This is a genomic window from Ferrovibrio sp., assembly GCF_025869515.1.
GTDB lineage: Bacteria > Pseudomonadota > Alphaproteobacteria > Ferrovibrionales > Ferrovibrionaceae > Ferrovibrio.
Window position 1 is genome coordinate 1 of record NZ_JAOZVR010000095.1, and the last position, 48563, is coordinate 48563.

Below are 48563 nucleotides of genomic sequence, written 5' to 3' on the forward strand. Positions count from 1 at the left end.
AAGAATTCTTCCTGTCGGTCAATTTACAGGATCATGGCCGTTCCAGACAAGGCCGAAACCTGCTTAAAGGGCGCAAATCTATGGTTAATACGGGTTGTTCCCGGACCGGGTTTGCCGCTAAATTAGTTTCAAATGTAACAAAATCCGACCGAAGAACTCGAACCCTGGGGAGGGATTATGGCGGATTTCGCTTATCCGTCTTTCGGCTACCGGCCGCCGCCGGGCGGCCCGGGCAGCACCGAAGCCTGCCGCGTCGCCATCGTCGGCGGCGGGCCGGTCGGCCTGTCGGCGGCGCTCGACCTCGCCCGTCAGGGCATCGCCTGCGTCCTGCTGGATGAGGAAGACAGTGTCAGCGTGGGCAGCCGGGCGATCTGCTACGCCAAGCGCACGCTGGAAATCTGGGACCGGCTCGGCGTCGGGGTGCGCATGCTGGCCAAGGGCGTGACCTGGCAGCTCGGCAAGGTGTTTCACGGCGGCGAGCAGCGCTACAGCTTCGATCTGCTGCCTGAGAGCGGGCACCAGTTTCCGGCCTTCATCAACCTGCAGCAATATTACGCCGAGCTCTATCTGGTGGAGGCGGCGCGCGCGCAGCCGCTGATCGAGCTGCGCTGGAAACATCGCGTCGCCGATATCACGCCCGAGCATGCTTCCGGCAACGACCCTGTGCGGCTGACGGTCGAGACGCCCGAGGGCGAATATACGCTGCTGGCCGATTACGTGCTGGCCGCCGATGGTGCGCGCTCGACACTGCGGCGCAGGCTCGGTCTCGATTTCAAGGGTCAGGTCTTCGAGGACCGTTTCCTCATCGCCGATGTGAAGATGAAAGCCAATTTTCCGGTTGAGCGCTGGTTCTGGTTCGATCCGCCGTTTCATGGCGGCGGCTCGGCCCTGCTGCACAGCCAGCCCGACGATGTCTGGCGCATCGACCTGCAGCTTGGCTGGCAGGCCGATCCGGAAGCCGAGCGCCAGCCGGAACGCGTGATTCCGCGCCTGAAAGCCATGCTGGGCGAGAGCACGCAATTCGAACTGGAATGGGTGAGCATCTACACCTTCCAGTGCCGGCGGCTCGAACGCTTCCGTCATGGCCGCGTGATCTTCATCGGCGATTCCGCGCATCAGGTATCGCCCTTCGGCGCGCGCGGCGCCAATTCGGGCGTGCAGGATGCCGACAATCTGGCCTGGAAACTGGCCCATGTGCTGCGCGACGAAGCGCCCGATGCCCTGCTGGATACCTATGACAGCGAGCGCAGTGCGGCGGCGGATGAAAACATCCTGAACTCGACGCGCAGCACCGATTTCATTTCGCCCAAGGGCGCGACGGCGAAAGCCATGCGCGATGCCGTGCTGGAGCTTGCCGCCGATTATCCCTTCGCGCGCCGGCTGGTGAATTCCGGCCGCCTGTCGCTGCCCAGCACCTATCGCGATACGCCGCTGTCGACACCCGATCGCGATGCCTTCAGTGCCGGTCCGCCGCCCGGCGCGCCGGCGGTGGATGCGCCCGTCGGAGCGGGCGATGCCGACTGGCTGCTGCGCCGCTGCGGCAGCGGCTTCACCCTGCTGGCCTTCGGCCCGGAGTCTGGCCCTGGGCCGGAGTTGCCGGCCGCCCTGCGGCAGCGGATCACCGTGGTGACCCTGCCCGCGACCGGTCTGGCGGCCCGGCGCTATGGCGCCGCGCCGGGCAGCGCCTATCTGCTGCGTCCGGACCAGCATGTCGCCGCGCGCTGGCATCGCCCGTCAAGTCAAGATATTTCAATGGCTTATAAGAGAGCTCTGGCTTGGACGGCCTGAGGCCGACGCTTGACAGGGCCGGGCCGGGGCTTATGACTGGCGCGGCTTTTTTTGCCCCATCAGGTCCATCAGCAGGAGTCTCCGATCATGAGCCGTGCCTTCTTGTTCCCCGGCCAGGGCAGCCAGGCCGTCGGCATGGGCAAGGACCTGGCCGAGGCCTTTGCCACGGCACGCCAGGTCTTCGAGGAAGTTGACGAGGCCCTGTCGCAGAAGCTTTCGAAACTGATGTTCGAAGGTCCGGAAGCCGACCTCATGCTGACCGAGAATGCGCAGCCGGCGCTGATGGCGGCCAGCATGGCCGTGGTGCGTGTGGCCGAAAAGGATTTCGGCGTCGACCTGGCCGCCAGGGGCGCCTATGCCGCCGGGCATTCGCTCGGCGAATATTCCGCGCTGTGTGCCATGGGCGCGCTCACGGTCGGCGATGCCGCCCGCCTGCTCAAGCTGCGCGGCCAGTCGATGCAGAAGGCCGTGCCGGTGGGCGAGGGCGCCATGGCCGCGCTGCTGGGCGCCGAGCTTGAACTGGCCCAGCAGGTGGTGGCCGAGGCCGCCCAGGGCGAAGTGCTCGGCTGCGCCAACGACAATGGCGGCGGCCAGGTGGTGATCTCGGGCAAGAAGAGCGCCGTCGAGCGTGCCATCGAAGTCTCCAAGACCAAGGGCGTGAAGCGCGGCATGCTGCTGCCGGTCAGCGCGCCGTTCCATTGCGCCATGATGCAGCCGGCTGCCGATGCGATGGCGGAAGCGCTGGCCACGGTGCGCATGACGGCGCCGAAACTGCCCGTGGTTTCGAACGTTACGGCCAAGGGCGAGTCCAATCCGGATGACATCAAAAAACTGCTGGTGCAGCAGGTGACCGGCCTGGTGCGCTGGCGCGAAGGCGTGCAGTGGCTGAAGGCGCAGGGCGTGGCGCAAGTGGTCGAGCTCGGCGCAGGCAAGGTGCTGGCCGGTCTGGTCAAGCGCATCGACAAGGAGATCGAACCGCTCAGCGTCGGCGCGCCGGCTGAGCTGGAAGCCTGGGCCAAGAGCCTGTGATAGTCGGGCCCCCTGATAGTCTGGGCCTCTGAGTTCCGAGAGATAAGGAAACCATCATGTTTGACCTGACCGGCAAATTCGCTCTCGTCACCGGCGCCACCGGCGGTATCGGCGGCGCCATTGCCCAGGCACTGCATGCCCAGGGCGCCACCATCGGCCTGTCGGGCACGCGCGAAGCCGTGCTGCAGGAGATGGCCGCCAGGCTGGGCAGCCGCGCTCATGTGCTGCCGTGCAACCTGGCCGATGCGGCTGCGGTGAACGCCCTGGTCGGTCAGGCCGAGGCGGCAATGGGGCAGGTCGATATCCTGGTCAACAATGCCGGCATCACTCGCGACGGCCTGGCCATGCGCATGAAGGATGAAGACTGGCAGACCGTGCTGGATGTCAATCTCAGCGCCGCCTTCCGTCTCGCCCGCGCCTCGCTGAAGGGCATGATGAAGCGCCGCTGGGGCCGCATCATTTCGATTACCTCCGTGGTCGGCGCAACGGGCAATCCGGGCCAGCTCAATTACGCAGCTGCGAAGGCCGGCCTGACCGGGATGACCAAGTCGCTGGCCCAGGAAGTGGCCTCGCGCAACATCACGGCGAACTGCGTGGCGCCGGGTTTCATCCAGACCGCGATGACCGATGTGCTGACCGATCAGCAGAAGGAAATGATTTCGCAGAAGATTCCGGCCGGTCGACTCGGCCAGAGCCCGGAAATTGCCGCCGCAGTGGTTTATCTGGCCTCGGAGGAAGCTGCCTACGTGACCGGACAGACCTTGCATGTTAACGGCGGTATGGCCATGATTTCCTAAGGAAATCCGGTCACGAATCACCCCGTTCCAGAGCACTGGAACGGCTTGGAAGCGTGGGGTTTCTATGGTAAGGGAGCCCCCATCTGCCCGCTGCCGCCGCATGAAAAGCAGGCGCTGGCAGCCACAACCACAGGGATTTATGAAATGAGCGACATTGCTGAGCGCGTTAAGAAGATCGTCGTCGAGCATCTCGGCGTCGAAGAAGAGAAGGTCACCGAGGCGGCAAGCTTCATCGATGACCTGGGCGCGGACAGCCTGGATACGGTCGAACTGGTGATGGCGTTCGAAGAAGAATTCGGCGTCGAAATCCCTGACGATGCGGCTGAGAAGATCCTGACCGTCAAGGACGCGATCGATTTCATCAAGGAGCGTTCGGCGTCGTAATCGCTGACGCCGCCGTATCCCCTTTATCCGTTCGTCACGAAAGGTACCGCTATGCGTCGTGTTGTCGTCACCGGCCTCGGCCTGGTCACGCCACTCGCCTGCGGCGTCGAGGCGACTTGGCAGCGTCTGATCAACGGTGAATCCGGCCTCGGCCGGATCACTCGTTTCGACCCTTCCGAGATGCCCGCGAAAATCGCCGGCCAGGTTCCGCTCAAGGCGGATCATCCCGACCGTACCGATGCTTTCGATCCTGACGAATGGATGGAGGCCAAGGACCGCAAGCGCGTGGATGATTTCATCATCTTCGGGCTGGCGGCGGCCAAGCAGGCGGTGAGGGATTCCGGCTGGGTGCCGGCCGATGAGGAGCAGCGCTGCCGCACCGGCGTGCTGATCGGCTCGGGTATCGGCGGCCTCAACGGCATCGAGGAAGCGGCGATCCTGCTCAAGGAAAAAGGCCCGCGCCGGATCAGCCCGTTCTTCGTGCCTGGCCGCCTGATCAACCTGGTCTCCGGCCATGTCTCGATCGAGTATGGCTTCAAGGGCCCGAACCACGCGGTGGTGACGGCCTGTTCGACCGGCGCGCATGCCATTGGCGATGCCGCCCGGCTGATCATGTGGGACGATGCAGATGTGATGGTGGCTGGCGGTGCCGAAGCCACCATCGGTCCGCTCGGCGTGGCAGGTTTCTGTGCCTCGCGCGCCCTGTCGACCGGCTTCAATGACGAGCCGACCAAGGGCTCGCGTCCCTGGGACAAGGGCCGCGACGGTTTCGTGATGGGCGAGGGTGCCGGCGTGGTGGTGCTTGAGGAACTCGAGCATGCCAAGGCGCGCGGCGCCAAGATCTATGCCGAAGTGGTGGGCTATGGCCTGTCGGGCGATGCCTATCACATCACCGCGCCGCATGAGAGCGGCGACGGTGCCTTCCGCTGCATGCAGATGGCGCTGAAACGGGCCGGCATGCAGCCGACCGATATCGATTACATCAACGCCCATGGCACCTCGACGCCGCTGGGCGACGAGATCGAACTGGGGGCCGTGAAGCGCCTGTTCGGCAATGCGATGGGCAGCCTGTCGATGTCGTCGACCAAGTCGTCGATCGGCCATCTGCTCGGCGCGGCCGGTGCGGTGGAGGCGATCTTCTCCACACTGGCGATCAAGACCGGTATCGTGCCGCCGACGCTGAACCTCGACGATCCCAGCGATGTCGCGGTCGGCCTCGACCTGGTGCCGCACAAGGCCAAGCAGCGCGACGTGCGCGCGGCGCTGTCGAATTCCTTCGGGTTCGGCGGCACCAATGCTTCGCTGATCCTGAAGCGGTACGACGCCTGAATTTCCGATGAACCGGCTGCTGCGCGCCCTGCTGGCAGTCCTGCTGGCGGGCGCCATCGGCCTGTGCGCTGCCTGGCTGTGGTATGCCGACTGGCTCGACAGTCCGGGTCCGCTGGCGCAGGAGCGCGTCGTGCTGATCCCGCGCGGCACGCGCGTGGCCGGCATTGCCGAAAAGCTGGCCGAAGCTGCGGTGGTGCGCTATCCGCGCCTGATCGAACTCGCGGCCTGGCAGACCGGCACGGCAGCCAGCCTGAAGGCCGGCGAATACCAGTTTGTCCCCGGTGACACGCCGCGGCAGGTGCTGGAGCGCATTGCCGCCGGCAAGGTCTTCGCGCGGCGGCTCACCGTCCCTGAAGGGCAGATGACAGTGGAGATCCGCCGCATCGTCGAGGCCGGCGAAGCGCTGGCCGGCACCTGGCCGGCGGCGCCGGTGCCCGAGGGCAGCCTGCTGCCGGAAACCTATCAGTATATCCACGGCGACAGCCGCAGCGATCTGGTTGCGCGCATGCGCAAGGCGCATGAAGACCTGCTGGCCGAGCTATGGCCAAAACGTGCCGCCGGCCTGCCGCTCGCCAGCCCGGACCAGGCCGTCATCCTGGCCTCCATCGTGGAAGCCGAGACACCGATCCCGGCCGAGCGTGCCCGCGTCGCCGGCGTCTATCTCAACCGCCTGAAGCGCAGGATGAAGCTGCAGGCCGATCCCACGGTGGCCTATGGCATCACCCGTGGCGAGCGCGAGCTGGAGCGGCCGCTGACGCTGAACGATCTGGCGCAGCCAAGCGCGTGGAACACCTACACCATCGACGGCCTGCCGCCGACGCCGATCAACCATCCCGGCCGCGCCAGCATCGGCGCCGTGCTGCGGCCGGAAAGCCACGACTTCCTGTATTTCGTCGCCGATGGCAAGGGCGGCCATGTCTTTGCCCGGACCTACGATGAGCATCTGCGCAACGTGGCGGCCTATCGCGCTTCGCAGCGGCGCTGACTATTTCTTCGGGCTGCGGCGCAGAATCCAGTCGAGCAGCGGATAGGGCAGCATCGCCAGGGCGCGGATCATCGCCAGCATCGGCCAGGGGAAGGCGATGCGGCCCCGATCGCGTGCCAGCCCATCCCGGATGATGCCGGCGGCGCGCTGCTCATCCATCAGGAAGGGCATCGGGAATTTGTTGCGCGCGGTCATCCGCGAGGTGACGAAGCCGGGGCAGATGGCGGACACGCGGATGCCCTGCGGTGCCAGCATGCCGCGCAGTTCCTCGGCATAGGAACGCGCGAAGTGCTTCGATGACGAATACGGGGCGGCGCCCGGCATGCTCAGGAATCCGGCCAGCGAGGCGACGATGGCGATCTGGCCGCCGCACTGCTTCACCATGATCGGCACCGCCGGGTTCACTGTGTTCAGCACGCCGCCGATATTCACATCGGTGATCGCACGCACATGGGCATCGAAACCATCCCAGTCCCTGAAGCTGCCCGAGACGCCGGCATTGGCGATCACCAGATCGAGACGGGATTTCGCTGCGATCCTTTCGATGAAGGCCTGCATCGCCGCACGGTCGGTCACCGGCACCGGCTCGGCCTCCACCGTTGCGCCGCGCTGGCGGCAGGACTCGGCCACAGTCTGCAGTCGCGCGGCATCGCGGCCGGTCAGCGCCAGCAGCACGCCCGGGCGGGCATAGGTTTCCGCCAGCGCCTGACCGATTCCGCTTGAGGCCCCGGTGATGACGATGCCGGAAAGCAGTGTTTGATCCATGGCTTAGCCTCGACCCCCCGGCGGTTTTTCACTATAGTGCCGCGCACCGTAACACTTTCGGGGGAATCGTGTCGCTTGTCAGCATGACCGGCTTTGCCCGCGTCGACGGACGCGCCGGCAACAAGGCCTGGATCTGGGAACTCAAGTCGGTCAACGGCCGCGGACTGGAACTGCGCTTCCGTCTGCCGCCGGGTTTCGACTCCATCGAGGCCGAACTGCGCAGTCAGGCGCAGGCCAGACTGGTGCGCGGCAACATCAATCTCAATCTGCAATTCATCGAGAATGCCGAAGCCTCGCCGGCCTACAGGCTGAACGAGGCGCTGCTGGAACAGCTGCTCGCCATGGCGAGCAGACTGGAATCGCGCGGCATCGGGGCGCCGCGGCTGGACGGATTGCTGGCCGTGCGCGGCGTGGTCGAGCCGGTGGGCGTGGTGGATGATGAAGCGGCCCGCGCCGCTCTCGAAGTCGCGGTGAAGCAGAGCTTCGGCACCGCATTGAAGACGCTGGCTGAGAGCCGCGCGGCCGAAGGCGCCAAGCTGGCCGAGGTGCTGACCGGCCAGTTCAACGAGATTGCCGCGCTCACCGCCCGGGCCGCCGAAGTGGAAGCGGTGCGCCCCGAGGCCCTGCGCCGCCGCCTGCAGCAGCAGCTTGCCGATCTGCTGGCGCAGAATCCGCCGGTGACGGAAGAGCGCCTGGCGCAGGAGCTGGCCCTGCAGATCACCCGGCTGGATATCCGCGAGGAGCTTGATCGCCTGCGCGCCCATGTCGAGGCCGCGCGCAGCCTGATCGGCAGCGGCGATGCCAAGGGCGTCGGCCGCAAGCTGGATTTCCTGATGCAGGAATTCAACCGCGAAGCCAACACGCTGTGTTCCAAATCCTTCGATGCCGGGCTGACCGCCATCGGACTCGATCTGAAACTGGTCATCGACCGTTTGCGCGAGCAGGCCCAGAATGTCGAGTAAAGCGCATGTCGACTAAAGCCAAAGCCGCGCCGATCCCCGTCGCCCGCCGCGGCCTGATGCTGGTGCTATCCTCGCCATCGGGCGCCGGCAAGACGACCATCTCGCGCCGGCTGCTGGAGATGGATGACGAGCTGCATCTCTCGGTCTCGGTGACCACGCGGCCGCGCCGGCCCGGCGAGGTGGATGGCACGCATTATCACTTCATCGATTCCGAAAGCTTCGGCCTGATGGTGAATCGCCAGGAGCTGCTCGAACATGCCAAGGTGTTCGACTATTACTACGGCACGCCGAAGGAGCAGGTGGAAAAGCGGCTTTCGGCCGGCCAGGACATCCTGTTCGACATCGACTGGCAGGGCACGCAGCAGTTGCGCCAGCGCGCGCGCGACGATCTGGTCAGTGTGTTCATCCTGCCGCCCTCGACCCGCGACCTGGAAAAACGCCTGCACACCCGGGCGCAGGATTCGGCCGAGACGGTGGCCAAGCGCATGTCGAAGGCGGCCGATGAAATCAGCCACTGGGCGGAATACGACTATGTCGTGATCAACGACGATGTCGACCGCTGCCTCGCCGATGTGCATTCGATCCTGCGCGCCGAACGGCAGAAGCGCCATCGCGGCGTCGGCCTGGTCGATTTCGTCAAGCAGCTCCGCGAAGGCCGCTGACTACAGCAAGCGCGCCAGGGCGCAGAACTCCTCGATCGACAGCGTTTCCGCGCGCCGGGTCGGATCGATGCCGGCCTGTGCCAGCTTGGCATCCGCATCCGGCCACAGTGGCCGTAGGGCTGCGCGCAGCATCTTGCGGCGCTGGTTGAAGGCCGCTGCCGTCACCCGTTCCAGCTTAGCCGGTTCGGCCTCGGCCACAGCAGGACGTGGCGTCAGTTCCACCAGTGTGGACGTCACCTTCGGCGCCGGCACGAAAGCCTGCGGGCCGATATCGAACAGCAGGCGCACGCTGGCGCGCCATTGCGATGCCACGGCCAGGCGGCCATAGGTCTTGCCCCCCGGCTTGGCCGCCATCCGTTCGGCCACCTCCTTCTGCACCAGCACGGTGATGCGGGTGAAATTCTGCGGCTGGGCCAGCCAGCCGAGCAGCAGCGGCGTGGCGATGTTGTAGGGCAGGTTGGCGACCACCTGCCAGGGCGGTGGCGCCAGCGTGGCGAAATCGGTGTCCAGCGCATCGCCGGCCTGCAGCGTCAGGCGCCCGGCGGCCGCCTGCACGACGTCCTGCAGGGCGGCGAGGCAGCGCTCGTCGCGCTCGATCGCGATCACCTTCGGCGCGCCTTCCAGCAGCAGGGCACGGGTCAGGCCGCCGGGCCCGGGGCCGATCTCGATCACCGGCGCGCCGGTCCACGGCATGGCGGCGCGGGCGATCTTGCGGGTCAGGTTGAGGTCGAGCAGGAAATTCTGGCCCAGCGCCTTGCGCGCGGCCAGCTCGTGCCGCGCGATCACCTCGCGCAATGGCGGCAGCGCCTCAAGCACGTTACTGGGCGTTGCCGACATCGGTCCCCGGAACGGTCCTGTGTGCGGCCATGGTGGCGGCCATGCGCAAAGCGGCAATCAGGCTGTCGGGCCTGGCGATGCCCTTGCCGGCAATGTCGAAAGCGGTGCCGTGGTCGGGCGAGGTGCGGATCACCGGCAGGCCGAGCGTGACATTGACGCCGGAATCGAAATCCAGCGTCTTGATCGGGATCAGCGCCTGGTCGTGATACATGCAGATCGCGGCATCGTAACCGGCGCGGGCCTCGGCATGGAACATGGTATCCGGCGGCAGCGGGCCGCGCGCATCAATGCCCTCGGCACGCAGGCGTTCGACCGCCGGCGCCACGATGGTGGCGTCTTCCTTGCCCATGCTGCCGGATTCGCCGGCATGCGGATTGAGTCCGGCAATTGCCAGACGCGGCCGGGCAATGCCGAATTTCTCGCGCAGGTCATGCGCGGTGATCCGCGCGGTCTCGACGATCAGGTCGGCGTCGAGCAACTCGATGGCGCGCTTCAGCGCCACATGAATGGTGACGGGAACGACGCGCAGCCGTTCGGAGGCCAGCATCATCACCGGGCGCGGCGTATCGCACAGGGCGGCGAGGAATTCGGTATGGCCGGGATGGCCGAAGCCCGCATCGTAAAGCGCCGCCTTGTGGATCGGATTGGTGACCATGGCCGCGGCCTTGCCGTTGCGGCACAGCGTCACCGCCAGTTCGATGGCATGCAGCACGGCGGGGGCATTCAGCCGGTCCGGAATACCCGGTTGCGGGATTGCCGGCAGCGGCACCGGCAACACCGGCAGGGCGCGGTCGAACAGCGCGATGGCAGCCTCCGGCTCGGCCACGGCCTGCACCGGCACGGCCCAGCCATGCAACCGGGCGATGCTCTGCAGGCGCTGCGGATCGTCGAGCATCAGGAAGGGGTTCAGGCCGGCTTCATGCCGACGCAGCCAGGCCTGCAGGGCGATTTCACCGCCGATGCCGGCGGGTTCGCCCATGGTCAGCACCAGGGGGGCCTGCAGAGGCGGAGGTCCGGCCCGTTCGGCGGACGTCGTCTTACCTGAATTCAATTGTGGCATCGCGCCGCAATTCGCGGATATAGCGCTGGGCCATCAGCTCGGCGCGGCGTGCCAGGATGCCCTGCCGGATTTCATTGCGGTTCAGACCGGCGGCTTCCTGCTTGGCGCACAGGGTGAAGATATGGACCGCGCGCGAGGCCCGCACCGGCTGCGAGGTCTCGTTGATAGTCAGCGGAGCGACCGCCTGCCGGAAGCTTTCCGGCAGATCGCCCATGCGCAGCGTACCCAGGCTGCCGGAGCCGGGGGCTTCGTATTTCGCGGCAACGGTTTCGACGTCGTCACAGCTGCGGATGTCGTTGCGGGCCTCGCGGGCCTTGGCCATGGCGGCATCGATCTCGGCCTGCGGCGCCTCGGTCGGCAGCGGCAGCAGGAGCTGCTTCAGGGTGACGCGGTTTTCCTCGATGCCGGGCAGGGAGATGCGGCGGCGATCGCGCAGCGCCACGATCTGCCAGCCGCCGACCGTGCGGATCGGCGCCGATATTTCGCCCTTGTTCAGCTTGGCGATCGCGGCTTCGGTTTCCTCACTGAGCGTGCCGCGCTGTATCCAGCCGACATCGCCGCCATTGGCGGCGGTGGTGCCTCGGCTGAACTGGCGGGCCAGGGCCGGGAAATTGGCGCCGCCGCGGATCTGCTCGATGATGCGTTCGGCCAGCTGGCGCTGCGGGGCCTCCTGATCGGGATTGTCCATCGGCACCAGAATTTCCGAAATCAGTTCTTCGGTCTGCCCGGCATTGGCCCGCAGCTTGGCGATGGCTTCGTCGATTTCCTGCTCCGTGATGGTGATCTGGGCGCCGACGCGGGCGCGTACCATGCGGCTCCAGGTGAGTTCGCTGCGGATCTGGTTGATGGCGGCAGCCGGATCGACGCCGGAGCGCCGCACATATTCCTCGAAGCGGCCGGCCGGAATATTCATCTGGCGTTCGACGGCGGCGACTGCGGAATCGACATCCTGCTGGTTGGTCGTGATGTTACGCCGCTTCGCTTCCTGCATCTGCAGGCGATCGTCGATCAGCGAGCGCAAGGCCTGTTCGCGGACGGCCCGCAGGATTTCCGGATTGTTGTCCGGCAGGCGGGTGGTGGCCATGATGATGCGCATGCGCTCATTGAGGTCCCGCAGCGAAATGACCTCGTCATTCACCAGCGAAACGATGCGCTGCTGATCCTGCGCGTGCAGGGGGGCTGCGATCACGCAGCAGATGAGAAAAGCGAAGGCGATCAGGCGATGCATGGGCAAACTCAGTTGAACGATGCGATCCTGAAGCGGATGCCGACCGTGGTTTCTGGTTGAATGTCACGATTGACCGTGAAGGTGCGTTCGGCGAACAGAATGATATCGAAACACTCGTCAGTATAGCGCAGACCGACAAAGTTCAGCAAAGACCCGTCATCCTGCAGATCGCGGGTATGGCGGATTTCCGTGGCCCAGTATTTGGTGACCTGCAACCGGACGGTTGCGGCGATGGCTTCCTGGCGGTCGGTTTCGCGCAGAAAATCGGTATTGATCAAATCGGCATAGGAGACCGACACATAGTTGGTGCTTGAACCGAGGGTTGCGCCCATTTCATGGCGGCGAACCTCAAAGTCGCTGTTCTGGGCGAGACGCACCCGGTCAACCAGCTGGATATAGCGGCCGGGAGAAATGGTCAGGCGGCCGACATAGTCCGAGAACTGATCACGCAGGCCGGAGGTTTCGGTGAAGGTATCGTCGGTCTTGGCCCGCAGGGACTGACCGGCCAGGAATTCGACATAGCCGCTGGACTCGCCATAGGCTGCCATGCGCATGCCGTAATTCAGCTTCGGCCCGCCATCCCAGCGGTCGTAACCCGGGAAACGGCTGAGCGAGAACAGGTTGGTTTCGTCGAATTCGAAACTGACCGAATCCTCGTTGGGAATGTCGCTGCGATTGCCGCCATAGGGGCTGATCACGCCCATGACGATCGGTTCGACCAGCTGCCGCATGCGGCCCTGGTCGCGCACCATCGGATAGCGCCAGTCCAGCGCGACGGCGGGCAGAACGCGGCCGGTCGTGGCTGAATCTCCTGCCGAGCCTGGAACCAGATTTTGGTTCGCATCGTCGGTCCAGTATCCGTCGGCGCGGACCATTGCCGTCGCCGTGATGACTTCACCGCTCGGTGCATAATAGGGCTGGACCCAGGAAACGGTGGAGGTCAGCCGGCGCGTGTCAGTGCCCTCGCTGCGCATCAGCGAAACCATATTGGCATCCAGCGCCCAGCGTCCGCCGTAATCGCCGGGCTCGAAAATCGCCGAATAATCCATGACCGGAACGGCCACCGGCACAGTGCCGTTGCGCACCCTTTCCAGCTGGTTCTGGAAGGAGAAGGCATTCACGCTGGCGAAGTGCCGGTTATTGATCGCCTCGCCATAGACGCGGCTGACCAGGGTGTTGCCCGATGGCCGGTCCTGGATGTTGTAGCGGCTCATGTAGGTATCGTCGGTCGAGCGCAGGATATTCGCGCCATAGGTGATGTCGTCCGTGGCACGGAAGGCCGCGTTGGCGCGGATATGGCCGCGCGTCTCACCGGAGACATCTTCATCCGCGATGCTGCCGTCGACCTGGAATTCGCCGGCGGCGATGCGCTGGCGATAGTCGAGTCCCAGGTAAGGGCCCTGCTTGGTCGAGTATTGCGGCGAGATCGTCAGGTCGCTGTAGTCGTCGATTGCGTAAAAATACGGAGCCTGCACAGCCTGCTGGAAGAACGGGTTGTTGGTATACCGTGGCGGCAGGAAGCCGCTGCGACGATTCACCGTCGGATCCGGGTGACTGAAATACGGCGAATACAGGATCGGAACGCCGAACAGTTCGAATATCGCGTCGCGATATTTGATTTCCTGTTCAGCCTCGTTGTGCTCCACCTCGCGGCCCTTGACCTGCCACAGCGGCGCGCGCGTCGGGTCGCTCTCGCACAGCGAGCAGGTGGTGTAGACCGCTTTTTTCATGATCGTGCGGTTGCCGTCCTTGCGCTCGGCTTCCGCTGCGGCGCCGCGCGACATATCGCTCAGCAGGAAGGAAATATCGCGGATGAATCCGTTCCGCATGCCGCCGGTCAGTTCCATGTAATCGGCGAAGATGACATTGCCGCTGGCTTCCAGCAGCGACACGTTGCCGCTGGCTGTAACCTTGTCGTCGCGTTCGCTGTAGCTGACCATGTCGGCCAGCAGCGTACGGTTGCCTTGCGACAATTCGACTTTGCCCTCGGCGGTGATCATGCCGAGATTCTGGTCGTAATTCAGGCGGTCAGCCGTCACCAGAACCGGCGCAGTCGAGCCGGTTGCCGGTGTTGCCCCGCTTGTCTGGGCCTGGGTTTGGGCCGCATAGCTCAACAGCAATGCAAGGATTGCCGCCTGCAGCAGGCCGCCGCGCCGCGCGCTCATCCGTCCTCCAGATGAAACAGCAGCGAGACACCGAGCATGATGAAGACCGCCGTGGGGGCCCAGGCGGCGAGCGGAACCGGAAGCGTGCCGTTCAATCCGAACGGCTGCATCAGTTCGACGGTGAAATACAGCAGGAAGCCGGCCGCGACGCCGCCGGCCAGCATGACGCCGATGCCGCCGCGCCGGGTCAGGCGCAGGCTGAAGCTCGCCGCGATCAACAGCATGGCGCAGAGCAGGATCGGCGATGACAGCAGGGTATAGAAATGCAGCCTGTGCCGCATGGCCGAGAAACCGGCGGCTTCCAGCGTGCCGATGAAGGAGGGCAGTTCCCAGAACGAGATCGTGGCCGGCGAGGCAAAGCTCTCCTGGATGCGGTCGAAGGTCAGGGTCGTCGGCACGGTCAGCCGCTCGTGGCGCTCCGCCCCCTTGTTGGGATAGCTGACAACGGCATTCTGCAGCTGCCAGTGGCCCTGCTCCAGCAGGGCAATCGACGCATCGATGCGTTTCACGAAGGTGTCGCGGCCTTCGTAATAGAACAGGATGGCGTCGCGCAGTTCGACGCCCTGCTGTGCGACCCGCAGGGCATGCACCACCACCTGGCCTGTGGCATCGGCTTCGCGCAGCCACAGGCCGCCCGAGGAAACCGCCAGCATGCTGGTGCGGCCGCGCATCACCTTGGCATCGATGCTTTCATAGCGCGCCAGCATCGCGGCACTGAGCGGATTGTAGACGGTGACCAGGAAGATGCCGAGCAGCAGGGCGAGCGCGATGCCGGGGAACAGGAACTGCCAGACCGACACGCCGGCGGCGCGGCTGACCGTCAGTTCCTGCGAGCGCGTCAGGCGGCTGAGCGCGAGCATGCCGCCGAACAGCACGGCGAACGGGAACAGCTTGGTCATCAGGGAGGGCAGTTTGAGCACCGACATCTCGAAGACCAGTCCGAGCGTCGCATCCGCCCGACCGCTGGCACGGCGCAGCATTTCCACCGCATCGAAACTGAAGGCCAGCACGGCCAGCACGACGAGAACGGTCAGGATCGCCATCAGGAAGTGGCGGCCGAAATAGAGCGAAAGCGTAACCGACTGGCGCATCAGGCGGTCCGCAACCGTTGGACCGGTTCGCGCAAGGCAACGATCGCGGCGCCGATGGTCAGCACGGGCACCAGATACATCAGCGGAACCAGGGCGAGGGTTTTGACCGAAAGCTGGGTCACGCTCAGGCTCATCACCTGGACCAGGATGGCAAAGGCGGCGCCGAGCACCAGGCGCTGGCCATGGCCGCGCCGGTTGAATTCGCCGCCGATCACGCTGGCGATCGCGATCAGGATTAGGGCCGGCGCATAGAGCGGCGTCGCCAGGCGGCGGTGGCCCTCCACGATCAGCTTGGCATACTGGTTGACGTCGTCTGCGTTGCTCATGTCCGGCTGGAACAGCTCATGCAGGTAACGTTCGGATGGCTCGCGCCAGGCTTGGCCCTCTTTCTGGGCGTAGCTGTCGAGATCGAGGCTGTAATTGTCGAAATACAGCAGCGACAGTGATTTATGCTCGGCATCGATTTGCTGCCGGTTGCCGCGCACCATGTACAGCCGGGGCCCCTGCGGCGTACGCACCAGCGTGGCGCGCTCGGCCAGCATGGTCACCGGGCTGGCGGAATTGCGGTTGTCGTGCACCAGCACGCCCAGCATATCGCCGTTGCTGTCGCGCTCGCGGATATAGACCGTCAGGTTGGGGGTCGGTGTGTTGAACACGCCTTCCAGCAGTGCCATGCCGGCCAGGTCGTTGCGGAATTCGTACTGCGTGGCGCGCAGGGTGCGCGAACCCAGCGGCATCAGGAAGAGCAGGATGACGTACATCGCCACCATGACGCCGAGCGAGATGTAGAGCGCCGGGCGGGCCAGCGACAGGCGGCTGAAGCCCGCCGCTGACAGGATGATCACTTCGGAATCGCTGGCCAGCCGGTGAAAGGCATAGAGCGTGGCGCAGAATCCGGCCACCGGCAGAATGATGGCGACAATGCTGGGCAGCACCAGCACGGTCAGATAGAGGAAATCGTCGAAGGCGAGGTTGTTGTTGACGATGCGGTCGATGAAGCGGAGCGACTGGGTCAGCCAGATCACCCCGGTGAGGGTGAGGGTGGCAAATCCCAGTGGCCAGGCGATCTGGCGCATGATGTAAGCAATGACCCCGCGCATGGCGCGCAGTATAGCGATTCTGCCCCCGCTCGCCACAGCCTCGGCCTGAAAAGAACGACTTGGTCCGTAAGGCAGAATCAGCGATTCGGGGGGCTGTGCCGATTGATCGGCCAAGCCCCGGGCCGCTATAGTCCCCGACCGGTCCATCACAGCATTTCGCCCGGATTGGAGCATCATGAAAATCGAGATCGTCGACAGCAAAACCCCGAAACGCGGCAGCCTGGTTCTGGCGGTGGGCGAGGGCCGCCAGCTTGGCCCGTTCGGCCAGCAGGTCGACAAGGCCTGCGGCGGGGCGCTGGCCAAGGCCATGGCCGCCGCGGCGCGGTTCACCGGCGGCAAGGGCCAGTGGCTGGACGTGCTGGTCCCGGGCGGCGGCCTCAGCCGCGTCCTGCTGGCCGGCCTGGGCAAGACCACCGAGATCAAGGCGATGGCCTACGAGGCACTGGGCGCCGATGCGGTCAAGCGGCTGGCCGTCTCGGGCGAGACCGATCTGGCGATTGCCGCCGAGGTGCTGAAGGGCACCCTGCTGCCGGCCGGCGAGGCGGCGGCGCGGGCCGCGCTCGGCGCCCGCCTGGGCAGCTACCGGTTCGACAAATACCGCACCAGGCTGAAGGACAAGGACAAGCCCTCGCTCAAGGCGGTCAATGTGCTGACGGCCGCCGCGCCGGCGGCCAAGAAGCTGCATGCGCCGCTCGACAAGCTGGCGGCGGGCGTTGAACTGACCCGCAATCTGGTGACCGAGCCGGCCAATATCATCTATCCGGAAAGCCTGGCGGCGGAATGCCGCAAGCTGGCCAAGCTCGGCGTCAAGGTCGAGGTGCTGGGCGAGCGCGAGATGAAGAAGCTCGGTATGGGCGCGCTGCTCGGCGTCGGCCAGGGCTCGGCGCGGGAATCCAAGCTGGTCGTCATGCAGTGGAATGGCGGCAAGAAGGGCGGCAAGCCGGTCTCCTTCGTCGGCAAGGGCGTCTGCTTCGATACCGGCGGCATCTCGATCAAGCCGTCCGCCGGCATGGAAGAGATGAAATGGGACATGGGCGGCGCCGGCGCGGTGATCGGCGCCATGGCGGCGATTGCCGGCCGCAAGGCCAAGGCCAATGTCGTCGGCGTGGTGGCGCTGGTGGAAAACATGCCGTCGGGCACCGCGCAGCGTCCGGGCGACATCGTCACGTCAATGTCGGGCCAGACCATCGAGGTGCTGAATACCGACGCCGAAGGCCGCCTGATCCTGTGCGATGCCATGTGGTACACGCAGCAGCGCTTCAAGCCGCAGGCGATGGTCGATCTCGCCACGCTGACCGGCGCGATCATCATCGCGCTCGGCCACGAACATGCCGGCCTGTTTTCCAACAACGACCGCCTGGCCGAACAGCTGGCCGCGTCGGGCAAGGTGGAGGACGAGCAGCTGTGGCGCCTGCCGCTCTCCGATGCTTACGACGAGGGGCTGAAGTCGCCGATCGCCGACATGCAGAATATCGCCGGGCCGGGCTTCGGCGCCGGCTCGATCACCGCGGCGCAGTTCCTGCAGCGGTTCGTGGTCGACAAGACCCCCTGGGCGCATCTGGATATCGCCGGCACCGCCTGGAGCAAGAAGGACCGACCGACGGTGCCCAAGGGCGCCACCGGTTTCGGCGTCCGCCTGCTGAATCGCCTCGTCGCCGACCATTACGAAGATCGGTAAGTGACCGAACTGCTGTTCTACCATCTGACCCGGCGGCGCCTTGAACAGGTGCTGCCGGAGCTGCTGGAAAAGACGCTGCAGAAGGGCTGGCGCGCCGTGGTCAAGGGCGGCAGCGCCGAACGCATCGAGGCGCTGAACGGCGAGCTGTGGACCTGGGGCCGGGCCAGCTTCCTGCCGCATGGGCTGAAGGCCGACGGCTTTCCCGAGCGGCAGCCGATCTATCTCACCATCGAGGACGAGCGGCCGAACAATGCGGATGTGCTGTTCCTGGTCGATGGCGCCGATGCCGAGGATGTCTCAGCCTATACCCGCGTCTGCGACCTGTTCGACGGCAACGATGATGCGGCCGTCGATGCCGCGCGCGCGCGCTGGAAAAAAGCCAAGGATGCCGGCCACACGCTGACCTACTGGCAGCAGTCTGAGGACACCGGCGGCTGGGTCAAGAAGGCGGAAGGCTGAGGCTCTTATACAAAGCCGTCATCCTCGGGCTTGACCCGAGGATCTTTCTCCATTCTGCATGAGATGCCCGGGTCAAGCCCGGGCATGACGAATGTGGTGCAGGCAAACGTCTTTACGCCGCTTCCGCCTGCGCCTCTTCGAGTTTCGCCTGGGCGTCGAGCCAGGCTTCCTCGGCGCTTTCCAGCTGCTTCACCAGCTCGCCATGCTGCTTCTGCAGCTCGGCCTGTTTCGCGGCCGACAGCTTCGTATAGGTGTCGGGATCGGCCAGCGTGGCGTCGAGCCGCATCTTCTCGGTATTGAGTTTCGCCATCGCCTTTTCGGCATTGGTGACGGCGATGCGCAGCGGCGCCAGCGCCTGGCGCGCGGCGGCGGCGGCCTTGCGGTCGGCTTTCCGGTCGGCGGACGCATCCGCGACCTTGCCGCCGCCTTTCAGCTTCACCGTGGAGACCGTGGCGCGGCGGCGGTCGGCCAGCAGCCGGGCGTAATCGTCGAGGTCGCCGTCGAAATCCTTCACCGTGCCGTCGCCGACCAGCCAGAAGCGATCCGCGCAGGCCTCGGCCATGTGGCGATCATGGCTGACCAGGATGACGGCGCCCTTGAACTCGTTCACCGCCTGCACGAGGGCATCGCGCGTATCCATGTCGAGATGGTTGGTCGGTTCGTCGAGGATCAGCAGATGCGGCGCATGGTAGGTCACCATGGCAAAGAGCAGCCGCGCGCGTTCGCCGCCCGAGAGCTTGCCGGCCACCGTCTGCGCTTTGTCGCGGACCAGGCCGAAGCTGCCGAGCCGGGTGCGCAGCTGCTCGATGGTCGCGGTCTTCAGCAGGTCCTGCATATGCTCGACCGGCGTGCGGTTTTCATCCAGCACCTCGTCCTGGTCCTGGGCGAAATAGCCGATGCGCAGCTTGCCGCTTTTCTGCAGCTTGCCGCCCTGCGGTTTCAGCGTGCCGGCGAGAATCTTGGCCAGCGTCGACTTGCCGTTGCCGTTGGCGCCCAGCATGGCGATGCGGTCTTCCATGTCGATGCGCAGATCGAGGTTGCGCAGCACCGGCTTGTCGGTGACATAGCCGGCGGTGAGATGATCCAGCACGATCAGCGGCGGCGGCAGCTCTTCCGGATCGGGCAGGCGGAAGATCACCGTGGGATCTTCGATGGCCGCCGTGATCGGCTGCATCTTGGCCAGCATCTTGAGCCGGCTCTGCGCCTGGCGTGCCTTGGAGGCGGAGGCACGGAAGCGGGCGACGAACTCTTCCATATGCTTGCGCTGTTCGGCCTGGCGCGTCGCGAAAGCCGTCTGCTGTTCCATGCGCAGGCGGCGCTCGGTCTCGAAGGTGTCGTAGTTGCCGCGATAGAGCACGAGCTTGGTATTGTCGATATGCAGGATGTGTTCGATGGCGGAGTTGAGGAAATGCCGGTCGTGGCTGATCAGCAGGAAGGTGCGCGGATAGGTCTTCAGATAGCCTTCGAGCCACAATGAGGCTTCGAGATCGAGATGGTTGGTCGGCTCGTCCAGCAGCAGCAGGTCCGGCTCGGAGAACAGGCAGGCGGCGAGTGCCACGCGCATGCGCCAGCCGCCGGAGAAGCTTTCGAGCGGACGGTTCTGCGCCGCCTCGTCGAAGCCGAGGCCCGCCAGGATGACGGCGGCGCGGGCGGGTGCTGTATGGGCATCGATCTCGGCCAGCCGCATGTGGACTGCGGCGATGCGCTCGGCATCCTCCATGCTGGTGGCGTTTTCAAGCTCGTCGGCCTCGATCAGCAGCGCCTCGCGCTCGGTATCGGCGGCCAGCACATAGGCGATCGGCGTCATCTCGCCGCCCGGCGGCTCCTGCGGCAGCTTGGCGATCCTGCAGTCGTTGGGCAGCTCCACCCCGCCGGTCTCGGTCTGCAGCTCGCCGCAGATGATCTTGAACAGCGTCGATTTTCCGGTGCCGTTGCGCCCGACCAGGCCGACCTTGTGCCCGGCCGGGATGGTGGCCGAGACATGGTCCAGCAGCACACGGCCGGCGATCCGGTAGGTCAGTTCGCGAAAGGCAAGCATTTATAACAACTTAAAGTCGGGGCCGGGCTGGGGAGAGCGGCGGTTGCGGGGAGGCCGATGGTTGCGGGGGCGGAAAGGAGCCTCTATATACCCGCCACCGATTTTTAGCCAAGACCCAAAGGACCTGTAACATGGCGCTCGAACGCACCTTTTCGATCATCAAGCCGGACGCGACCCGCCGCAACCTGACCGGCGCGATCAATGCCAAGATCGAGGCCGCCGGCCTGCGCATCGTGGCGCAGAAGCGCCTCCACATGAGCAAGGCCCAGGCCGAGAGCTTCTACGGCGTGCACAAGGCCCGCCCGTTCTTCAACGACCTGGTGTCGTTCATGATCTCGGGCCCGGTCGTCGTGCAGGTGCTGGAAGGCGAGGGCGCCATTGCCAAGTATCGCGACGTGATGGGCGCCACCAACCCGGCCAATGCCGCCCCGGGCACCATCCGCAAGGATTTCGCCGAGAGCATCGAAGCCAATTCGGTGCACGGCTCGGACGCCGCCGAGACCGCGGCCGTCGAGATCGCCTATTTCTTCGCCGGCACTGAAATCGTCGGCTAAAGACATCCTTTCAGTCTCCGGACTGAGCGAAGGCCCGGCAGCAATGCCGGGCTTTTTTTGTTGGGGGAGCCCCTTCCACTTCAAAAACCGTCACCCTCGGCCTTGTGCCGAGGGTCCATCCCAACCCTCCGCGCCTCGGCGCGCGCAGACAGACCCTCGGAATAAATCCGAGGGTGACATGGGGGCTGCGGGGAGAGGCGGCCCGCCGGCGTGATATCACCGATATCAAAATGACCGTTTGAGTCCCGTTCATATCCATTCCGATACGAGTGAGTCCCATTCGGTGCTGAATGCGTCCCATTCAGTGCTGAGTCAGGTCCATTCGGTGCCGAGTCAGGTCCATCGGCGCCCGAACCTCATTCCGGCCCGTTTGCGCCCGTTTCGCTTCGTTCGGGTTCGTTTTGGTTCGTTCCGCCCCGTTTGAGGCTCGTTTGGGTTCGTTTGGGCTCGTTCGGCTTCGTTGGCGTTCGTTGCGGTTCGCGGCGCACCCTTCGCGCGGTCGTTGTCCAGGCGGGCAAAGCATTCCCGCGCCGCGCCCTTGTGAGCCGGGCGGGTGAACACATCCGTATTCACGATGTCCAATACACTCACACAGTATATTCTCTATTTGTTCTTTTTCAACCGGAAAAACTATAGTAAAAGAGGAATTCCAGTTTCTTCCCCACTTTGGGGCATTCAAAGCCATGGGCACTGCTTGGGTCGCTCCTTGGTGCCACAGTTAGCGCGGATAAGATGAACATCGACGAATACTGTCAGATAGGGCATGCACGCTACGCAGAATTTTGCGAAGTCGTAGCTGCTATTCTGACAGCGGCAATTACGGCACATGATCAAAAGATGATGTTCCAGCCTATTCAGCGAAGAGCAAAAGATTCTGAATCGCTGCGCAAGAAACTGCCCCAAAGATCAAAGATCGACCCTGAGAAGATTGAAGACGATATAAAGGATTTGGCGGGTTAAGGCGCAAATCTCCAGCGGCGATCAGGAGGCTCTAATATTTGTTGCTTTGCTGCTGCGCGAATATGATGGGGACCCGGCAATTGATCCGATCTGCATGGATGTAGTTAACGCGCTTCCAGAAGGTGACAAATTACTTGGTGAAGTCCGAGTGGCGATTGAGAGTAGTGGTGTGCTTCACGGTGAGTTCGGTCGTGTCGAAATGTTGAAAGACAGGAAGCGGCGGATAACGGCTTGGTTAAGCGATCCTCGCGAGAAGGTCAGGCGTTTTTCTGATGCCTTCATCAAGCAACTCGACAACCAAATAGCATCGGAACAACAGGCTGTTGAAGATGAAGTGGCTGCGATGAAACATAAGTACGGTAAAGATGAATCAGGTGCGATTTAGAGGCTCGGGTTAATTAGCGCTTCGTCCGTCGTAACTGCCTGTGACCCGCACCCGCTGCTCGTCGATGCTCAGTCGCCCCTCGGCCAGCAGGCGCAGCGCCTGCGGATACAGCACATGCTCCTGTTCCAGCACGGCCGCCGCCACAGCCTCGGCCGTCGCCTCCGGCTGCGCGATGATCGGGCCTTCGTCCATTTCCGGGCTGACGAAATGTACGCTGCAGCCGGTGAAACGCACGCCGCTGGCCATCACGTACTCATACACCTGCATGCGTCATAGACCGGTCCGTTTGTCGCCCTGCGCTGCCGCGCGATGTGGGATGATCTCGACGGCAAACTGCGGCAGGATGGAGTGCTGCCAGCCAGGTGAGCGGTCATGCGAAAACTGAAAATCGACCAGCCCGAGATTGTGAAGGTCCAAAGACTGATGCGTCCCTCGATGCTCAGCCGATATGTCTGCCTGAGTCCGCTGGACTGGAAACTGTTCGCGACGGCGTTGGAAGATGCCTTCCCGGATGCGATCTACAGTCGCAAGCTGACCATCGAGGAAGAAATCGGTGCCGAGCGGCCGGAACCCCGCCTTGAGCGCAAGCTGTGTCGCCCGGACCCGGATGGCCCTGCCGGCATCGCCGCGAAGGGGCCGAACCAGATGCATTTCGGGCCGGCGACGGAACTTGTTGTGGAAAAGGACGGCCGCTGGCTCATCACTGTTGACGGATTATTCTGGCCGAAAATGTTTGTGGGACGACCAGGCGAGCCTACGCCGGCTGATGCGCATGGTCCCGAGCGGCGGCGGGAAGGGCAAATTCAGATTCACTTGGCCCCGCACCACAAAGGCCATGCGCGTTTTGCGCGGCAGATCTATCGGCTGCTGGCGCAGTTCACCACGAACGAACGACAGGTTCTGGTGGGCTATCCCCATTACGACGTGCTGCCGCAGCCGCCGCGGCCTTTGTTTGGGCTCTGGATCGGCCATGACGCACTGCGCTGGGCGCGCGAAGACCCGAAGCGGTTGCTGGCTTATGAATGGTCGCCGATGTCAACGCGCACGCCTGACAATCTGGGATACGGCTATCGGCCGAAAGACTGAGGCAGGGATCGGACGTGAGACTGCGCATGGTGCACGCACCGACAAGAGGCAGTCCCGAATAAACCAAACGCGTGGATGCCCGGGGCAAGCCCGGGCATGACGGTGGGGAGATGGAAGAGAGCGTGATGGCCAGTCCATCCGCGATGCGGAATGCGCAGATGGACCCTCGGGTCAAGCCCGAGGGTGACGAGTGGCGGGTGGCCGAGATTAGTGTTGTGCCGGAGACAGCGCGGTCAGGCTTTCACCCGCACCCTTTGCCCCTCGATGCTCAGCCGTCCCTCGGCGAGCAGCCGCAGCGCCTGCGGATACAGCACATGCTCCTGTTCCAGCACGGCCGCCGCCACAGCCTCGGCCGTCGCCTCCGGCTGCGCGATGATCGGGCCTTCGTCCATTTCCGGGCTGACGAAATGTACGCTGCAGCCGGTGAAACGCACGCCGCTGGCCACCACGCGCGCATGCACATCGGTGCCCTTGAAGGCCGGCAGCAGCGAGGGATGGATGTTGATCATGCGGCCGTACCAGGCCTGCACAAACTCAGTCGTCAGCAGCCGCATGAAGCCGGCAAGACAGAGGAGTTCGATGCCGTTTGCTTTGAGCGCCGCATCCATTTCGGCGTCGAATTCCGCGCGGTCTTTACCCTTGCTCGGGATCACCAGTGTCGCGATGCCGGCGGCGCGCGCGATCTCCAGCCCTTCGGCCTCGGGTTTGTTGCTGAGCACCAGGGCGATGCGGGCCGGATAGTCGTCGGCTGCGGCGGCGTCGATCAGCGCGCGCAGGTTGCTGCCGCGCCCGGAGATCAGCACGGCGACAGCACGTTTGCCGGCAGTCATGGAGCTTAGTTCCAGGCCGTGTCGCAGTTGCGCATGCTGACCATCGGCTCGGCCTGCGTGTCCTGCTGCGCCTCGATCACGCCAAGCCGCGACACCGTCTCGCCGGCGGCTTTCAGCTTGGCGATCACGGTGTCGGCTTTTTCCTTGGCCACAACCACAACCAGCCCGATGCCGCAGTTGAACGCCCGCGCCATCTCGGCGTCGTCGATCCTGCCCGCCGCCTTGAGCCATTTGAACACCGGCGGCAAAGTCCAGCCGGCGGCATCCACGATGGCATCGGTGCCGTCGGGCAGCACGCGCGGGATATTGTCGACCAGGCCGCCGCCGGTGATATGCGCCATCGCCTTGATCAGGCCCTCGCGCACCAGCGGCATGCAACTTTTCACGTAGATGCGCGTTGGGACCATGAGGATTTCCGCCAGCGGCTTCGACGGCTCGAAGGGGGCGGGAGACTCGAAGGAGAGGCCGTTATCGGCAATCACCTTGCGCACCAGCGAGAATCCGTTCGAATGCACGCCCGACGACGCGAGGCCAAGCAGCACGTCGCCCGGCTTTACATTCTGTGGCAGCAGGCGGCCGCGTTCGGCGGCGCCGACGGCAAAGCCGGCGAGGTCGTAATCCTTGGCGGCATACATGCCGGGCATTTCGGCGGTCTCGCCGCCGGTCAGCGCGCAGCCGGCCTGGCGGCAGCCCTCGGCGATGCCGGCGACGACGCGGCGGGCGACGTCCACTTCCAGCTTGCCGGTGGCGTAATAGTCGAGGAAGAACAGCGGCTCGGCGCCCTGCACCAGGATGTCGTTGACCACCATGGCGACCAGGTCGACGCCAACGCCGTCATGGCGGCCGGTCTCGATGGCGATCTTCAGCTTGGTGCCGACGCCGTCGGTCGACGAGACCAGGATCGGGTCGGTGAAGCCGGCGGCCTTCAGGTCGAACAGCGCGCCGAAGCCGCCGAGCGAGGCATCGGCGCCCTTGCGGCGGGTGGAGGCGGCGAGCGGCTTGATCGCATCGACCAGGGCCTCGCCAGCGTCGATATCGACACCAGCGGCCTTATAAAGCGGCGACGTGTTGATGATGGCCTCCACGGCGGGTAGACTGAAGGGCGCTCGGCAATTGTGGCAACATACTTATTCCCCCTGTGTTTGCAATGCTCCTCCGTAGCCCGCTAAGGGCCTGTATTCATGTGCTTTTCACGTCATTCCTGGCCCTGGGCGCGGGTTTGGCCGCCCATGCCCAGACGACTCCGCAGACCAGCCGGGCCATTGATCCGTTCAGCGTGTCGGGCATTGCCGTGGATGCCAGCGCCGACAGCGCCGCCGCGGCCCGGCCGCTGGCGCTCGCCGAAGGCCAGCGCCGCGCCTTCACCGTGCTGCTGCGCCGCCTGACCCTGCCCGAGGATGCCGGCCGGCTGCCGCGCCCGAGCGAGGCCCTGCTCAACGAGGTGGTGGCCGGTTTCGGCATCGACGAGGAACGCACCTCGGCGACCCGCTATATCGGCAAGATCACCGTCACCTTCCGCGCCGATGCGGTGCGCCGCCTGCTGCAGGACAACAAGCTGCCCTATTCGGAAACCGCCAGCCGGCCGGTGCTGCTGGTGCCGGTCTGGCAGGCGGCCGAGGGCGCGAAACTGTGGGAGGCCGACAATCCCTGGCGCGAGGCCTGGCTGAAACGGCCGGAGACCGAGGGCGGCCTGGTGCCGCTCAGCATCGCGCCGGCCATGACAAATGGCCCGTCGCTGGAGCGGCTGTACGGCAACCCGGACGAGCTGCGCGGCCTGATGCGGCGCGGCAATTTCGACGATGCGCTGCTGGTGGCCGCCACGCTGCAGCAGGCCGATCCGGGCAATATCCGCGTCGATATCCAGATCCAGCACCAGGGCGAGGCCGGCTTCCTCGGCACGACGGAAGCTTTCACCGCCCAGTATAGCTTTACGGGCGGCACCCAGGAGGAAACGCTGCTGAGCGCCGCCATCGAGATCGGCCGCCGCATCGAGGCGCGCTGGAAAGCCGCCAGCGTGATCGACCTGGAAAAGCAGGGCCAGCTCAGCGTCGCCGCCGGCTTCGACGGCCTGGCCGACTGGAACCGGCTGCGCAACGCGCTGGCCGCCGTGCCGATCGTGCGCAAGGTGGAGGTGCTGCAGGTGTCGCATCGCGATGCCCAGCTGCTGCTCGATTTCTATGGCGAGGTTGCCCAGCTCAGCACCGCGCTGGCGCAGCGCAACATCGTGCTGCAGCAGCGCGACGGCTTCTGGGACATGCGGAGCCGCAAGCCATGACCCGCCGCCAGCAGATGATGGCCTGGGTGGCGATCATCACCGTCACCTTCGCGCTGCTGGTGCTGCTGCGCGACATGCTGCTGCCCTTCATCGCCGGCATGGCGATCGCCTATTTCCTCGATCCGGCCGCCGACTGGCTGGAACGCCGCCGCGTGCCGCGCTGGCTCGCCACGCTGCTGATCATCCTGCTGTTCTTCGTGGTGGCGATCCTGGCGGTGGTGCTGCTGGTGCCGCTGGTGCAGGACCAGTTCGTCAAATTCCTCGATCATCTGCCGGAATACGTCGCCTTCTTCAACGAGCGCATCCTGCCCTATGCCAGGGGCTGGGCCGAGCGTTTCGGCATCGACCTGAGCGCCGATCCCAAGGCGGCGCTGAACGGCAATGCCGAACAGGTGATGAAGGTGATCGGCGGCGTGCTGACCGGCCTGCTCGGCGGCGGCCAGGCGATCTTCAACGTGCTGTCGCTGCTGGTGATCACGCCGGTGGTCGGCTTCTACCTGCTGCGCGACTGGGACCGCATGATCGCGCGCATCGACGACTACCTGCCGCTCGACCATGCCGACACCATCCGCGAACAGGCGCGCGAGATCGACAAGGTGCTGGCCGGCTTCGTGCGCGGCCAGATGCTGGTCTGCCTGTTCCTCGCCGGCTTCTACGGTATCGGGCTGACGCTGCTCGGCCTGCAGTTCGGCCTGTTCATCGGCGTCACGGCGGGGATGATCTCATTCATTCCCTATGTCGGCACCACGCTCGGCTTCGTCGTCGGCCTCGGCGTGGCGATCGCGCAATTCTGGAACGAGCCGCTGTGGATCGCGCTGGTCGCCGGCGTCTTCGTGCTCGGCCAGATGATCGAGGGCAATGTGCTGCATCCGGTGCTGATCGGCGACCGCGTCGGCCTGCATCCGGTGTGGATCATGTTCGCGCTGCTGGCCGGCGGCAGCCTGTTCGGCTTCGTCGGCATCCTGATCGCGGTGCCGCTGTTCGCCGTGATCGGCGTGCTGGCGCGGTTCACGCTGGAACGCTACCGCGCCAGCTATCTCTACCGTCCCGGCGCGCCGCCGAAGAAACCCGAGTAAGCGGCGATGGCAGCGGACCAGCTGAGTCTCGGCCTCGCCTTGCCGACGTCATGGGCGCGCGAGGATTTCCTCGAAGTGCCCGGCAATGCGGCGGCGCTCGCCGCGGTCGACCGCGACGGGCAGCCGGCGCTGGTGCTCTACGGCCCGGCCGGCTGCGGCAAGACGCATCTGGCGCAGATCTGGGCGGCGCGGACCGGCGCCCGCATCATCGCGCCGCCGGAGCTGACGGCGGCGGCCGTGGATGTCCTGGCACAGCAGCCGCTGGCGCTCGACGATGCCGACCGCCATGCTGACGGTAGGGGGGCCGATCCGGTGGCGCTGTTCCATCTCATCAACCTGATGCGCGAGCGCGGCCATGCCCTGCTGCTCACCGGCAGCGCGCCGCCGGCGCTCTGGCCGTATACGCTGCCCGATCTGATGTCGCGGCTGAAGGCGATGCCGGCCGAGCGGATCAGCGAACCCGACGACGCGCTGCTGAGCGCCGTGCTGGTGAAATTGTTCGCCGACCGCCAGCTGCAGGTCGGCGAGGAGGTGGTGAAATACCTCGCCGCGCGGATCGAGCGCAGCTGCCACGCGGCGCGCCTGATGGTGGCGGCGCTGGATGCGGCCTCGCTGGCGGAAAACCGCGCCGTCACCGTGGCGCTGGCGCGCCGCCTGCTGGAGCAGCAGCCGGATTAATCGAGTTTCTTGCCGTCGAGGTCTTTGGCCGCGCGCGCAGTATCTTTGCGCGCTTTGTCGCGTAACGGCCTGGGCTGGCCGAAGGTGACGCGATTCTGCGCTGCCTGGTCTTTCGCGTCGCGCCTGGCCTTCGCCTTGCGCGCCTTGTTCAGGTTGATCGGCTCGGCCATGGCCGCACTATAGCGGCCGGCCGGTTCAGTTGTCGATCTGCCAGGCCAGGGCCAGGGTTGCCAGCACGAGGCTGCGGGCAAGCTCGGCCGCCAGCGCATCAGGCTGGTGCCGCAGCACGATCCGGTCGGAGATTTCGGTGAAACGGCTGCGACCGTCGAAGCCGTGGCCGACATTGGCGAAGCTGTGGAAACGGATCTGTCCGCCGGCCTGCTGGTGGCAGCGCCGATAGGCGCCGCGCTGCATCCCCCAGTCGTCAGCCGTGCCATAGAAGATATGCACCTGCGTCGGGCCATCCGCCGCGTAGTCGATCGGGCAGTGATCGGCACAGCCGGGATAGAAGGCGAAGATCGCCGTGGGCGGGATGTCGCCGCGCGCAAAGGCGCCGGCGCCACTCAGGGCCTGGGTGCCGCGCCGGCCGGCCCCCATGATGGCGAAATGTGCGGTGTCGATGCGGGGCTGCGTGGCGCGGGCCAGGTCCAGGACCGCGCGGATATCCGGGGCGGAGGTGCTACACGCGCCATTCAGCCAGTCCTGCCGGCCCTGGGGGTCGTTCTGGCGCACCAGCGCGACAGCAATCCCCTGGCGCAGCAGCCAGTCGATCCAGGGACTGCGGCCGGTCAGCCGCGCATGGCTGGTTTCTTCCAGCAATACCACCACCGGCACCTGGCCTTGCCCCTGCGGCAGGTGCCACAGCACCGGATCCTCGCGGTTCTCCATGGGAGTCGAGGGACAACTGGCCAGGCTCATGGTGATAGCGAGGGCCAGACAGAGCAGGACGGGCGAGAGCAGGCGCAGGGCGGTCATGGGGGCATCACAGCCCAGGCGACGTCAGTGCGGCGTGACAGGATGCCGGCTGCCCTCGTGAATTCCGCGTGAATTCACCCTCAGGGCTGCGCGTTCCGAGGATGCGGCTATGCCGGGGGCTCGACTCTGGCTAGAATTTTGCCCGGAGGCAGGTCGCGGCCGTGTCGATTTTTGCAGTTCAGGACGACGAAACAGCCGGACGGCAATCCACCGATCCGTCCGGTCCGGATTCGCCCCGCCCAGACGCGTCGCATACCGTGGTCGTGGCCCGCCTCGACCTGCTGGGTCCGTTCCGGGTTATGGCCGCCGGGGGTGCCGTCGGCGACGGCCTCGGCCGCAAGGCCCAGGCACTGCTCGCCTATCTTGCCGCCACGCCGGGCCACCGGGCCTCGCGGGAAAGGCTCGCCAGCCTGCTGTGGGGTGAACGGTTCGACGAGCAGGCCCGCCAGAGCCTGCGCCAGACCCTGATGGCACTGCGCCGCAGCTTCCACGATATCGTACCGAATCTGCTGGTCGTCGAGCGGATGGACGTGGCGCTCGGCACGGCGCTGTTTGTCACCGATCTGGCTGAATTCGACCGTGCCGCCGCCGATGCGGATATTGCCCGCCTGCGCCAGGCCGCCGGCCTGTGGCGCGGCAGCTTCCTGGCCGATCTGGATATCCCGTCGCCGGATTACGAAGACTGGCTGCGCGGCGAGCGCGAGGCCTGGCGGCTGCGCATGGTGGCGGTACTGATGCGGCTTGCGCATCTCCTGCTCGAGGCCGGCGAGGGCGGCGAAGCGCGGCTGACCGTCAACCGCCTGGTCGAGCTCGATCCGCTGAACGAGGCGGCGCGCCAGCTTGAACTGGCGGTGATTGCGCGCTTCAGCGGTGCCGCTGCAGCGCTGCAGAGCTATCAGGCCTTTGTCGCGATGCTCAATCGCGAGCTCGGCGTGGCGCCCGCGGCCGAAACCCGTGCCTTGGCCGAGCGGCTGGAGCAGGCGGTCGGGGTGGCCGCCACCGATCTCGATCTGGTGCCGCCGGCGGTTGTCCCCGCGGCGCTGCTCGCCGGGCGCAAGCCGCGCTGGCGCCGCGTCCTGCCGGTGCTGACCGTTGGGCTGGCAGTGCTGGCTGCAGGTATCGGCGGATGGTGGTGGCAGGCTGCGCGCGAGACACTGCCGACGGTCGCCGCCGCGGCGATCAGGCCCTCCGTGCTGTCCTTCCATATTGCCAATACCGGCGGCGAGGATACCGGCAGTGCCTTCCGCGAAGACCTCAAGACCCGGATCGCGCTGTTGCCGGTGACGTCGCTGGCGGCGGATCGCGCGGTGGCGGCCTATGTGATCGAAACAGCGGTGCAGGCGGCGAGCGGCAATCGGCAGGCGGTCAATCTGCGCCTGATCGACTCCGCCTCCGGACAGACTCTGTGGGCCGATAGCCTGACGATGCCGCAGCCGGCCGATAGTCGCATCGCCGCCGAGATTGCGACCAAGCTCTATGCCGAACTGCTGGTGGTCTTGCAGCATCGCCGCGGTCCGCCGCCGCCGGTGCCGCCGGCGCTGCAGGCCGGCTGGGATGCCACGGCCGGCAGCATCACGCGCGAAAAGGTCACGCAGGGCCGCCGCATTTTCCAGGCCGCCCTGGACGCCGCACCCGATGACACGGCCGCCCAGCTGGGGCTGGCGCATTACATCGCACTCGATCTGGTCAATCGCTGGTCGCAGCAGCGCGAGGCCGATGCGATCCTGGCCATCGACTATCTGGAGCGCGTGATCCACCAGATGCCGCGCAACAGCACGGCGTATCTCACGCTGGGCATGGTGTATAAGGCGCGTCGCGATTATGGCCGGGCCCTGGCCGCCTGGCAGGTCGAGTTGGCCATCGACCCGCGCGATGCTTCAGCGCATGCTCAGGTTGCCCATGTCAATCTGCTCATGGGCAATATCCCTGAAGGAATCGAGCGCGCCGAAATGGCGATCCGGCTGCATCCCAAATCGCGCGCGGTGGATCGCGCCTATTTCTATGCCGGCATGGGTTATCTGCTGGCCGGCGACTATGGCCAGGCGGAACAGCGTCTGGCCAGTGCGATTGCGGCCAACCCGGTCCTGCCGGACGGCTATGCGTGGCGCGTGGCGGCGCTGGCGCAGGCCGGCCGCCAAGCCGAGGCCGAGGCGTTGTATGCCGATATGAAGCGGAGGTTTCCCTGGTGGAATGTCGACCACCATTTCACCCAGGCCGTCGACCGCAGCATGATGGAGCGCTTCACCAGCGGACTGGGTAAAGTGCTTCAGGCCAGTCGCTGAACAGCGGGCGGGGCTTTACACCTCGATGCGGCCGGGCGCGCTGAAGGCATAGCCACGGCCGTAGATCATCTTGATCGGCGCCTCGATCTGCGCGTAATCCTTGATCTTGCGGCGCAGGCGGTTGACCACGGCATCGAGGTGGCGGTTGTCCCAGCTGGTCTGCGGCCGCGCCAGCAGCTGCGCCAGTTCCTCGCGCGAGCAGGGCTGGCCGGCGCGTTCCAGCAGGGCGGTGACGAAGGCCAGTTCGGTGGCGGTCAGCTTGATTTCGCTGCGGTTCGGCGCCACCAGGTTCCAGGTCGCGGTGTGCAGCCGCCACTGGTCCGGCGCGCGGCCCACGGCGCGATTGCCCGGATCCTGCAGGCGGCGCAGCAGGCTCTGCACCGTGGCCTCGATCTCGCGCAGGGACGAATGTTTCACCAGATAGATATCGGCGCCGCTTTCAAAGCCGCGGATGCGGTCGTCGGCCTCGCCCAGCGCCGTCAGCATGATGATGCCGCAGTCATGCCGGGCGCGAATCTCGCCGGCGAGATCGAAGCCGTTGCCGTCCGGCAGGCCGATATCGAGAATGACGATGGCCGGCTTGTCGGGTTTGGCGAGTTCGGCACGCAGGTCGCGCGCCGTGCCGACACCATCCACGGCAAAGCCCTGCATGGTCAGGTATTCGACCAGGTCGCCACGCAGCGACGGTTCGTCCTCGACGACCAGAATACGATTCACGCGACCTCCGTACGCACATCCGGCATCACACCCGGCAGCGGCAGGCGGATGGCGGCCACGGTGCCGCCGTCCGGACCGGCCTGCAGATCGAGGCTGCCGTTATGATATTCGAGCAGGCGCCGCGTATTGTACAGGCCAAGGCCGGTGCCGGTGGCCGGCGTGGTATTCGAGGCGCGGAAAAAGCGCCGGCCGATCGAGGCCAGTTCGGCCGGCGGAATGCCGATGCCGTGATCTGCCACGGCGATGACGATGGCGTTGCCTTCGGTGCGGGCGGCAATCTCGACCGGACTGCCGTCGGGTGAGTATTTCAGCGCGTTGTCGATCAGATTGATCAGCACGGTGGTCAGCATCTCCGGGTCGCCCAAATAGAAGGGCAGGCCGGGTTGCGGACTGAACCGCAGGCGCGATTCCACCTCCATGCCGGCGAAATGCTGTTTCACCCGGTCCAGCAGACCGGCGATGTCGATGCGTTCGGTCTGCAGGATATTGAAATCGCGCCGCTCCACGTCAAGGAAACGGTCGATCAGCTGCACCAGCCGCTGCACGGCATCGCGGATGGCGGAGAGCCGGCGGCTGACGGTTTCCGGCGGACGTTCGAGCACCACGCCGATCATCTCGGTGGCGCGGTCCACGACGGCCAGCGGCGTGCGGAATTCGTGCGTCACCATGCGCAGCAGCTGCTTCTGCTCCTCATGCAGGGCCTTTTCGGTGGCCAGCGCGGCCGACAACTGATCCTGCAGGTTGCGGCGTTCTGCGACCTCGCGCTGCAGCGCCATGTTGCGCAGCCGCAGGTCGGAGGCCAGGCGATTGCCCACCATGATCAGCAGGATGATGAAAATGGCGGTGACGATGATCTGGAAGGTAAAGAAATACCAGGCCTGTATCACCACGTCGTAGGCCGGGTTGGGTGTGCGCATCAGGTCGATGGTGATGACGCTGCGGGCCAGCAGCGCGACGATTTCGATGACGAAGAGCCCGATGGCCGGCCAGCGCAGGATGGGCGGCTGGCTGCGGTCGACCGCCATGATGCGGATCAGTCCGGCCACGGCGACGATGGTCAGGGCGTTGCTGACCAGCACCCGCAGGCCGACATTGTCCGGCGCCACGATCAGGGCGGCAGGCCAGAAGATCGCCGCGACGACGACACAGCCAGCCATCAGATAGGGATAGCCGCGCTGGCCGAGGAAGCTGGCCACACCCTGGGTCACCATGCCGTTGGCTGCGATGATCAGCACATTGTGCAGCACGATGATGGCGGGCGAGGGGGGAGTCATGGCGTCGCGCGACACCAGCATCACCATGGTGACGGCATAGACCATGAATCCGCCGGCCATCATGGTCAGCTGAAAGACATGCCGTTGCGTCAGCCAGATCAGCAGCCAGCCGATGCTTTGCAGCAGCATGGTCACGGTCAGCAGCAGGACGCTCGTCGTCAGATCCAGCATGGCCAGGCGATGTGGGATGGCATGATCGCGATCATGCTAGCGCCAGCCGGGGGCATGGCGCCACTCTGCCACCGGGGTTGGCGCCGGCCCGGATGCAGAAATCACTCCGCCAGCTGTGCCGGCACCACGAAGCTGGCGAGGAAGCCGCCCTTCGGCGCCACCTGACCCCAGCTTTTCGCCGTGAAGGTCAGTTCGGCCAGGCCGCCGGTCGGGTATTTCTGCTGCAGCCGGTCCAGCGCATCGCCGGCGCTGGCCCCGCTCAGGCTGGCGGCGAACTCCTCCAGCCCCGGATTATGGCCGACCACCAGCAGTTCGCGGATGGCGACGGGGGTGGCGCGGGTCAGCGCCAGCAGCGTGCTGCTGTCGGCCATGTAGAGCGACGGCTCGAAGCGGGTGCGCGGCTCGCCCGGCACGCGCGGCGGCTGGCCGGCGGTCAGGCGTTTTTCCAGCCGTTCCCAGGTCTGCCGGGTGCGGGTGGCGGGCGAGCACAGCACCAGGTCGGGCTGCAGGCTGCGTTCGGCCATATGGCGGGCCAGCGCCCGGCAGGCTTTCTTGCCGCGCGGGCTTAAGGGGCGGGCGAAATCGTCCAGGTCCGGGTCGTCCCAGGCAGACTTGGCGTGACGTAAAAGCCAAAGGCGGAGCATAGGGTTATCCTTTATTGCGGCCGGCCGGCCGGGTTGTCGCCGCTTTGACATAAACGGTGGTTAGACCTATACCCGAAGGCGTCGACCGGCCCATGGCCCGGACAGGCGGCCGATACCCACAAAGGCGTCCGACTATGCAGCAGATTGCGGAAAATCTCCGGATGGTGATCAGCGAGGCGAATGCCACCCCGCCCGGCACCGGTCTGCCGGACCGTCCTGCCATCACTCTGAGCCCGCGCGACCGCTTCATCAACCGCGAGCTGTCCTGGCTGGCCTTCAATCTGCGGGTCATGGAAGAGGCCAACAACACGCGCTATCCGCTGCTGGAGCGGCTGCGCTTCCTGTCGATCTCGGCCAACAATCTCGACGAATTCTTCATGGTCCGCGTTGCCGGCCTGCATGGCCAGATCCGCGCCGGCATCGAGGAAATCAGCCAGGACGGGCTCAGCCCCGCCCAGCAGCTGGCGCAGATCAACGACGCCGCCGCCGACCTGATGAAAAAGCAGCAGGCCTGCTGGCAGTCGCTGATCGGCGAACTGGCCGAATCCGGCATCCATGTGCTGGAGCCCGAGCAGCTGAGCGCCGACGACAAACGCTGGCTGGAGGATTACTTCCTCGCCCATGTCTTCCCTGTTCTGACGCCGCTCGCCATCGATCCGGCGCATCCGTTTCCGTTTATCCCCAATCTCGGTTTCGCGATGGTGATGCAAATGCGACGGATTCGTGACGGCCGCAGCCTGAATGCGCTGCTGCCGCTGCCGAGTCAGGTCGACCGCTTCACCCGCCTGCCGGGCGACGGCATCCGTTTCCTGTCGCTGGAAAACCTGGTCGGGCTGTTCCTGAACAAGCTGTTCCCGGGCTACGAGATGCTCGGCACCGGCCAGTTCCGCATCACGCGCGACAGCGATATCGAAATCGAGGAAGAGGCGGAAGATCTGGTCCGCCTGTTCGAGACGGCGCTGAAGCGCCGCCGCCGCGGCAACGTGATCCGGCTCAAGATCAATGCCGGCATGCCGGAAGACCTGCGCAAATTCGTCTGCGAGGAGCTGGAAGTCAGTTCGCAGGCGGTGATCGTGGTCGACGGCATCCTTGGCCTGGCCGATACCAAGCGGCTGATCGTGGACGACCTGCCGGAGCTGAAATTCCCGCCCTTCAGCCCGCGCTTCCCCGAACGCATCCGCGATTTCGGCGGCGACTGCTTCGCCGCCATCCGCGCCAAGGACCTGGTGGTTCACCATCCCTATGAAAGCTTCGACGTGGTGGTGCAGTTCCTGCGCCAGGCCGCGGCCGATCCGCATGTGGTGGCGATCAAGCAGACACTGTACCGCACCTCGGACGACAGCCCGATCGTGCGCGCCCTGATCGAGGCGGCCGAGGCCGGCAAGTCGGTGACCGCCCTGGTCGAGCTGAAGGCGCGCTTCGACGAGGCGGCCAACATCAAATGGGCGCGCGACATGGAGCGCGTCGGCGTGCAGGTGGTCTACGGCTTCATCGAGCTGAAGACCCATGCCAAGATTTCGCTGGTGGTGCGGCGCGAGAGCGGCCATCTCAACACCTATGTGCATTTCGGCACCGGCAACTATCACCCCTACACGGCGCGGGTTTACACCGACCTGAGTTTCTTCACCGACGACAACGATCTCGGCCACGACGCCACCTATCTGTTCAACTTCCTGACCGGCTATGCCGCGCCGGAAAACCTGAAGAAGGTGGCGATCTCGCCCTATACGCTGCGGCCGCGCCTGCTCGAACTGATCCACGAGGAAATCAAGCATGCCGAGGCGGGGCGTCCGGCGGCGATCTGGGCCAAGATGAACAGCGTGGTCGATCCGGTGGTGATCGACGCGCTGTACCAGGCCAGCCAGGCCGGCGTGCAGATCGACCTGATCGTGCGCGGCATCTGCTGCCTGCGACCGGGCGTGAAAGGCTTGAGCGAGAATATCCGCGTCAAAAGCCTGATCGGCCGTTTCCTCGAGCATTCCCGCGTCGTCTGCTTCGGCAGCGGCCATGGCCTGCCGTCGCCGGAAGCCAAGCTGTTCATCTCCTCGGCCGACTGGATGCCGCGCAATTTCGACCGCCGCGTCGAGGTGCTGATCCCGATCGAGAACCAGACCGTGCATGAGCAGATCCTCGACCAGATCATGGTGGCGACGCTGAAAGACCAGGCGCAGAGCTGGAATCTCGGCGCCGATGACCAGTATACCCGCGCCTCGACCGATCCGGATGCCTTCAGCGCGCATACCTATTTCATGACCAATCCCAGCCTGTCGGGTCGCGGCAAGGCGCTCAAGAAGACCGCGGCCCTGCCGCGGCTGCAGTGGAAAAACGGGTAGAACCTGCGTGGCCGTCGCACAATCGCTTGCCAAGTCTGTCAGTGCGCCGGCCGCGTCGCCGCTGCCTTTCGGTGTTATCGATATCGGTTCCAACTCCGTGCGCCTGGTGGTGTTCGGCGAGCCGTTGCGCATGCCCACCGGCATGTTCAATGAAAAGGTGCTCTGCGGCCTCGGCCGCGGCCTGGGCCAGACCGGCGCGCTGGACAGCGACGGCGCCAAGCAGGCGCTGGCGGCGATCCGGCGTTTCGTCGTGCTGGCGCGGCGCATGGATGTGCGCGCCCTGCAGATCGTCGCCACCGCCGCCGTGCGCGATGCCAGCAATGGAGCGGATTTCGTCGCCCAGATCGAACGCGACACCGGCGAGAAAGTGCGCGTGCTGAGCGGTCAGGAAGAGGCGACCTATTCGGCCTATGGCGTGCTGTCGGGTATTCCCGATGCCTGCGGCGTGATGGGCGATCTCGGCGGCGGCAGCCTGGAGCTGGTGGCGCTGGACGGCCACAAGCTGGGCGACAGCATCACCCTGCCGCTCGGCCCGCTGCGCATCGCCAATCTCGATTCCTATCCGGTGGTGAAGGCCTATATCGACGAGAAGATCGGCGGCGTCGCCTGGCTGAAGCGGTGGAAGGGCAAGTCGCTCTATGCCGTAGGCGGCTCGTGGCGCGCGATCGCACGCGTGCATATGGCGCAGATGCACAGCCCGCTGCACATCATCCACCAGTATACGCTGGCGCGCACCGAGGCCGGCGACTTCACCCGCCTGCTGGCCAAGCAGAGCCGGGAATCGCTGGCCCGCGTCGAGGGCGTGCCGCGCAAGCGCCAGGATGTGCTGCCGCTTGCCGCCCTGGTGATGCGCCGGCTGCTGAAATTCCTGGAGCCGAAGGAGGTCGTCTTCTCGGCCAACGGCCTGCGCGAAGGCCTGGCCTATGCGCTGCTCGACGAGCGCCAGCGCGCCGAAGACCCGCTGCTGGCCACCTGTCGTCACATGGCCGAGCGCGAAAACCGCTTCGGCGATCATGGCGCCGAGCTGGACCGCTTCATCGCGCCGCTGTTCGAGCGCGACACGGCCGAGCGCAAGCGTCTGCGGCTGGCCGCCTCGATCCTGGCCGATACCGGCTGGCGCGTGCATCCCGATTACCGCGGCGAACAGTCGCTCGGCACCATCCTGCATGCGCCCTTCGGCGCCATCACGCAGTCTGAGCGCGCCCTGCTGGCGCTGACCGTCTTCACCCGCTATGTCGGCACCGCCAGCGATCCGATTGCCGCGCCGGCCTGGCAGCTGCTGAATGTCGAGGAAATCGATTACGCGCAGCGCGTCGGCCTGGCGCTGCGCCTGGCGCAGACGCTGTCGGCCGGTGTGCCCGGCATCCTGACCGACTGCAAGCTGCGCCCGAACGGCAACAGCCTGCTGCTGGAACTGCCGGCGCAGCATGCCGCCCTGGACGGCGAAGCGGTGCAGCGCCGCGTCGAGGCTTTGGGCAAGGCCTTCAACCGCGCCGCCGAACTGCGCGTGCTGAAGCCGCGCTAAGGGGGCGTGCCGCCCCGACTTCGACGGCCTAGAGGGTATTGCAGAAGAAGTCGACGATCACGGCACTGAAGTCGGCATGTATGGCGGCGCGATCGATACCGGCGGCGTCTTCGCAAACCTCAGGCGCCTCGGCCCGTAAGGCCAGCGAGCAAATATCGGTAAAGATGAAATGCCCGCCGGCGACAGGCCGAAGCTGCGGCGGCTGCGGCAGGCTGGTCATCAACAGGCGCACATTGTCCTCGCCCAGCCGGCTCTGCTGCGGGCGGACCAGAAGTATCGGCATGGTAACGGCCGCGAGCTCGTCGCGCTGAAATAGCATGGCGAATGGATCGAGCAGAACCAACGATTTCACGGGTAGGCGGGGGAGTGCCGTTCCGCCGGGCGATGGTGCGGTCGGAGCTGCATTGCCGCCGCCGGGACCGGCATTGCATGATTGCGTGTCGTCGGGATGCGTCGCGCAATAGGCGGCCAGGTGCCTGGCATTAGGCACGCCGCCGGCGAGCGTGAGAGCAACCGCGCCGCCCAACGAGAATCCCAGCATCCCGGTCCTGTTTACGGCGACATGGGACTTGAAGCGGGGATCGGTCATGACGGCCGCGAATGCCGCCCCGACTTGCTGTGGCCGTTGAAGGAACTGCGTTTTGCCATGGAAGGGGGCGACCACGATGAAGCCCGCGCGGGCCAGACGTGCGGATAGATCGCCAAGTAGGTACGGGTTGCCGCCAGTGCGGCCGCCACCATGGGACAACAGTATGACGGGAAATTGGCCGGTGGCGATGGCGGTATTCTGGCTGGCCGCGATGGTGAATGGACCGATCTGCCATGGGGTCTCTTCCACGGGCGCAGGGTACCATACCAGCGTATCGAAAGGCGGCTGAGCTTCCGCTTGGGTCGGCACGGCGAGGCGCGCGATCCCAGCATGGAATGCGGCGATCTGCGCCGCTGCGGGTGTAGCGAAGCACAGCCAGGAGATGGCAACAAACACGAAAGTCGCGCGCATATATATCCGTGTCTTCGGCCGTCAAAAACTTTTCCGACGTGGCGAACTCGCCGGGCGACCGGCCGGAGGCTTACGGAACGCCAGCCTACTTCTTCAGCTCGACCAGCTTGATCTTGGTGCCCTGGGCGGCCAGCGCCAGCTCGCCGCGCTTGAGCCGCAGCGCGTCGTTGCCGAACAGCTCGCGGCGCCAGCCATGCATGGCCGCCACATCGGCATTGTCGTCGGCGGCGATCCTGTCGAGATCCGAGGTATTGGCCAGCAGCTTCTGCGCCACGTCGTGGTCGTCGCATTTCAGCTTGAGCAGCACCTTCAGCAGCTCGACCAGCGGTCCGATGCCGCGCGGCAGTTCCGGCTCGCGTTCCAGCACCGGCCAGGTCTCTTTCGGGCTGGCCAGTTTGGCGGTGATGGCGGCGAGCAGGCCCTGGCCCATCTTGCCTTCGGCAAAGCCCTTCGACAGGCCGCGCATGCGTTCCAGGTCGTCGGCCGACTTCGGTGGATGCGCGGCGATTTCCATCAGGGTCTCGTCGCGCACGATGCGCTGGCGCGGAATGTCGCGGCTGCGTGCTTCCAGTTCGCGCCAGGCGGCGGCGGCCTGCAGCACGGCGAGATATTCGCCCTTGGTGGTGCGCGGCTTCAGGCGCTTCCAGGCATTGTCCGGCGCCACCTCGTAGGTGGCCGGATCGGCCAGCAGCGCCATTTCCTCCGACAGCCATTCGGCCCGGCCGGTCTTCTGCAGCTTGGCATTCAGCTTTTCGTAGATCTTGCGCAGATGGGTGACGTCGCCCAAGGCATAGACAACCTGCTTCTCGGTCAGCGGCCGCCGCGCCCAGTCGGTGAAGCGCGAGGATTTGTCGACCTGGGCGCCGGCCAGCTTGGCCACCAGCTGCTCGTAGCTCACCTGGTCGCCGAAGCCGCAGACCATGGCGGCCACCTGGCTGTCGAACAGCGGGGCGGGGACCTCGCCCATCAGCTTGGTGAAGATTTCCAGGTCCTGCCGGGCGGCATGGAACACCTTCAGCACGGCTTTGTTGCGCAGCAGGTCGAGCAGGGGATCGAGCGACAGGCCCTCGGCCAGCGGGTCGATCACCCGGGCCTCGTCGGGCCCGGCGAGCTGGATCAGGCAGACCTTGGGCCAGTAGGTGGTTTCGCGCATGAACTCGGTGTCCACGGTGACGTAATCAACCGTGGCCAAAGAGGCGCAGAACTGGGCAAGGTCTTCGGTGGTGGTAATCGGGGCGAGATCGGTGGAAGGCATGGTTCCGCTTTAGCATGCCATTCCTGCCGGCCCAACCCTGCCGGACCGTCCGGGCCGGGATTTTGCGGTGAAACCGGTATGAAATTCCGCCCGCATCGGTCTTGACTTTCCGGCCCCGAACGGGCCTGTTCCCCCTTTGATTTCCCTAGAGATTTGCAACGGATTTGGCGATGTCCCGTTACCGTACCCATACCTGTGGCCAGCTGCGTCCCGACCAGGTCGGCAGCGAGGTGAAACTCGCCGGCTGGGTCCATCGCAAGCGCGACCACGGCAACCTGCTGTTCATCGACCTGCGCGACCATTACGGCATCACCCAGTGCGTGGCGCAGAGCGGCTCCGATGCCTTCAAGCAAATGGAAGCCCTGCGCTCGGAATACGTGGTCAGCGTCACCGGCAAGGTGGTGGCGCGCACCGGCGACACCGTGAACCCGAACCTGCCGACCGGCAGCGTGGAAGTCGTGGTGTCGTCCATCGAAGTGCTGGGCGAGGCGGCCGACCTGCCGATGCCGGTGTTCGGCGAGCAGGAATACCCGGAAGACATCCGGCTCAAGTATCGCTTCCTCGACCTGCGCCGCGAACGGCTGCACAACAACATCATCCTGCGCAGCAAGGTGATCTCCTCGATCCGCCGCCGCATGACCGATCAGGGTTTCATGGAATTCCAGACCCCGATCCTGACCGCCAGCTCGCCGGAAGGCGCGCGCGACTTCCTGGTGCCGAGCCGCATCCATCCCGGCCGCTTCTACGCGCTGCCGCAGGCGCCGCAGCAGTTCAAGCAGCTGATCATGGTGTCGGGCTTCGACCGCTATTTCCAGATCGCGCCCTGCTTCCGCGACGAGGACGCCCGCAAGGACCGTTCGCCCGGCGAATTCTACCAGCTCGATGTCGAGATGAGCTTTGTCGAGCAGGACGACGTATTCAACGCCGTCGGCCCGGTGATCCATGGCGTGTTCCAGGAATTCGCCAACGGGCGCGACTGCGGCCCGCTGGAATTCCCGCGCATCCCGTATCGGGAGTCGATGCTGAAATACGGTTCCGACAAGCCCGACCTGCGCAATCCGATCATCCTCGCCGATGTGACCGAGGTGTTCCGCGGCTCGGGCTTCGGTGTTTTTGCCAGGAACATTGAAAACGGAGCGGTCGTGCGCGGCATCCCGGCGCCGGGTGCCGCCGGCCGGCCGCGCAGCTTCTTCGACAAGATGAACGACTGGGCGCGCCAGGAAGGTGCTGCCGGCCTGGGCTACATCATCTTCGACAACGGCGAAGCCAAGGGGCCGATCGCCAAGTTCCTCGATGCCGACCGCGTCGCGCTGCTGAAGCAGCTCGGCAACGTGAAGGACGGCGACGCGATCTTCTTCGCCTGCGACAAGGAGCTGCCGGCCGCGAAACTCGCCGGCCAGGCGCGTATCCGCATCGGTGATGAGCTGGATATCTGCGAGAAGAACGTCTTCAAATTCTGCTGGATCGTCGACTTCCCGATGTTCGAGTATAACGAGGACGAGAAGAAGGTCGATTTCAGCCACAATCCCTTCTCGATGCCGCAGGGCGGGCTGGAAGCGCTGAACAATCAGGACCCGCTGACCATCAATGCCTATCAGTACGACATCGTCTGCAACGGCGTGGAACTGTCGTCGGGCGCGATCCGCAATCACAAGCCCGAGATCATGTACAAGGCGTTTGAAATCGCCGGTTATGGCCCCGACGTCGTGGAAGGCAAGTTCGGCGGCATGCTGAATGCGTTCAAATACGGCGCACCGCCGCATGGCGGCATCGCGCCGGGCATCGACCGCATCGTCATGCTGCTGGCCGATGAGCCGAACATCCGCGAGATCGTGCTGTTCCCGATGAACCAGCAGGCCCAGGATCTGATGATGCAGGCGCCGAGCGAAGTGACGATGAAGCAGCTGCGCGAGCTGCATATCCGCGTCGTGGCGCCCGACACGGACAAGAAGTCCGGCTGACGCGAGGCGATGCGGTCATGCTCGATACGGTCGACTATGCCCGCTTCGCCCTGACGCTGTTTTCGATTCTCGATCCCTTCGCGGCCATTCCGCTGTTCCTGATGCTGACCGAGGGACACAGCCGCGAGGCGCGCGCCAAGACCGCGCGTACCGCCGCCATGGCGGTGTTTGTCGTGCTGGTGATTGCCGGCTTTTCCGGCGACCTGATCCTGCGCCTGCTTGGCGCCAGCCTGCCGGCCTTCCAGGTCGGCGGCGGCATCGTGCTGTTCCTGATGGCGCTCAGCATGATCAACGCGAAAATGAGTCCGCAGCAGCAGACGCCGGAGGAGGAAGCCGAGGCCGCCGACAAATCCTCCGACGGGCGGCTGGCGGTCGGCGTGGTGCCGCTGGCGATGCCGCTGCTGGTCGGCCCCGGTTCGATGTCCGCCACCATCATCTATATGGAGCGCGGCACCGGCTGGCAGCACAAGGGCTTGAGCATCGCCGTTCTGGGCCTGATCTGCCTGAGCATCTGGCTGGTTCTGCAACTTGCGCGTCCGATCGGCGACCGGCTCGGCCGCACCGGATTAAACATCCTCAACCGCATTTTCGGCTTGCTGCTCGCCGCGGTTGCGGTTCAAATCTTTGCCAATGGCCTGCGGGGATTGTTTCCGGCCCTGGGCTGACAACAACAGAGATTGCCTCGCCATGCTGGACCCCGAAGCCAAACTGTTCCTCGAGGCCGTGAAGGCCGCCGGCCGGCCGGACGTCTCGACGCTGACGCCGCCCGAGGCGCGCCAGCTCTACAAGGAAACCCGCGGCGCGGTGACGCCGGAGCCGCCGGAGGTTTCCGAGCTCGACAATATCGCCGCCCCCGGCCCGCATGGCCCGATCCCGCTGCGCTACTACCGCCCGGCCGGCGTCGACAAGCGCGAGCCGATCCCGGTGCTGGTCTTCTATCATGGCGGCGGCTGGGTGATCGGCGATCTCGACACCCATGACGTGGTCTGCCGCAGCCTCGCCAACGAGGCGCGCTGCGCCGTGGTCTCGGTCGATTACCGCATGGGGCCGGAGGACAAGTTCCCCGCCGCCGTCGACGATGCCTATGCCGCCGCGCACTGGGTGGCGGGCGAGGCGAAAAGCCTGCGTATCGATCCGACACGGCTGGCGGTCGGCGGCGACAGCGCCGGCGGCAACCTCGCCGCCGTGGTCTGCCTGATGGCGCGCGGCAAACGCAAGGACGGCGACGAAACGGCGCCGAAGATCGGCTACCAGCTGCTGATCTATCCGGCCACCGACATGCATATGGCGACCGGGTCGCACCAGCGCTACGCGAAGGACCATCTGCTGACACGCGACAGCATGGACTGGTTCCAGCAGCAGTATCTCAACGGCAGCGCCGACCGCGACGACTGGCGCGCCTCGCCGCTGCGCGCCAAAAGCCTGGCCGGCCTGCCGCCGGCCTATCTGCTGGTCGCCGGCCACGATCCCTTGCGCGATGAAGGCGAGGCCTATGCGGTGGCGCTGAAACAGGCCGGCGTGCCGGTGGTATTTCGCGAATTCCCCGGCCAGATCCACGGCTTCGTGGTGCTGGGCAAGGTGGTGCCGCAGGCGACCCAGGCGATCGCCGAAATGGGCACCGCGCTCAAGCTGGCCTTCGGGCAGGGATAGGCTCAAAAAATCGCGAGCAGGACACAACATCTGTCATCCTCGGGCTTGTCCCGAGGATCCATTGCCCTCTCGGCTTGGTCATGACCCGGCAAAACTGACAGATGGACCCTCGGGACAAGCCCGAGGGTGACGAATGGGAGGCTACTCCCGCCCCATCACCAGCACCCATTGCTGCCTTCGTAAATCCGCCGCATCGGCGCGCGTATCGGCGCCCAGTTCGCTGACATCGGGATCGAGCAGGTTGCGGCGGTGGCCGTCGCTCAGCAGCCAGAGCTGTACCACGCCGGCGGCATCGCAGGGACACAGCGCCAGATTTTCCGAGATGCGCCGGAAGGCGTAGCCGGCTTGGGCGGCGCGCTGCGGCAGGCTGTTGCCGTCGCAGCCCTCATGGGTCAGTTGCCGGCAGCGTTGCAGGTCGGCGGCATGCGCGGCTGCCGTGGCGGCGAGCCGGTCGTTCCAGTGCAGCGGTGGCAGAGTCTGCGCGGCGCGCGCGGCATTCACCTGGAACAGGATGTCGGCCTGCCAGATCGCCTCCATCGCCTGCGGCGACGGTGCATGGCCGAGCAAGGCGATCGCGATCAGCAGGACAAAGCGGCGAGGCGATACGATGGCATGCAGCATCACTTATCCTTGCACTGATCGTCCGGATCGCAAGCGGCAACATTACCGGAATGTAATGCCAGGTTGCCAAGCCGTAACCTGCCGCTTCACACCGGGAAGCGTATCCTGATCATCACAGGGCGCGGCCAGCCCCTCTGGACCGGCCCTGCGAATTCAGTATGCGTTTCCTCCCTGATTAACACCTCAGCCCCTGCCCAACGGCGGGGGCTTTTTTTTCAGGGTGCCGTCCGGCGTCAGGCGCGCAGATAGTTGGCGAGGCCGAAGCCGCTGCTGCTGCTGCCGCCGCCCATCAGGCTGAGCAGGTAGGAGGTGTTATTGGCGCGCATCAGCTGCTGCATCATGTATTTGCTGTAGACGCCCTGGGTGTTGTAAGGGTCGTCGGTCTTGGTCGTGTCCGTCTTGGTGTCGGTTTTTTTCGTGTCGGCCGTCTTGCTGGTATCGGCGGGAATGGCCGAGGCCGGCAGATACTGCTTCAGCTCGGCATAGGCGGCGCGCTGTTCGTTGGCGGTGTAGCGTTTCGTCTCGTCATAGACGATGGCATTCAGCTCCTCGCGGGTCAGGCCGGCGAAGGGATTGGCCTTGTCCCAGCCATTCACGTAGCGCGTGGCCGAACGGGCGCGGGCGACGGCGTCCTCGCTGGCGCCGGCAATGGTTTCGCTATTGGCCTTCAGCTTCTCGTCCAGCGTCAGCGTCTTGGCCGATTTCGCCAGCACGGCCTTTTCCAGCGTGTCGCGCTGCGCCAGCGCGGCGCGGCGTTCGTTCACCGTGTAATCGCCGGTATCGTCGGCGATGATGGCGGTGAGCTCGTCGCGCGTTTTGCCCTCCATCGGGTTCTTCACCTTGCCGGCGCCGTTGAGGAAGTCGGTGGCCTTCTTCGCGGCGGCCTTGCGCTCGGCGGTGCCCGACTGCGGCACTTCCGCATCGTTCGCCTTCTTGTCGAATTCGGTTTTCGGCGTCAGCTCGTCCATGATCCGCGCATTGTCCTGGCGGGCGAATTCACTGTAGGCGGCGCGGCGTTCGTTCACCGTGTATTTGCCGTCCTTGTCGACGATGATGGCGGAGAGTTCGGCCGCCATCCTGCCCTTGAAGGGATTGGCCGCCTTGCCGTCGAGGAAATCGCTGGCCTGCTGCGCGGCCGCCTTGCGTTTGGTATCGGCCGCCTCGTCGCCGCTCAGCGGCGGCAGCGCCTTGTCGGCGGTCTCGGCCTGCTTGGCGCTCTCCAGGAAGATCGCCGACAGCACCTGTTTCATCTTGTCGGTGACCTGGTTCTCCTCGTCCACGGTATTGGCCGCGGCGGCCTGCTGCGCCAGCGCCTGCAGGGCGGCCGGCGACAGCGTCACCTCGACGCCGACATCCTGGCGCAGATCGGTCGCCACCATCACCGGCTTGGGCGTCGTGGTGCCCGACGCGGTTCCGGTTCCGGTCGTCGTGTCGGCCGGCTTGGCGGTGCCGGGGAGGATCGTGCTGCTGTAGGCAGTGATGATCGTGGTCATGGCCTGTCCTTTTCTCAGGACACGGACTTGCAAGCCGCAGGCCACCGGATGTTTCCGGTAACCTGTTGAAATGTCATTGCGATCTTCGGCTTCCGGATGGCCGTTTCTGCCGGCCGGGACGCTGACCCGGCAGGATTTGCCGGGCGCAAGAAAAAGCCCCGGCATCCGGAGATGCCAGGGCTGCTCTCTGGAGGAGAGCTCAGGGCGTTACGAGCAGCCGCCTTACGAGCAGCCTGTCGTGCTGCCGCAGCTGTCGCATTTCAGGCAGGTGCCGTTGCGCACCAGGGTGAAGTTGCCGCATTCGGGGCAGGCATCGCCCTCGTAGCCCTTCATGCGCGCCTCGGCGATGCGTTCCATCACCCGGCTATTGCTGCCCAGCGGCGCGGTGACCTCGACATGCGTGTGGCTGTCGGCGGTGACATGCATCATCGGCCCATCCGTGCCGGTGGCCTGCAGTTCGGCAACGGCGCCCCGGTTCTGCCCGCCCTTGAGCACATAGAGGTTGGAGCGGATATAGCCGTTCGAGGCCACCTTGATGATCTCGTTCTCCACCTGCACGGTGGCCGGCGCCTGCTTCGATCCCAGCGTGTCGTGACGCAGGTCGTCGGGCTGCACATGGGCGAGGTCGGTACGGCCGAGATAGCTCACCGCCAGCTCGCGGAACACGTAATCCAGCACCGAGGTCGACATCTTGATGACGTCGTTGCCTTCCACCATGCCCGAGGGCTCGAAGCGGGTGAAGGTGAAGGCATCGACGAATTCCTCCAGCGGCACGCCATACTGAAGGCCGATGGAAATCGCGATGGCAAAATTGTTCATCAGGCTGCGGAAGGCGGCGCCTTCCTTGTGCATGTCGATGAAGATCTCGCCCAGCTTGCCCTCGTCGTATTCGCCGGTGCGCAGATAAACCTTGTGGCCGCCGACCACCGCCTTCTGGGTATAGCCCTTGCGGCGCTGCGGCAGCTTCAGGCGGCCGGCGATATGCTTCTCGACGATGCGTTCGGCCACGATCTGGGCGCGCGCCGCCGCCGGCGCCTCGATCAGCTGTTCGGCCATGCTGTCTTCGGCGGTGTCGTCGTCCAGCATCTGCGCCTGCAGCGGCTGTGACAGCTTGGAGCCGTCGCGATACAGCGCGATAGCCTTGCAGCCCAGCTTCCACGACAGCATGTAGGCGGTCTTGCAATCCTCGACGCTGGCGAGATTGGGCATGTTGATGGTCTTGGAGATGGCGCCGGTGATGAAGGGCTGGGCGGCGGCCATCATGCGGATATGGCTTTCGGCCGACAGGAAACGCACGCCATCCTTGCCGCAGGGATTGGCGCAGTCGAACACCGACAGGTGCATGTCCTTCAGATGCGGGGCGCCTTCCACCGTCATGGCGCCGCAGCAGTAAAGATTGGCCGCGGCGATCTCGGCGGCGCGGAAGCCGAGCGCGGTCAGCAGGTCGAAGCCCGGATCGTCGAGCTGCGCATCGCTGAAGCCGAGCGCCTTGCAGGTATCGGTGCCGAGCGTCCAGCGGTTCAGCACGAACTTGATGTCGAAGGCGCCGCGCAGGCCGGTTTCGACCTTGGCAATCGCGGAGTCGCTCAGGCCCTTGGCCTTCAGCATCGCGTGGTTGATGCCGGGCGCATCCTGCAGCGTGCCATGGCCCACTGCATAGTCGATGATCGCCCCGATCTGGCCGTCGTTATAGCCCAGCGTCTTCAGCGCCAGCGGCACGGTGCGGTTGATGATCTTGAAATAGCCACCGCCGGCCAGCTTCTTGAACTTCACCAGCGCGAAGTCGGGTTCGATGCCGGTGGTGTCGCAGTCCATCACCAGGCCAATGGTGCCGGTCGGCGCGATCACGCTGACCTGCGCGTTGCGGAAACCGTGTTGCGTGCCGAGTTCCAGCGCGCGGTCCCAGGCGGCCTCGGCGGCGTTGAGCAAAGCCTGGTCGGGGCAGCTGGCATGATCCAGCGGCACCGGCGGCGTGGTCAGGCCCTCATAGCCGAAATGATCGCCCTGCGCGGCGCGGCGATGGTTGCGGATCACCCGCAGCATGGTGTCGGCATTCGGCGCATAACCGGGGAAGGCACCCAGCTCGCCGGCCATCTCGGCCGAGGCGGCATAGCTCGCGCCGGTCATCAGCGCGGTGATGGCGCCGCAGATCGCGCGGCCGGCATCGCTGTCGTAGGAATGGCCGCAGGACATCAGCAGGGCGCCGAGATTGGCGTAGCCCAGCCCGAGCGTGCGGAACTTGTAGCTGCGTTCGGCGATCTCACGGCTGGGGAACTGCGCCATCAGCACGCTGATTTCCAGCACCACGGTCCACAGCCGCGTCGCATGTTCGAACGAGGCCGTGTCGAAGCGGCCGTCAGCCTGACGGAAGCACATCAGGTTCATCGAGGCGAGGTTGCAGGCCGTGTCGTCGAGGAACATGTATTCCGAACACGGGTTCGACGCATTGATGCGGCCGTCG

Annotated in this window: 43 protein-coding genes and 1 pseudogene; 23 read left to right on the plus strand and 21 right to left on the minus strand. The window is 65.4% G+C overall.

What is annotated here, in order from left to right; translation table 11 throughout:
- Positions 1-177: 177 nt before the first annotated feature.
- The 6 genes from OJJ21_RS16350 to mltG all read left to right on the plus strand — a co-directional run bounded on the left by OJJ21_RS16350 (position 178) and on the right by mltG (position 6312).
- Positions 178-1788, plus strand: coding sequence for an FAD-dependent oxidoreductase (locus tag OJJ21_RS16350; RefSeq protein WP_297687814.1), 1611 nt, complete (start codon positions 178-180; stop codon positions 1786-1788).
- A gap of 87 nt (positions 1789-1875) precedes the next feature.
- On the plus strand, positions 1876-2817 hold the full coding sequence (gene fabD, locus OJJ21_RS16355; protein WP_297687816.1) for an ACP S-malonyltransferase: 942 nt from the start codon (positions 1876-1878) through the stop codon (positions 2815-2817).
- A 56-nt stretch (positions 2818-2873) separates the two neighbouring features.
- A complete protein-coding gene (gene fabG, locus OJJ21_RS16360) occupies positions 2874-3614 on the plus strand; it encodes a 3-oxoacyl-[acyl-carrier-protein] reductase (protein WP_297687817.1) in 741 nt (246 codons plus the stop codon).
- 144 nt (positions 3615-3758) lie between these two features.
- Positions 3759-3998, plus strand: a complete 240-nt coding sequence (locus OJJ21_RS16365; RefSeq protein WP_290809430.1) for an acyl carrier protein — start codon at positions 3759-3761, stop codon at positions 3996-3998.
- A 51-nt stretch (positions 3999-4049) separates the two neighbouring features.
- Complete coding sequence (fabF, locus tag OJJ21_RS16370; RefSeq protein ID WP_297687820.1) at positions 4050-5327, plus strand: beta-ketoacyl-ACP synthase II; 1278 nt, start codon at positions 4050-4052, stop codon at positions 5325-5327.
- 7 nt (positions 5328-5334) lie between these two features.
- Positions 5335-6312: an endolytic transglycosylase MltG gene (gene mltG, locus OJJ21_RS16375; protein ID WP_297687822.1), complete on the plus strand. Its 978-nt coding sequence runs from the start codon at positions 5335-5337 to the stop codon at positions 6310-6312.
- Here mltG and OJJ21_RS16380 read toward each other — a convergent pair whose 3' ends face one another.
- Positions 6313-7077, minus strand: a complete 765-nt coding sequence (locus OJJ21_RS16380) for an SDR family NAD(P)-dependent oxidoreductase (RefSeq protein WP_297687824.1) — start codon at positions 7075-7077, stop codon at positions 6313-6315. It abuts the gene before it with no gap.
- Positions 7078-7145: 68 nt separating this feature from the next.
- Between OJJ21_RS16380 and OJJ21_RS16385 the strand changes: the two genes are divergently transcribed.
- Both OJJ21_RS16385 and gmk read left to right on the plus strand, forming a co-directional pair.
- On the plus strand, positions 7146-8039 hold the full coding sequence (locus tag OJJ21_RS16385) for a YicC/YloC family endoribonuclease (RefSeq protein WP_297687826.1): 894 nt from the start codon (positions 7146-7148) through the stop codon (positions 8037-8039).
- Positions 8040-8044: 5 nt separating this feature from the next.
- On the plus strand, positions 8045-8701 hold the full coding sequence (gene gmk, locus OJJ21_RS16390) for a guanylate kinase (protein ID WP_297687828.1): 657 nt from the start codon (positions 8045-8047) through the stop codon (positions 8699-8701).
- Here gmk and rsmA read toward each other — a convergent pair whose 3' ends face one another.
- The 6 genes from rsmA to lptF are packed head-to-tail and all read right to left on the minus strand — an operon-like array spanning position 8702 to position 16182.
- On the minus strand, positions 8702-9538 hold the full coding sequence (gene rsmA / locus OJJ21_RS16395; RefSeq protein ID WP_297687830.1) for a 16S rRNA (adenine(1518)-N(6)/adenine(1519)-N(6))-dimethyltransferase RsmA: 837 nt from the start codon (positions 9536-9538) through the stop codon (positions 8702-8704).
- Complete coding sequence (pdxA, locus tag OJJ21_RS16400; RefSeq protein ID WP_366093178.1) at positions 9519-10541, minus strand: 4-hydroxythreonine-4-phosphate dehydrogenase PdxA; 1023 nt, start codon at positions 10539-10541, stop codon at positions 9519-9521. Before pdxA ends, rsmA begins: the two co-directional genes overlap by 20 nt.
- A gap of 34 nt (positions 10542-10575) precedes the next feature.
- The gene (locus OJJ21_RS16405) at positions 10576-11826 is read right to left on the minus strand and encodes a peptidylprolyl isomerase (protein WP_297687833.1); all 1251 of its coding nucleotides are present in this window, start codon (positions 11824-11826) and stop codon (positions 10576-10578) included.
- 8 nt (positions 11827-11834) lie between these two features.
- Positions 11835-13991: an LPS assembly protein LptD gene (lptD, locus tag OJJ21_RS16410; RefSeq protein WP_297687835.1), complete on the minus strand. Its 2157-nt coding sequence runs from the start codon at positions 13989-13991 to the stop codon at positions 11835-11837.
- Positions 13988-15082 (minus strand): LPS export ABC transporter permease LptG, encoded by a 1095-nt coding sequence (gene lptG / locus OJJ21_RS16415; RefSeq protein ID WP_297687837.1) that lies wholly within the window; start codon positions 15080-15082, stop codon positions 13988-13990. Before lptG ends, lptD begins: the two co-directional genes overlap by 4 nt.
- Positions 15082-16182, minus strand: coding sequence for an LPS export ABC transporter permease LptF (gene lptF / locus OJJ21_RS16420; RefSeq protein WP_297687839.1), 1101 nt, complete (start codon positions 16180-16182; stop codon positions 15082-15084). Before lptF ends, lptG begins: the two co-directional genes overlap by 1 nt.
- A 175-nt stretch (positions 16183-16357) precedes the next feature.
- Between lptF and OJJ21_RS16425 the strand changes: the two genes are divergently transcribed.
- Positions 16358-17860, plus strand: a complete 1503-nt coding sequence (locus OJJ21_RS16425) for a leucyl aminopeptidase (RefSeq protein ID WP_297687841.1) — start codon at positions 16358-16360, stop codon at positions 17858-17860.
- Positions 17861-18319, plus strand: a complete 459-nt coding sequence (locus OJJ21_RS16430; protein ID WP_297687843.1) for a DNA polymerase III subunit chi — start codon at positions 17861-17863, stop codon at positions 18317-18319.
- Between the two features lie 112 nt (positions 18320-18431).
- Here OJJ21_RS16430 and OJJ21_RS16435 read toward each other — a convergent pair whose 3' ends face one another.
- A complete protein-coding gene (locus OJJ21_RS16435) occupies positions 18432-20357 on the minus strand; it encodes an ABC-F family ATP-binding cassette domain-containing protein (protein WP_297687844.1) in 1926 nt (641 codons plus the stop codon).
- A gap of 131 nt (positions 20358-20488) precedes the next feature.
- Here OJJ21_RS16435 and ndk point away from each other — a divergent pair, with 131 nt between their 5' ends.
- From ndk to OJJ21_RS16450, 3 genes are all read left to right on the plus strand, one after another.
- Positions 20489-20911, plus strand: a complete 423-nt coding sequence (gene ndk, locus OJJ21_RS16440) for a nucleoside-diphosphate kinase (protein ID WP_297687846.1) — start codon at positions 20489-20491, stop codon at positions 20909-20911.
- Between the two features lie 732 nt (positions 20912-21643).
- Positions 21644-21871 (plus strand): hypothetical protein, encoded by a 228-nt coding sequence (locus tag OJJ21_RS16445; RefSeq protein WP_297687848.1) that lies wholly within the window; start codon positions 21644-21646, stop codon positions 21869-21871.
- A gap of 46 nt (positions 21872-21917) precedes the next feature.
- Complete coding sequence (locus OJJ21_RS16450) at positions 21918-22256, plus strand: hypothetical protein (RefSeq protein WP_297687850.1); 339 nt, start codon at positions 21918-21920, stop codon at positions 22254-22256.
- Between the two features lie 9 nt (positions 22257-22265).
- On the opposite strand, the gene OJJ21_RS16455 is transcribed toward OJJ21_RS16450, so the two are convergent.
- Positions 22266-22523: a formyltransferase family protein gene (locus tag OJJ21_RS16455; protein ID WP_297687851.1), complete on the minus strand. Its 258-nt coding sequence runs from the start codon at positions 22521-22523 to the stop codon at positions 22266-22268.
- Between the two features lie 105 nt (positions 22524-22628).
- Between OJJ21_RS16455 and OJJ21_RS16460 the strand changes: the two genes are divergently transcribed.
- Positions 22629-23342: a hypothetical protein gene (locus OJJ21_RS16460; protein WP_297687853.1), complete on the plus strand. Its 714-nt coding sequence runs from the start codon at positions 22629-22631 to the stop codon at positions 23340-23342.
- Positions 23343-23575: 233 nt separating this feature from the next.
- Here OJJ21_RS16460 and purN read toward each other — a convergent pair whose 3' ends face one another.
- The gene (gene purN, locus OJJ21_RS16465) at positions 23576-24172 is read right to left on the minus strand and encodes a phosphoribosylglycinamide formyltransferase (protein ID WP_297687854.1); all 597 of its coding nucleotides are present in this window, start codon (positions 24170-24172) and stop codon (positions 23576-23578) included.
- 5 nt (positions 24173-24177) lie between these two features.
- Positions 24178-25257, minus strand: a complete 1080-nt coding sequence (gene purM, locus OJJ21_RS16470) for a phosphoribosylformylglycinamidine cyclo-ligase (protein ID WP_366093170.1) — start codon at positions 25255-25257, stop codon at positions 24178-24180.
- A gap of 134 nt (positions 25258-25391) precedes the next feature.
- Here purM and OJJ21_RS16475 point away from each other — a divergent pair, with 134 nt between their 5' ends.
- The 3 genes from OJJ21_RS16475 to OJJ21_RS16485 are packed head-to-tail and all read left to right on the plus strand — an operon-like array spanning position 25392 to position 28201.
- Positions 25392-26447, plus strand: coding sequence for a DUF2066 domain-containing protein (locus tag OJJ21_RS16475; protein WP_297687856.1), 1056 nt, complete (start codon positions 25392-25394; stop codon positions 26445-26447).
- Positions 26444-27523, plus strand: coding sequence for an AI-2E family transporter (locus OJJ21_RS16480; protein ID WP_297687858.1), 1080 nt, complete (start codon positions 26444-26446; stop codon positions 27521-27523). The genes OJJ21_RS16475 and OJJ21_RS16480 overlap by 4 nt, the downstream gene beginning before the upstream one ends.
- 6 nt (positions 27524-27529) lie before the next feature.
- On the plus strand, positions 27530-28201 hold the full coding sequence (locus OJJ21_RS16485) for a DnaA/Hda family protein (RefSeq protein WP_297687860.1): 672 nt from the start codon (positions 27530-27532) through the stop codon (positions 28199-28201).
- Here the strand turns inward: OJJ21_RS16485 and OJJ21_RS16490 are convergent.
- Positions 28198-28371 carry a DUF4169 family protein gene (locus tag OJJ21_RS16490; protein WP_297687861.1) on the minus strand — a complete coding sequence of 58 codons (174 nt, stop codon included), beginning with the start codon at positions 28369-28371 and terminating at the stop codon, positions 28198-28200. The genes OJJ21_RS16485 and OJJ21_RS16490 overlap by 4 nt on opposite strands.
- Positions 28372-28396: 25 nt before the next feature.
- Positions 28397-29176 carry a hypothetical protein gene (locus OJJ21_RS16495; RefSeq protein ID WP_297687862.1) on the minus strand — a complete coding sequence of 260 codons (780 nt, stop codon included), beginning with the start codon at positions 29174-29176 and terminating at the stop codon, positions 28397-28399.
- 161 nt (positions 29177-29337) lie between these two features.
- Here OJJ21_RS16495 and OJJ21_RS16500 point away from each other — a divergent pair, with 161 nt between their 5' ends.
- The gene (locus OJJ21_RS16500) at positions 29338-31458 is read left to right on the plus strand and encodes a BTAD domain-containing putative transcriptional regulator (RefSeq protein ID WP_297687864.1); all 2121 of its coding nucleotides are present in this window, start codon (positions 29338-29340) and stop codon (positions 31456-31458) included.
- A 15-nt stretch (positions 31459-31473) separates the two neighbouring features.
- Here OJJ21_RS16500 and OJJ21_RS16505 read toward each other — a convergent pair whose 3' ends face one another.
- From OJJ21_RS16505 to OJJ21_RS16515, 3 genes are all read right to left on the minus strand, one after another.
- Entirely contained in the window at positions 31474-32175 is a 702-nt protein-coding gene (locus OJJ21_RS16505) for a response regulator transcription factor (protein WP_297687865.1), read from the minus strand.
- Positions 32172-33620, minus strand: a complete 1449-nt coding sequence (locus OJJ21_RS16510; RefSeq protein ID WP_297687867.1) for a HAMP domain-containing sensor histidine kinase — start codon at positions 33618-33620, stop codon at positions 32172-32174. The genes OJJ21_RS16505 and OJJ21_RS16510 overlap by 4 nt, the downstream gene beginning before the upstream one ends.
- Positions 33621-33721: 101 nt before the next feature.
- A complete protein-coding gene (locus tag OJJ21_RS16515; RefSeq protein ID WP_297687869.1) occupies positions 33722-34264 on the minus strand; it encodes a histidine phosphatase family protein in 543 nt (180 codons plus the stop codon).
- A gap of 161 nt (positions 34265-34425) precedes the next feature.
- Between OJJ21_RS16515 and OJJ21_RS16520 the strand changes: the two genes are divergently transcribed.
- Both OJJ21_RS16520 and OJJ21_RS16525 read left to right on the plus strand, forming a co-directional pair.
- Positions 34426-36597: an RNA degradosome polyphosphate kinase gene (locus OJJ21_RS16520; protein WP_366093180.1), complete on the plus strand. Its 2172-nt coding sequence runs from the start codon at positions 34426-34428 to the stop codon at positions 36595-36597.
- A gap of 7 nt (positions 36598-36604) precedes the next feature.
- The gene (locus tag OJJ21_RS16525) at positions 36605-38122 is read left to right on the plus strand and encodes a Ppx/GppA family phosphatase (RefSeq protein WP_297687873.1); all 1518 of its coding nucleotides are present in this window, start codon (positions 36605-36607) and stop codon (positions 38120-38122) included.
- 28 nt (positions 38123-38150) lie between these two features.
- Here the strand turns inward: OJJ21_RS16525 and OJJ21_RS16530 are convergent, their stop codons facing one another.
- Both OJJ21_RS16530 and rnd read right to left on the minus strand, forming a co-directional pair.
- Entirely contained in the window at positions 38151-39122 is a 972-nt protein-coding gene (locus OJJ21_RS16530) for a hypothetical protein (protein WP_297687875.1), read from the minus strand.
- Positions 39123-39207: 85 nt separating this feature from the next.
- A complete protein-coding gene (gene rnd, locus OJJ21_RS16535) occupies positions 39208-40377 on the minus strand; it encodes a ribonuclease D (RefSeq protein WP_297687877.1) in 1170 nt (389 codons plus the stop codon).
- A 170-nt stretch (positions 40378-40547) separates the two neighbouring features.
- Here rnd and aspS point away from each other — a divergent pair, with 170 nt between their 5' ends.
- The 3 genes from aspS to OJJ21_RS16550 are packed head-to-tail and all read left to right on the plus strand — an operon-like array spanning position 40548 to position 43988.
- A complete protein-coding gene (gene aspS, locus OJJ21_RS16540) occupies positions 40548-42338 on the plus strand; it encodes an aspartate--tRNA ligase (protein ID WP_297687879.1) in 1791 nt (596 codons plus the stop codon).
- 17 nt (positions 42339-42355) lie between these two features.
- Positions 42356-43003, plus strand: coding sequence for a MarC family protein (locus OJJ21_RS16545; protein ID WP_297687881.1), 648 nt, complete (start codon positions 42356-42358; stop codon positions 43001-43003).
- A gap of 22 nt (positions 43004-43025) precedes the next feature.
- Entirely contained in the window at positions 43026-43988 is a 963-nt protein-coding gene (locus tag OJJ21_RS16550; protein WP_297687882.1) for an alpha/beta hydrolase, read from the plus strand.
- Positions 43989-44129: 141 nt separating this feature from the next.
- Here the strand turns inward: OJJ21_RS16550 and OJJ21_RS16555 are convergent, their stop codons facing one another.
- The 3 genes and pseudogenes from OJJ21_RS16555 to OJJ21_RS16565 form a co-directional block, all read right to left on the minus strand.
- Positions 44130-44609 carry a CAP domain-containing protein gene (locus tag OJJ21_RS16555; protein ID WP_297687884.1) on the minus strand — a complete coding sequence of 160 codons (480 nt, stop codon included), beginning with the start codon at positions 44607-44609 and terminating at the stop codon, positions 44130-44132.
- Positions 44610-44842: 233 nt separating this feature from the next.
- Positions 44843-46102 (minus strand): hypothetical protein, encoded by a 1260-nt coding sequence (locus OJJ21_RS16560; RefSeq protein ID WP_297687886.1) that lies wholly within the window; start codon positions 46100-46102, stop codon positions 44843-44845.
- Between the two features lie 222 nt (positions 46103-46324).
- A pseudogene (locus OJJ21_RS16565) lies at positions 46325-48563 on the minus strand (vitamin B12-dependent ribonucleotide reductase); the annotation flags it as partial.

Coding starts and splice junctions, on each gene's coding strand:
- OJJ21_RS16350 (WP_297687814.1), top strand. CDS start 178: ATGGCGGATTTCGCTTATCCGTCTTTCGGCTACCGGCCGCCGCCGGGC.
- fabD (WP_297687816.1), top strand. CDS start 1,876: ATGAGCCGTGCCTTCTTGTTCCCCGGCCAGGGCAGCCAGGCCGTCGGC.
- fabG (WP_297687817.1), top strand. CDS start 2,874: ATGTTTGACCTGACCGGCAAATTCGCTCTCGTCACCGGCGCCACCGGC.
- OJJ21_RS16365 (WP_290809430.1), top strand. CDS start 3,759: ATGAGCGACATTGCTGAGCGCGTTAAGAAGATCGTCGTCGAGCATCTC.
- fabF (WP_297687820.1), top strand. CDS start 4,050: ATGCGTCGTGTTGTCGTCACCGGCCTCGGCCTGGTCACGCCACTCGCC.
- mltG (WP_297687822.1), top strand. CDS start 5,335: ATGAACCGGCTGCTGCGCGCCCTGCTGGCAGTCCTGCTGGCGGGCGCC.
- OJJ21_RS16380 (WP_297687824.1), bottom strand. CDS start 7,077: ATGGATCAAACACTGCTTTCCGGCATCGTCATCACCGGGGCCTCAAGC.
- gmk (WP_297687828.1), top strand. CDS start 8,045: ATGTCGACTAAAGCCAAAGCCGCGCCGATCCCCGTCGCCCGCCGCGGC.
- rsmA (WP_297687830.1), bottom strand. CDS start 9,538: ATGTCGGCAACGCCCAGTAACGTGCTTGAGGCGCTGCCGCCATTGCGC.
- OJJ21_RS16405 (WP_297687833.1), bottom strand. CDS start 11,826: ATGCATCGCCTGATCGCCTTCGCTTTTCTCATCTGCTGCGTGATCGCA.
- lptD (WP_297687835.1), bottom strand. CDS start 13,991: ATGAGCGCGCGGCGCGGCGGCCTGCTGCAGGCGGCAATCCTTGCATTG.
- lptG (WP_297687837.1), bottom strand. CDS start 15,082: ATGCGCCAGTCGGTTACGCTTTCGCTCTATTTCGGCCGCCACTTCCTG.
- lptF (WP_297687839.1), bottom strand. CDS start 16,182: ATGCGCGGGGTCATTGCTTACATCATGCGCCAGATCGCCTGGCCACTG.
- OJJ21_RS16425 (WP_297687841.1), top strand. CDS start 16,358: ATGAAAATCGAGATCGTCGACAGCAAAACCCCGAAACGCGGCAGCCTG.
- OJJ21_RS16435 (WP_297687844.1), bottom strand. CDS start 20,357: ATGCTTGCCTTTCGCGAACTGACCTACCGGATCGCCGGCCGTGTGCTG.
- ndk (WP_297687846.1), top strand. CDS start 20,489: ATGGCGCTCGAACGCACCTTTTCGATCATCAAGCCGGACGCGACCCGC.
- OJJ21_RS16445 (WP_297687848.1), top strand. CDS start 21,644: ATGAACATCGACGAATACTGTCAGATAGGGCATGCACGCTACGCAGAA.
- OJJ21_RS16455 (WP_297687851.1), bottom strand. CDS start 22,523: ATGCAGGTGTATGAGTACGTGATGGCCAGCGGCGTGCGTTTCACCGGC.
- OJJ21_RS16460 (WP_297687853.1), top strand. CDS start 22,629: ATGCGAAAACTGAAAATCGACCAGCCCGAGATTGTGAAGGTCCAAAGA.
- purN (WP_297687854.1), bottom strand. CDS start 24,172: ATGACTGCCGGCAAACGTGCTGTCGCCGTGCTGATCTCCGGGCGCGGC.
- OJJ21_RS16480 (WP_297687858.1), top strand. CDS start 26,444: ATGACCCGCCGCCAGCAGATGATGGCCTGGGTGGCGATCATCACCGTC.
- OJJ21_RS16485 (WP_297687860.1), top strand. CDS start 27,530: ATGGCAGCGGACCAGCTGAGTCTCGGCCTCGCCTTGCCGACGTCATGG.
- OJJ21_RS16490 (WP_297687861.1), bottom strand. CDS start 28,371: ATGGCCGAGCCGATCAACCTGAACAAGGCGCGCAAGGCGAAGGCCAGG.
- OJJ21_RS16495 (WP_297687862.1), bottom strand. CDS start 29,176: ATGACCGCCCTGCGCCTGCTCTCGCCCGTCCTGCTCTGTCTGGCCCTC.
- OJJ21_RS16510 (WP_297687867.1), bottom strand. CDS start 33,620: ATGCTGGATCTGACGACGAGCGTCCTGCTGCTGACCGTGACCATGCTG.
- OJJ21_RS16515 (WP_297687869.1), bottom strand. CDS start 34,264: ATGCTCCGCCTTTGGCTTTTACGTCACGCCAAGTCTGCCTGGGACGAC.
- OJJ21_RS16520 (WP_366093180.1), top strand. CDS start 34,426: ATGGTGATCAGCGAGGCGAATGCCACCCCGCCCGGCACCGGTCTGCCG.
- OJJ21_RS16530 (WP_297687875.1), bottom strand. CDS start 39,122: ATGCGCGCGACTTTCGTGTTTGTTGCCATCTCCTGGCTGTGCTTCGCT.
- rnd (WP_297687877.1), bottom strand. CDS start 40,377: ATGCCTTCCACCGATCTCGCCCCGATTACCACCACCGAAGACCTTGCC.
- aspS (WP_297687879.1), top strand. CDS start 40,548: ATGTCCCGTTACCGTACCCATACCTGTGGCCAGCTGCGTCCCGACCAG.
- OJJ21_RS16545 (WP_297687881.1), top strand. CDS start 42,356: ATGCTCGATACGGTCGACTATGCCCGCTTCGCCCTGACGCTGTTTTCG.
- OJJ21_RS16550 (WP_297687882.1), top strand. CDS start 43,026: ATGCTGGACCCCGAAGCCAAACTGTTCCTCGAGGCCGTGAAGGCCGCC.
- OJJ21_RS16555 (WP_297687884.1), bottom strand. CDS start 44,609: ATGCTGCATGCCATCGTATCGCCTCGCCGCTTTGTCCTGCTGATCGCG.
- OJJ21_RS16560 (WP_297687886.1), bottom strand. CDS start 46,102: ATGACCACGATCATCACTGCCTACAGCAGCACGATCCTCCCCGGCACC.